Genomic DNA, 56,553 nt, shown 5'->3' on the forward strand with positions numbered 1-56,553 from the left:
CGAGCAGCTGAAGTCCATGGGCCTGTCCTACGACTGGCGGCGCGAGGTGGCGACCTGCGAGCCCGAGTACTACCGCCACGAACAGAGGATGTTCCTGGATTTCCTCGAAGCCGGGCTGGTCTACCGCAAGGAATCCTGGGTCAACTGGGACCCGGTGGAAAATACCGTGCTCGCCAACGAGCAGGTGATCGACGGCCGCGGCTGGCGTTCCGGCGCCCTGGTGGAAAAGCGGCTGCTGTCGCAGTGGTTCCTCAAGATCACCGATTACGCCCAGGACCTGCTCGACAGCCTGGCGACGCTGGAGCGCTGGCCCGAGCGGGTCCGCCTGATGCAGGAGAACTGGATCGGCCGTTCCGAGGGCGCCCGGCTGCTGTTCGAACTGGAGGGGCGCCCCGACGGGCTGGAGGTGTTCACCACCCGCCCCGACACCCTGTTCGGCGCCAAATTCGTCGCCATCGCCGCCAACCATCCCCTGGCCACCGAACTGGCCGCCGACAATCCGGCCCTGGCCGGGTTCGTCGCCGAGTGCAACCGCATGGGCACCTCGGAAGCCGCCATCGAGACCGCCGAGAAGAAAGGCTTCGATACCGGCATCCGCGCCGTCCATCCCTTCGACCCCTCCTGGACCTTGCCGGTCTATGTCGCCAATTTCGTGCTGATGGATTACGGCTCCGGCGCCATCTTCGGCTGCCCGGCCCACGATCAGCGCGATCTCGACTTCGCCAACAAGTACGGCCTGGGCTGGACCCAGGTGGTCGAGCCGGTCTCCGGCAAGGAGGACGTCGCCGCCGCCATCGCCAGGGGCGAGGCCTATGCCGGCGACGGCGTCGCCGTCAATTCCCGCTTTCTCGACGGCCTTGGCGTCGAGGAGGCCAAGGCCGAGGCCATCCGCCGCATCGAGGAGATGAAGCGCGGCAGCCGCACCATCAACTACCGCCTGCGCGATTGGGGCGTGTCGCGCCAGCGCTACTGGGGCTGCCCGATTCCGGTGATCCACTGCGAATCCTGCGGCGTGGTGCCGGTGCCGGCGGCCGAGCTGCCGGTGGTGCTGCCCGAGGATGTCGGCTTCGACAAGCCCGGCAATCCGCTGGACCATCATCCGACCTGGAAGCATGTGGCCTGCCCCCGATGCGGCAAGCCGGCCCGGCGCGAGACCGACACCTTCGACACCTTCTTCGAATCCAGCTGGTACTTCGCCCGCTTCACTTCGCCGGACCGTGCCGACGTGGCCTTCGACCGGGCGGCGGCGGATTACTGGATGCCGGTGGACCAGTATATCGGCGGCATCGAGCATGCCGTGCTGCATCTGCTTTACTCCCGCTTCTTCACCCGCGCCCTGAAGGATTGCGGCTATCTGGGCGTCAAGGAGCCGTTCGCCGGCCTGCTGACCCAGGGCATGATCTGCCACGAGACCTACAAGTCCGAGGACGGCCAGTGGCTGTATCCGACCGAGGTCGCCGCCGGTCCCGACGGCGGGCTGGTCCATGCCGGAACCGGCCGGCCGGCCAGTGCCGGCCGTTCGGAAAAGATGAGCAAGTCCAAGAAGAACGTGGTCGATCCCGCCGGCATCATCGACGGCTACGGCGCCGACACCGCCCGGCTGTTCATGCTGTCCGACAGCCCGCCCGAGCGCGATCTCGACTGGACCGAATCCGGCATCGACGGCGCCTGGCGCTACGTCAACCGGCTGTGGCGCATGACCGCCGCCGCCGGCCTGCCGGCCAGGGGCGCCGCCATGCCCGACCTGGGGGCCGAGGCCTTCAAGGTCCGCCGGCTGGTGCATCGCACCATCGCCCAGGTGGGAGACGACCTCGAACGCTTCCACTTCAACAAGGCGGTGGCCCGCATCCGCGAGATGACCAACGGCCTGGCCGAGCTGGACGCCGCCCAGGCCGATCACGCCTGGGTGCTGCGGGAAGGGCTGGAAGCCGCCGCCCGCCTGATCGGCCCGATGATGCCGCATCTGGCCGAGGAGATGTGGGCGATGCTGGGGGGCGACGGCCTGCTGGCCGACGCGGCGTGGCCGGCGGCCGAACCCGCCTTGCTGGTGGACGACAGCGTCACCGTGGCGGTGCAGGTCAACGGCAAGCTGCGCGCCACCATCGAGCTGCCCAAGGACGCCGATTCCGCCGTGGCGGAGCGGACGGCGCTTGCGCAACCCCAGGTCATTTCGGCAATGTCGGGAAAACCCGCCCGCAAGGTGGTGGTGGTTCCGAACCGGATCGTCAATGTGGTGGTCTAGAGCTTATATATTTAGTGCCCTCAGGCGCCGGCGCATGCCTCCGCATGCTTGGCTGTCCTCGCTTGCGCCTTTGCTAACGCTTCGGCACCGCTGCGGCGCCCTCAACGGGCATAGTCGCTTCGCTCCGTTATTCTCGGTAACCATACTTTTTGTGGCGTTACTGGCGCTGGGTCCCATGGGCTGCGGCTTCAGTCCGCTTTACGCCCGTGGCGGCGAAGCCCCGGCGGCCGGTTCGGTCAGCGAGGATCTGTCGCGCATCCGCATCGCCCCCATCAAGGACCGCCTGGGCCAGCAATTGCGCAATGCCCTGGTCCAGCGCATCACCCCCAGGGGCGAACCGGCCGACTACCTTTATATCCTGACGGTCACCGTGTCGGAGAGCACCACCGACCTGGGCTATCGCCGCGACAATCTGGCCACCCTGGGCAATCTTACCTTGTCGGCGAATATCAACGTGCAGGGCGACGGGTTTTCCATTTATGGCGGCGTCGCCAATTCGGTGGCCAGCTTCGACTACATCGGTCCGCGCTATGCCAGTATCGCCAACGAACGCGATGCCCGCGACCGCGCCATCGTTCAGCTGGCCGACGACATTCGTGGCCAGGTGGCGGCGGCCATCGCCCGCTATCGGGCCAATCCCGGCGACGTCCGGTATCGGCGCGGCGACAGCGTCGATTATCTCGGCCGCCGGGTCTCGCCGCCGGCGGAGCGGCGGTGAAGCTTTCCGGCGCCCGCGTCGAAGCCTTTCTGCGGTCGCCCGACCCGAAAATCCGCGCCGTGCTGGTGTTCGGGCCGGATTCCGGCCTGGTGCGCGAGCGGGTCCAGCGCCTGATCCAGGGCGTGGTCGACAATCCGTCCGACCCGTTCCGCGTCGCCGAGCTCAGCCCGGCCATGCTCAAGGCGGAACCGTCCCGCCTGCTGGACGAGGCCGGCGCCATGGCGCTGGGCGGCGGACGCCGGGTGGTGGTGCTGCGCGACGCCGGCGACAGCCACAGCGCCGCCCTGTCGGCGGTGCTGGCCGAGGCCAGGGGCGATTCCCTGGTGGTGGTGGAAGGCGGCGAGCTGGGGCCGCGCTCGTCCTTGCGCAAGCTGGCCGAAGGCGCCGACAACGCCGCCGCCCTGGCCTGCTACGCCGACGAGGGCGGCTCGCTGGCCGCCGTCATCTCGGAAGAGCTGAAGGCCGCCGGCCTGATGGCCGAGCCCGACGCCATGGCCTATCTCATCGATCATCTCGGCGGCGACCGCCGCCTGACCCGGGCCGAACTGGGCAAGCTGGCGCTGTACATGGGCGGGCCGGGCCGGATCGGCCTGGATGACGCCATCGCCTGCGTCGGCGACACCGCCGCGCTCGGCCTCGACGATCTGGCGCTGGCCACCGCCGACGGCGACCACGCCGGGGCGCAGCGGGTGCTGGACCGGCTGCTGCGGGAAGGCGCCCATCCGGTGGCGATGCTGCGCGGGGTGTCGCGCCATTTCCTGCGGTTGCATCTGGCCGCCGGCCATCTGGCCCGGGGCAAGCCGATGGATCAGGCCATGGCGGGGCTGAAGCCGCCGGTGATCTTCAAGGCGGTCGACCGTTTTCGCCGCCAGCTTGGGCGCTGGCCGGTGGACCGGCTGGGCCGCGCCCTGGACGTGCTGACCGAGGCCGAGGCCGATTGCAAGACCACCGGCATGCCCGCCGCCGAGATCGCGTCCCGCGCCCTGATGATGATCGCCCGCGCCGCCGCGCGGCGCTGAGACCGGCCTTGTCCGCGTCCCTCTCCGGCCCCATGTGTTGCGTTCATGTCACACTGCGCGTGTTTCGACACAGAAGCCGCCGGGGCCGCTTGATCTTTGCCGGACCCTATGGCGATATGTCGCAGTTCGTTCATTTGGATAGCGGGTGTGGCCATTGGGGGTCGGCATCTGGAAGCCAAAGAGAGGAGATACCATGAAGAAGTTTCTGTTCGCCAGCACCGCGCTGGTCGCCGCCGGGATGATGAATGCCGGCGCCGCCGACGCCGCCGACAAGATCAAGTTGAACCTGGGCGGTTACTCCAAGTGGTGGGTGATGGGCGCCTGGCAGGATGAGGACCATCTTGACGCTCGCGGCCTCAAGGCGACCAATTTCGACGTCAAGGGCGCCAACGAGATCAATTTCTCGGGCAGCACCAAGCTGGACAACGGCCTGACCGTCGGCGTGTTCGCCAGCCTGACCGGCGGCGGCCACTCCGACATGACCACCGATCCGATCGACGCCAGCTACGCCTGGGTCCAGGGCGGCTTCGGTAAGGTCCTGCTCGGCAACCATCCGAACGCCATCGTCCTGACCCATGTCACCGCTCCCGATGCGGCCCATGGCCAGCTCGGCGCGTCGATGATGGGCGCCAACTTCGCCGTCAACCGTACTGCCAACCGGGTGATGGGCCTGCACCAGCGCGCTGGCTGGACCACCTCGACCAACACCACCGCCCCGATCGACGACAACAAGGCCGAGAAGATCAGCTACATCGCGCCGAGCTTCATGGGCCTGACCCTGGGCGCCACCCTGGTCCCCAGCGTCGTCCGCGAGGACACCCGCGCCCAGCCGGGCAACCGCGCCCTGGGCTGGGGCGTCGGCGGCGTCTACGCCAACACCTTCGGCCCGGTCGGCCTGAAGGTTTCGGGCGGCTATCTGCACTACAACCTGTTCCGGGACACCAACGGTGCTGAACACGGCATCGACACCCTGTCGACCGGCGCCCAGCTGTCCTATGCCGGCTTCACCCTGGGTTCGTCCTGGACCCGCGCCACCCATGATCAGGCCCGGACCGTCACCAGCGCCGGCAACGTTGGTGCCACCTCCAACCTCGGCGGCGTCATCGGCGGCGTGGACTGGTCGCTTCAGAAGGGTGGTTCTGTCGATTACGGCGGGCAGGGCTTCGACATCGGCCTGCAGTACGCCAGCGGCCCGTACGCGGTCAGCTTCGTCTACTTCCATTCGGAAGTGGAAGGCGCGATCGCCTTCGAAGGCAAGGACACCATCAACATGTACCAGGCCTCGGGCAAGTACAACATCGGCCCGGGCGTGGACATCCTCGCCATGGCCGGCTACGCCGAGTACCAGTCGGAACTGTCCGCCAACGGCTCCGCCTACAGCAATATCAACGCCAACAGCGGCTACGCTTTCGGCACCGGTCTGTCTCTGACCTTCTAATCGGTCAAGGACGAACTACGCTAAGGGAGAGGGTGGCTTCGGCCACCCTCTTTTCTTTTGGGAATTCCCTATGTCGCAAGACCTGATCGACCGGGCCCTGGCCTTTCATCGCGCCGGCCAGTTGGGCAAGGCCGAGCCGCTGTACCGCGAGGTCCTGAGCTGTGATCCCGGCAACGCCGCCGCCCTGCATCTGATGGGGGTGATGGCGCTTCAGACCGGCCATCCCGACCATGCGGTGGAATGGATCGGCCGCGCCCTGGCGGCCCGGCCGGATTTTCCCGAGGCCCACAACAATCTCGGCAACGCGCTGAAGGCCATGAACCGGACCGAGGCGGCGGCGACGTCGTTTCGCCGCGCCCTGGAGCTGCGTCCGGACATGGCCGAGGCCCACAACAATCTGGGTATCTGCCTGCTGGGCCTGGATCGGGCCGGCGATGCTTGTACCGCTTTCGAAACGGCCATTGGCCTGCGCCCGGATTACCCCGAGGCCACTGCCGGCCGCGCCCAGGCGCTGGAACGGCTGGGCCGCTGGGCCGATGCGGCGGCGGCGTGGAACGCCGCCATCGCCCTGGTTCCGGGCGTGGGGGATTTCCGCAATTCCCTGGGCAATTGCCTGCGCCGGCTGGGGCGGCTGAATGACGCCGCCGAGGCCTATGGCGAGGCGGTTCGCCTGCGGCCCGATTTCGTCGAGTTTCACGTCAATCACGGCGTCGCCCTGACCGATTGCCGGCGGCTGGGCGAGGCCGAATCCCGCCTGCGCGCCGCCCTGGCCCTGGTTCCCGACCACGTCCGCGCCACCATCGCGCTGGGCATCGTCCTGGGTCTGGGCGACAGACTGGATGACGCCGCCGAAACATTGCGCCGGGCGGTGGATCTGGCCCCGGATTTCCCGCCGGCCCACGTCAATCTCGGCCTGATCCTGCTGCGAACCGGCGAACTGGACGAGGCCGTCCGGTGCCAACATGCCGCCCTTCGCCTGCAACCCGAATATGCCCTGGCCCATAACGGCCTGGCCATGGCGCTGGCGGCGCGGCAATCGCCGGATCAGGCGCTGGACTCGGTCGCTACCGCCCTTCGCCTGCGCCCCGATCTGGCCGAGGCCCACCTTACCCGCGCCAATATCCTGAAGATGCTGGGCCGCAAGGAGGAATGCGCCGCCGCATTGAAGGAGGCGGCGCGGCTCAATCCGGCCTCGGCCGAGATCCATACCGCCCTGGGACGGGTTCTGTTCGAACAGTGGCTGCTGGACGACGCGGTCGCCGCCCATCGGCAGGCCCTGGAGTTGTGGCCCGATTTCCCGGCCGCCCAGCTCAATCTGGGCAACGCCTTGCAGGCGCTGGACCGGCAGCAGGACGCCGCGCTGCTGTACGAGGCGGTGATTTCCCGTCACCCCGATCATGCGCTGGCCTTCGGCAACCTTTTGAACAACATCATGTATCGCGACGATCTCGACGCCGAGGCGGTGGGAGAGGCGCACCGCCGCTATGGCCGCGCCATGGCCCGGCCGCGGCCGGATTCGTCCGATCCGGCGGGGACGGCGTCCGATTCCGGCAAAATTCGGATCGGGTACCTGTCGTCGGACCTGCGTAACCATCCGGTGGGGACCAATCTGCTGCCGCTGATCCGGAACCATGATCGTTCCGCATTCGAAATACACTTTTACGCCCATGTAAGCAAGACCGACGCCCATACCGACGAGTTCCGCGCCCTGGCCGATGGCTGGCACGACATCACCGCCCTGACCGATGCCGCCGCCGCCGCCCGGATTCGCGCCGACGGCATCGACATTCTGGTCAGCCTGGCCGGCCGGTTCGACCAGAACCGCCCCCAGATCTGCGCGTTCCGGCCGGCGCCCATCCAGATTTCCATGCACGACGTCGCCACCAGCGGCCTGGAGGAGATGGACTATATCGTCGGGGACGGCCGTCTGCTGGCCCGGCCCAGCGCCGAGTATTTCAGCGAGCGGCGTCTGCGGCTGCCCAGCTTCTACGTCGCCGGGCCGCCGCCAGGCGCGTCGCCGGTTCCCGCCGTCCCCCGCCACGGCCCGCCGGTGTTTTGCAGCTTCAACAACCCCATCAAGATTTCCCCGACGATCGCCCGGGCGTGGGGGGCCATTCTCGCCGCCCTGCCGGATTCCAGGCTGGTCCTCAAATTCCACGAGGCCTATGGATCGCCGACCCTTCGCGAACGCCTGTCCGAACGGCTGATCGCGGCCGGCGCCCGGCCCGGCCAGATCGAGATGGTGGGGACCAAGGAGCCCTACGAGGCCTTCATCGCCCGGTATCACCATGTGGACGTCGCCCTGGACACCGCCCCGTTCAGCGGGTCGACCACCAGTTTCCAGGCCCTGTCCATGGGGGTGCCGGTTCTGACCATGCCCCAGGACCGCATGGTCAGTCGCTGGACCGCCTCGATGCTGCGCACCGTCCGGCTGCCCGGGCTGATCGCCGACGGTCCCGAGGATTACGTGGCCAAGGCCATCGCCCTGGCCCGGTCGGTGGACGACTGGCGCGGCCGCCGGGCCGAGCTGAGCCAGCGGACGCTGGCGTCGTCGCTGTGCGACGGTCCCGGCTGGACCCGGCGGCTGGAGCGGCTCTACCGGGCGGTGTGGCAGAGGCATCGCCGGGGGCGGCGGTAGGAAGAAACTGCCGCCATCCTCGGGCCAAGACCCGATAATGCCGGCTTCCCGACAGGCGTGGCTGTTTGATATCAATAGGTTATGGTTGGCATCACCCTTGCAAGACTGTTTCCGCCCTTGCTCTGAGGTGAGTCATGTCGGTTTCCGCCGTATCGTCCCCCGTCCAGCCGTCCGACACGCTCGAGTCGATCGTGCCCCGGCTGCCGTCGGAAAATGCCGCCACCGCCAACCCTGATTCGTCGCGGCTTGGCATGTTCGCCGAGGGTGACGACGAACCGTCGTTCTGGGATTTCCTCGACGTCATCAACCCGCTTCAGCACATTCCCATCGTCAATTCCGTCTATCGGGAACTGACCGGCGACAAGATCGGCGTCGGCGCCCGTCTGGTCGGGGGAACCCTGTTCGGCGGCCCCATCGGCCTGATCGGGGCCGCGTTGAACAGCGTGCTGGAAGAGGCCACCGGCCATGACGCCGGCGGTCATCTGATCGCCCTGTTCAAGGACGAGAACGCCCCGGCCGCCGCCACCGCCGTGGCCGCCGCGCCGTCGACCCCGCCGGCATCGGCAGATGCAACGCCGTCCATCGGCAAGACCGAGGATGTGACCGCCGCCCGGCCGGTGCTGCTGCCCGACATGCCGGAGTCCGCCGCCGGCCGGCCGGTCGCGGACGCTTCCACCCCCGGGGCCGCCATCGCCCAGGCCGCCGCCACTCCGCCGTCCGTCCAGGCGGCCGTCCAGGCCGCGCCACCGCCGCCGGCCGCCGCCCCGGTTGCTCCGGTGGCCGCCGCCGAGCACAATCCGATGCCGCTTCTGAACAGTCGCCAGGGCCGTCTGATGCCGTTGCCGCCCCGAACCACGCCGGTCGCCACCCGCTCGCCGCCGGCGCTCGGCATTGCCATTTCCAACAACAGTTCCCGGTCCAATACCCCCATCACCGGCTCGCAACCCAGCCGCACGCCGGTCAGCCCGGCCATGGTGCAGCAGATGGCGGCGAGTCAGGCCGCCGGCGGTTCGTCGGGATTGTCGGCCATCGCCGGCCAGCCCGCCGCCCCGTCGTCGTCCGGCGACTGGTTCAGCGGCGCCATGATGGATGGCCTGTCAAAGTACGAGCGCAACGCCCGCCTGGGCAAACCGGCGCCGCCAGGGATCATTTCCGAGATGCAATGACATTGGGGGGCGACTTTCCGGAGGCGCCGAACATCCTGGCGATGAAGGCGACCAGATCGGGCAGGGGAGTGTCCTGCGTGACACCGGCGGCCTTGGCGCGTTCGACGAATTTGGCGACGTAGTCCAGATTGCCCGGCACGCCGAACGAGCGGCGGAACATGTCCTCGCCCAGGTGGTCGTGGATGTTGAGCGCCGTCACCGCCAGCTGGTCGGTCCGCAATCCCAGTTCGCCCACCAGCATCCTGGCCGGCAACCCGCCCATCTCGGACAGCAGGCCGGTGATGCGCACCATCTGCTCGGCGTTGGGCAGCTGGGCGCGGACGTCGGGGTCGAGCAGCGTCGTGGTGAAGGCCGCCGGCCGCAGCCGTTTCTGGTCCGGAGTGAGAACATCGGCCAACCGCGCCCGCCGGTCGGTTCCGGCGGAGGCCGGAACCGGCGCCTCCTCCACCGGCCTGATCGGGTCGACCGGCCGTTCGGCGGCGACGGGCTTGGGAGAGTCGGTCCTGGCGGGTTGCAGGAAGGTCGGAATGGCCTCGGGCAGGGTCGAGGGCACCGGTGGATCGTTCGGGCTTTTCTTCAGGCGGCGGATATCCTCGGGAACCTTGTAGTCGAGGATGCGCTTGCCCAGGCGGCGGACCAGCTGCGGCGACAAGGTGGAATATTCCTGGACCAGCGGCACTTGCCAGTCGTGCCGCAGATGCTCCTTGAAGGCGTCGTAGAGCGCCTCGCCGCGGCCCCGCGCCGGGGCCTGCGCCGTCTGGCCGGCGGAAAACAGACGGACCAGGCGTTCCATCAGGCCGCCGCCGCCTTCGGCCCTGGGCGCGGTCCGGCCGCCGCCCTTGAGCGAGCGGTTGCCGCCGTCCAGGCGTTTGCGGAAGTGGCGCTTGGCGTGGGTGCGGACCACCATGGCGACCACGTCGTCGAGCGAACGTCCGCAGGCCAGCAAGGCGTCGGCCTCGTCCACCGCCACCCCCTGCTGATCCACCAGCAGGGCGCGGAAGCGTTCGGTATTGGCGCGAAAGGCCTTGAAGCAGCGATCCAGCAACTCGGGATCGTCCAGCACATGTTCCAGCACGCCCCGGCGCGGCAGCTTCTTCAGTTCGGGAACCAGCTGGGCCATGACCTCGGCCACCGGACCTTCGAGGGTCAGGTTGATCCTGCGGACGATTTCGGCCTGGGATTCGGAGGGCAACCGCGGCATCGACGATCCGATCTGGTCAGCGTCTCTCCGGATGTTAGGGCCGAATTCAGGGAACGCCCAGCCCTACCTTCGCTCAGCCCCGCCGTGCCCGATGGCCGAAACGGGCAAAGACGCCGCGCATGAAGATGGCGCAGTCCAGGACATCGGAATCCGGCCCGATTCCCCGCAATCTGGCCCGGTCGACGATGCGGGCCACCAGTTCGGGGTCGGCGTGGGGGCCGAACAGGCGTCCGAACACCGTGCTGCCGATGCTGTCGTGGGCCACGATCAGCATTACCGCCAGCTGGTCCTGACGCAGGCCGATGCCGTCCACCAGGGTGGCGGCGGGGACGCCGCCCACGCCGCGCAACACGTCGCCGATCTTGATGATCTGATCGGCGTTCGGCAGGGCGGCGCGGACCTCGGGGTCGAGCAGGGCGTTGTTGAAGGCCTCGGCCCGCAGGCGCAGGCGGTCCGGCGTCAGGATGTCGTCCAGCAGGGCGGTGCGGGGATGGGTGGGGCGGCAGGGCGGGGTCAGCGGCCTCGGCTGGGTCGCCATCGGCGGGAAGACGGCGTGCCCGGCGGTTCCGACCACCATCGGCTTGGAAGGCGGCATGTCGGGCCGGGTCGAGGCGTCGGGGTCGGCGATCAGGCGGGCCAGTGCCTCGGGCTCGCGGGCGTCGAGCAGCTTGGCGCCGATGCGGCGCACCAGCGACGGCTCCATCCCGGCGTAGGACGGCACCAGCGGCACCTGCCATTCGTGCAGCAGATAGGCCTTGATGGCGTCGTACAGCTCGTCGGCGGGACTGCGGGCCGGGCCGGCCTCGGCACGCGGGGCGATGGCGCGGCGGAAATAGCGCTTGGCGGCGGTTCGCACCACCATGGCGATGACCTCGGCCAGGGTGCGGCCGCACGACAGCGGCACATTGTCGTCGGAGACCGGCCGGCGGCGCTCGTCCACCAGCACGGTACGGAAGCGCTGGCGTTCCTGGCGGAAAATCTGGAAGCAACGGTTCAGCAGGCCGATATCGTCCAGAGTCCGGTCATAGGCCTGCTCGCGCGGCAAGGCCTTCAGTTCCGGGAGGAACTGTCCGAGAATCTCCACCACCGGCCCCTGAAGGGCGTTGTTGATTCTGGCGACAGCCGTCGCCGTATCGGTCATGGCGTCTACACCCGCTCCCACGACCGTCTCCTTTCCGCAGGGTGTTTGCCCGACCCCGTTCCAGGTATACCCCAGGACGAGGAGGCGCTGATAGATCGTTTGCAATACTAGACGTGGATTCCATGCGCCGATGTGAAGGCGTTCACACAAGGAGCGAATGAATCGTCAGGAGTAGGGCGGGCAGTGATGACCGGCGGGGGAAAGAGTGAATATTTCGCAACCGGTGGCGGTGACTCCGATGGAGTGCTCGAACTGGGCCGACAGCGATTTATCCTTGGTGACCGCCGTCCAGCCGTCCGCCAGGATCTTGGTGTCGGGCTTGCCGGCGTTGATCATCGGCTCGATGGTGAAGAACATGCCGGCTTCCAGGACCGCGCCCTCGCCGGGGCGGCCGAAATGCATGATGTTGGGCGGCTCGTGGAACACCCGGCCCAGGCCGTGGCCGCAGAAATCGCGCACCACCGAGAAGCGGTGCCGTTCGACGAAGCTCTGGATGGCGTGGCCGATGTCGCCCAGGGTGGCGCCGGGCTTGACCGTCTCGATGGCGCGCATCAGCGATTCGTAGGTGATCTCCACCAGCTTCCGGGCCTTGATGCCGACCTTGCCGACGTAATACATGCGGCTGGAATCGCCGTGCCAGCCGTCCAGGATGGGGGTGACGTCGATATTGACGATGTCGCCGTCGTCCAGGACCCGGTCGCCGGGGATGCCGTGGCAGACTACATGGTTGACCGAGGTGCAGATGGATTTCGGAAAGCCGCGATAGTTCTTGGGGGCGTTGACGCCGCCCCTGGCGATGATGAACTCGGCGCACAGCCGGTCGATGGCGGCGGTGGTCACGCCCGGCACCACATGGGGGGCGATGAAGTCCAGGGTCTCGGCGGCAAGGCGGCCGGCCCTGCGCATTCCCTCGAAATCGGTGGGGCCGTGCAGGCGGATGCGTGAGTTTTCCCTGTCTTCCCGTTCCATCGATCCTTCAGGTCCGTGCAAAATCGGCGGGGTTCGCCGTGATGGGCAAGGCCGGGCCGAGGGCGATGCCCTCTTGCGACAATCGGCAGGTATAGCAGATCGCCTCGACGCCGTCCCCTATTGCCTCGGCCAGGGCGGCGGCATAGGTGGGGTCGATGTCGGCGGCGGGACGAAAGCCCAGGCAGTCGGCGCGCTGCACCAGATAGACCATCACCGCCCGCTCTCCTGCCGCCACCCGGCCGCGCAGCTCGGTCAGGTGCTTGGCGCCGCGGGTGGTGACGGCATCGGGGAACTCGGCCCAGTCGCCGCGCTTCAGATGGACGTTCTTCACCTCCACCCAGCATTTGGGACGTCCGGAGGCTTCCAGCAACAGGTCGATGCGCGAATTGACGCCGTATCTGACCTCGCGCCGGATGGATTCGTAGCCCGCCAGTTCGGCGATCAGTCCGTCCCGGACGGCTTCGGCGACGATCAGATTGGGATGGGCGGTGTTGACGCCCACCAGATGGCCGTCCACCGTCACCAGTTCCCAGTTCCATTTCAGCTTGCGATCCGGATTGGCGGCGGGCGACAGCCACACTTCCGAGCCGGGAATGGCGGTGCCCAGCATGGCGCCGGAATTGGCCACATGGGCGGTGACCTCCTCGCCCGAATCCAGCGTCACGTCGGCCAGGAAGCGCTTGTAGCGGCGAATCAGGGTGGCGCGGACCAGGGGCTGGGGAAAACGCATCAGGATTTGTCGGCGGAGAGACGGTCGCCGCCCCAGCCGCCATCGCCCCAGCCGCCGCCGATGGGACCGCCGCCCAGGATATCGGACAGATGATGGGTGGCGGCGCCGGGCGCCAGCGGCTTCTGCTGGCCGGGATGCGGCGCCCAGCCGGTCAGGGTCATGACCTGGAAGGTGGCGGGCAGGCGGCCGTCGGGGCCGGCGAAGCGGCCCTGATAGGCGGAAATGGCGTGCAGCAGGGTGGCGCGCCGGGTCAGGCCCTTGCGCTGTTCGGCCACCGCGTTGGTCTCGCCCATGCCGCGCAGGTCGGCCAGCAGCCGCATGGGATCGGCATAGGTGACGGCGATGGCGTCGGTATCGACCACCGGCAGGGCGAAGCCGGCCCGTTGCAGCAGCGCGCCCAGGTCGCGGACGTCGGCGAAGGGCGAGACGCGCGGGCTGACGCCGCCTTCCTCGGCCAGTTCCGCCTCCATCAGCGACTGGCGCAGCTCGGTCAGGGTGCCGGCGCCCAGCACGGCGGCGAGGAACAGGCCGTCGGGCTTCAGGACGCGGCGGATCTGCGCCAGGGTGCCGGGCAGGTCGTTGACCCAGTGCAGCGACAGACTGGAAATCACCAGATCGAAGCTGGCCGGGGCGAAGGGCAGCCATTCCTCGTCCGCCGCCAGGGTGGGATGGCCGTTGGCGGCGGCGTGGGCCGCCATGGCCGGCGACAGGTCGCATTGGACCAGGGTCTCGATGCCGCCCCGCCCCTTCAGGGTGTCGGCCATCTCGCCGGTATGGCAGCCGAGGTCGAGGGCGGTGGGAAAGCGGCGGGTGACGTCGTCCAGACGGTCGGCCAGCCGCTCGGCGACCTCGCGCACCAGGAAATCGTGGCTGGCAAATCCAGGGGCGGCGCGGTCTCGGTGCTTGCGCACCAGGGCTCGGTCGAAGATCCTCATGCCAAGGTGTATGACATGCCCACCCGGTCGGAGGGAAGAGGCGACATGCTGGCCCGAATCGCACGGCTGCTGATCGACGCGGTGTTGCCGCCGCTGTGCCTGTCGTGCCAGGCCGAGGTCGGCGAGCCCGGCAGCCTGTGCCCCGAATGCTGGTCCAAGGTGGCGTTCCTGGCGCCGCCGTTCTGCGCCTGTTGCGGCCTGCCCTTCGAGTTCGAGACCGGCCCCGGCGCCCTGTGCGGCGAATGCGTCGCCGATCCGCCGCGCTTTGGCCGGGCGCGGGCGGTGTTTCGTTACGACGAAGCGTCCCGCGATCTGGTCTTGCGGCTGAAGCATGCCGACCGGCTGGACGGCGTGCCCGCCTTCGCCCGCTGGATGGTCCGGGCCGGTGCCGACCTGCTGGAGGACGCCGACCTGCTGGTGCCGGTGCCGCTGCATCGCTGGCGGCTGGCGGCCCGCCGCTATAACCAGGCCGCCCTGCTGGCCCTGGCGATGGCGCGGCTGAGCGGAGTGAGGGCGGCGCCCGACCTGATGGTCCGCCATCGCCGTACCCCGCCGCAGGGTCATCTCGGCCGGGCGGGGCGGCGCGACAACGTCGCCGGGGCCTTCGCGGTTCCCGACCACCGCCGCCGTCTGCTGGAGGGACGCCGGGTCGTGCTGGTGGACGACGTGCTGACCAGCGGCGCCACCGTCGACGAATGCGCCCGCGTGCTGCTGCGGGCCGGCGCCGCCCGCGTCGACGCGCTGGTCCTGGCCCGGGTGTTGAGAATTGAGTTTTAGGCTTCGAACGTTATATATGGCGAAGCACCAATGCCGGAGCCTGTCATGCCCGAGATCGAGATCTACACCACCGAAGTCTGCCCCTATTGCGTCCGTGCCAAGAAGCTGTTCGACAAGAAGGGTGTTTCCTATACCGAGATCGACGTCTCCACCGACGACGGCCTGCGCCAGTATATGACCAGCCGGGCCGGCGGGCGGCGCACGGTGCCGCAGATCTTCATCGGCGGCGTGCATGTGGGCGGTTGCGACGACCTTTACGATCTGGACCGGGCCGGCAAGCTTGACCCCCTGCTGGCGGTCGGGGCGTGACCGGCTTCAAGGCGGCCTGTCTCCAGGTCAACGCCTCCAATGACCTGATGGCCAATTGCGAGGCCGCCGCCAGTCTGGCGGTGGAAGCCCGCGCCGCCGGCGCCGAGCTGATCCTGATGCCCGAGAACGTCGCCATGATGGAATGGGGGCGTTCGAACATCGTGCTGAAGGCCATGCCCGAGGACGAGCATCTGGCGCTGTCGTTCTTTCGCGACCTCGCCCGCGAGATCGGGGCGTGGCTGCATGTCGGCAGCCTGCATGTGCTGGTGGGCGACGGCATGGTGGCCAACCGCACCTTCGTGATCCGTCCCGACGGCGCCGTCGCCGCCAAATACGACAAGATCCACATGTTCGACGTGGACCTGGGGCTGGGCGAGGTCTACCGGGAATCGGCCACCTTCACCCCCGGCGACCAGGCGACCAGCGTCGCCCTGCCGTGGGGGCGGCTGGGCCTGTCCATCTGCTACGACCTGCGCTTTCCCCACCTGTTCCGGGCGCTGGCCAAGTCGGGCTGCGCCTTCCTGGCGGTGCCGGCGGCCTTCACGCGGACCACCGGCAAGGCCCATTGGCATGTCCTGCTGCGGGCCAGGGCCATCGAGACCGGCTGCTACGTGTTCGCCCCGGCCCAGTGCGGCGAGCACGTCAACGACCGTCAGACCTACGGACACTCCCTGATCGTCAGCCCGTGGGGCGAGATTTTGGCCGATGCCCTGGAACAGCCCGGCTGGGTGATGGCCGAGATCGATCCGCGCAAGGTGGACGAAGCCCGCAAGAAGATTCCCTGCCTCGACCACGACCGGCCGTTCGCGGTGCCGAGAGGGGTCTAATCCAGCTCGAAGGCGTTCTTGTAGTCGAGCTTGAGGGCGGGGTCCTGTTCTTCCTTGCGCAGCAGGCAGTTCCCCACCACCAGCACCTCGATCTCGCTGCCCATGAAGCAGCGGAAGGCGTCCTCCGGGGTGCAGACGATGGGCTCGCCCCGCACGTTGAAGCTGGTGTTGACCACCACGCCGCAGCCGGTCAGCGCCTTGAAGGCGGTGATCAGGGCGTGATAGCGCGGATTGGTGTCGGCGTGGATGGTCTGTACGCGAGCGGAATAATCAACGTGGGTGATGGCCGGCAGGGCCGAGCGCGGCACGTTCAGCTTGTCGATGCCGAACAGCTTCTGCTCGTCCTCGGTCATGGCGCGGCGGTGCCGTTCCGCCACCGGGGCCACCAGCAGCATGTAGGGGGAATCGCCGTCGAGATCGAACCACTCGGCCACGTCTTCCCGCAGCACCGACGGCGCGAACGGGCGGAAGCTCTCGCGGTACTTGACCTTGAGATTCAGGGTCTTCTGCATGGAGGGCGAGCGCGGGTCGCCCAGGATGGAGCGGCCGCCGAGCGCGCGCGGGCCGAATTCCATCCGGCCCTGCATCCAGCCGACCGCCTTTTCATCGGCCAGGGCCTGGGCGGTGGCCTTGATGACCTCGTCCTCGTCCAGCACCTCGAATCTGGCGCCGGCGGCAGCCAGGCGGGATTCGATGTCGGCCTGCTCGAACACCGGTCCCAGATAGGACCCCTTCATGGCATCCCTGCCGCCGCCGGCGACAGTGCGGGGCTGGCCCTTGAACAGGTGATAGCCGGCCAGGGCGGCGCCCAGGGCGCCGCCGGCGTCGCCGGCCGCCGGCTGAATCCAGATGTTGTCAAAGATGTTCTGGCGCAGGATCTTGCCGTTGGCGACGCAGTTGAGCGCCACGCCGCCGGCCAGGCACAGGTTCCTCGCCCCGGTCTCGGCCTTGATGCCCCTGGCCAGCTTGGACACGATGATCTCGGTGACCTCCTGGATCGAGGCGGCGATATCCATGTGGAACTGGGTCAGCGGGTCCTTGTCGGCGCGCCGGACCGGCTGGCCGAACAGGGCGGCGAAGCGGTCGTTGGTCATGGTCAGGCCGGTGCAATAGTCGAAATACGACTGGTCCAGCCGGAAGCTGCCGTCCTCCTTGAGGTCGACCAGATTGTCCAGGATCACCTGGGTGTATTTGGGGTCGCCGTAGGGGGCGAGGCCCATCAGCTTGTATTCGCCGGAATTGACCTTGAAGCCGGTGTAATAGGTGAAGGCGGAATACAGCAGCCCCAGCGAATGGGGGAAGTGCAGTTCCTTGTGAATCTCCAGCCGGTTGCCCGACCCCATGGCCAGCGAGGTGGTGGTCCATTCGCCGACGCCGTCCATGGTCAGGACGGCGGCGTCCTCGAACGGCGACGGGAAGAAGGCCGAGGCGGCGTGACTGAGATGATGCTCGGCGAACAGCAGCCGCCCCACCCAGTCGAAATCCTTGGCGAAGGCCTTCAGTTCCCTGGCCAGCAGGTCCTTCTGGAACAGCTTTTCCCTGAGCCAGACCGGCATGGCCGTCTTGAACGAGGTAAAGCCGCGCGGCGCGAAGGCCACGTAGGTTTCCAGCAGGCGCTCGAACTTCAGGAACGGCTTGTCGTAGAACACCACGTTGTCGATGTCCGACAAGGTGACGCCCGCTTCCCGCAGGCAATAGGCGATGGCGTGCTCGGGAAAGCCGGCATCGTGCTTCTTGCGGGTGAAGCGTTCCTCCTGGGCCGCCGCGACGACGCGGCCATCCTCGACCAGGGCGGCGGCGCTGTCGTGGTAGAGCGCGGAAATGCCGAGAATTCGCAAGGGCGGCCGCCTAGAACAGGGTGTAGATGAAGGGTGCCACGGCGGAGCCTTGCGACAGGACGATCAGGCCGCCGAACACCACCATCATGATCAGAATCGGCAACAGCCAGAACTTCTTGCGTTCCCGCAGGAACTGCCAAAGCTCGATGAGGAAGGCCACGGTTGAATCTCCTAGAACTGACGGCGCATGGTGTCGGGGACGGGTCCCGGCGGGGTGCGGTTGATCCAGTAGCTGGCGGCCGTGTCGTCGCGCGACAGGCGCAGCGGGTCCTTGCCCAGCGCCCGCATCACCAGGGCGATCGGCGTTACGGTGAGAAAGAAGATCAGCCCCATCACCAGCGGCGACACCACCTTGTGCAGCAGCATGCCGAACAGGAACCAGACCCGGTTGAGGGGTTTCAGCAGGCGGGGAACGGTGAGCGACGCCACCAGGAAGGCCAGGGCGACAGCGCCGGCCCACAACCGGGGCTCGCCGCCGCCGGTCAGGGGCCACAGGCCGACGATGGCGAACACGGCGGCGAAGACCAGCCCGAAGGCGCGGTCCGATCCCATCTCCACCTGACGGGCGTGGGACTGGCCGTCGATGGTTGCTTGCGGCTTGCTCATCGAGCCTGATCACCCTGTTGTGAAAAGTCGGGGACTTCTAGCACATGACGGCCGGGGTGTCACGACGGAGGTGGGCCGGATTCAGGCACGCACCTCTTCCCTGGGCGCCGCCTTGGCCTCGACCTGATCGCAGAGCGCGTGACCAATCAGGATATGCATTTCCTGGATGCGGGCGGTGATGGTGCTGGGCACGATCAGCAGGGGATCGGCGACCCCCACCATCTTGCCGCCGTCGCGGCCGCCGAAGCCGGCGGCCACCAGTCCCATGTCGCGGGCCACCGCCAGGGCGGTCAGCACGTTGGGGCTGTTGCCCGAGGTCGAGATGCCGATGGCGACGTCGCCGGCGCGGCCCAGGGCCTCGATCTGGCGCGAAAAGATCTCGTCGTAGGAAAAATCGTTGGCGCAGGCGGTCAGCAGCGAGGTGTCGGTGGTCAGGGCCAGCGCCGCCAGGGCCTTGCGGTTGTAGCGATAGCGGATCACCAGTTCGGTGGCCAGGTGCTGGGCGTCGGCGGCGCTGCCGCCGTTGCCGAAGAACAGGATCTTGCCGCCATTGGCCAGGCTGGTCAGGCAGGCCTCGACCAGCCGCTGGAACGGCTCGCGCACGGCTTCGCCGGTGCGGCCGAGGGTTTCTGCGTGTTCGGCGATCTGCCGGTCCAGGAACGACGCGAATTCCATGCGTTTCGTGCCTCAGTTTGGTTGGCCTCGACTTCCTTAGCCGTTCTCCATGCCCGCGGCAACGGTTGTCTCGGTCAGGGTGCGCAACTGGCGGCCCGCCACCATGATCATGGGCAGATCGATGTGGGATGCCGCCTTCATCTCGGCCAGCAGCGATTCCGCCCGTTCGACGGCGGCGCGGCAGCTGTCCTCCCAGGCGGCGAGGGCCTGGGCGGCGGGACGTCCCGGCTGGGATTCCGCCACTCGGTTGGTGATGTCGCGCTGGTGGCCGTACAGGTCCTCGATGGCCGCCGCCGCCGCCAGCTTCAACCAATGGCCGCGCCCGGACAACTGCTCGGCCGAGGCGCGCAGCCAGCCGAGCGAGAAGCGGGCGCCGACCGCGAAATACAGGCTGCCGGCGGCGTCGATGGAAATTGACCGGCGGGTGGCGATGCGCAGGATATCGGCGGCCGAGGCCAGGACGATCAGGTTGCCGACCCGGCGCGCCAGATCCTCCGGCACGCCCTGGTCGACGAACATCTGGATGCGCGCCGCCACCGCCGCCGCCGCGTCGGGCGGCAGGATGGCGGGCACCGCCGCCTCCAGCGCGGCGACGCCGGGCGACAATTCGCTGATGCCGGCGCCCAGCGCGAACGGAGACGGCATCGAGCGCAGCACCCACAAGGTGGCGCGCTCCACCAGCCGGTTGGCCTCGGCCAGCATGGCGGTCTGGGCCGAGGCCGGCACCAGCCCGTCCAGCGCCTCGATGGCGCGCCACACCTCGCGCAGGCGGAAGGCGTCGCGGGCGACGATGTAGGCGCGCGCCACCTGGGCGGGGGGGTGGCCGGTGGTTTCCATCAGTTCGGCGACGAAGGCGCCGCCGACCCTGTTGACGATCGAGTTGGTCACCACCGTGGCCACGATCTCGCGCCGCAGCCGGTGGCGGCTTATATCGTTACCAAAACGGTTTTGCAGGGCGGTGGGGAAGTACTTGCTGAGATCGGCCGCCATGAAGGGGTCGCCGGGCAGGTCCGAGGCCAGGATGTGCTCGTACAGCCAGATCTTGCCATAGGCCAGCAGCACCGCCAGTTCCGGCCGGGTCAGGCCCTGGCGGCGGGCTGCGCGCTCGGTCAGGGTCTCGTCCGGGGGCAGGAACTCGATGGACCGGTCCAGCCGGCCGGCCTTTTCCAGCAGGCGCATGAAGCGGCCCTGGGCGTCCAGCAGGTCGGCCCCTTGCGCCTCCATCATCGAGATGGCCTGGGTCTGAAGGTAATTGTCGCGCAGCACCAGGGCGCCAACCTCCTCGGTCATCTCCACCAGCAGCCTGTCGCGCTGCTTGGGGGTCAGGTCGCCGGCGGCGACCAGATCGTTGACCAGGATCTTGATGTTGACCTCGTGGTCCGAGCAATCGACCCCGGCGGAATTGTCGATGGCGTCGGTGTCGATGCGCCCTCCCTGTCCCCCGGCTCCCGACTGGGCGTATTCGATGCGGCCAAGCTGGGTGAAGCCCAGATTGGCGCCTTCGCCGACCACGCGGGCGTTGATGTCGCGGCCGTCGACGCGCAGCGAATCGTTGGCGCGGTCGCCGGCGTCGGCGTTGGTCTCGCCCGACGCCTTCACATAGGTGCCGATGCCACCGAAGAACAGCAGGTCCACCGGCGCCCTCAGCAGCACCCGGATCAGTTCGGTGGGGGTGAGCTGGTCGGCATCGATACCGAAACAATCCCTGACCTGCGGGCTGATCGGGATGGTCTTGGCGGTGCGGGGAAAGATGCCGCCGCCTTCGGAAATGGTCGAGACGTCGTAATCCGGCCACGCCTTGGCGGCATTGAACAGCCGTTCGCGCTCGGCGAAGGTCCGCTGCGGATCGGGATTGGGGTCGAGGAAGACATGGGCGTGGTTGAGCGCCGCCACCAGCCGGATATGGGGCGAACGCAGCATGCCGTTGCCGAACACGTCGCCCGACATGTCGCCGACGCCGACGCAGGTGAAATCCTGGGTGCGGGTGTCGACGCCCATCTCGCGGAAGTGGCGTTCCACCGCCACCCAGGCGCCGCGGGCGGTGATGCCCATCTTCTTGTGGTCGTAGCCCTGGCTGCCGCCCGAGGCGAAGGCGTCGCCCAGCCAGAAGCCGCGTTCCAGCGAGATGGAATTGGCGATGTCGGAGAAGGTGGCGGTGCCCTTGTCGGCCGCCACCACCAGATAGGGGTCGTCGCCGTCCCGGCGCACCGTGTCGGGCGGCGGCACCACCGTTTCGCCGGCCAGGTTGTCGGTGATGTCCAGCAGGCCGCGCATCAGGGTCTTGTAGCACTCGACGCCCTCGGCCAGGAACGCCTCGCGGCCGCCGGCGGCGGGGGGGCGCTTGACCACGAAGCCGCCCTTGGCTCCCACCGGCACGATCACCGCGTTCTTGACCATCTGGGCCTTCATCAGGCCCAGGATCTCGGTGCGGAAGTCTTCCCGCCGGTCCGACCAGCGGATGCCGCCGCGCGCCACCTTGCCGCCGCGCAGGTGGATGGCCTCGACCCTGGGGGAATAGACGAACACCTCGACCATGGGGCGCGGCGCCGGCAGGTCGTCCACCTGGCGCGAATCCAGCTTGAACGAGAAATAGGGCTTGGGGCCACCGTCCGGGGTCGTCTGGAAATAGTTCGTTCTCAAGGTGGAACGGATCAGGTTGAGGAATCGGCGCAGGATGCGGTCGTCGTCGGCGCTGACCACCGCCTCGAGGCCGGCCAGCAATTCGGTCTCGGCCCGGGCGGCGTCGCCCGATTCTCCCCTGGGGTCGAAGATGGCCAGGAACAGCCGCACCAGCGCCTGGGCCATGGCCGGGTTGCCGCACAGCGCCTGCTCGATGTAGGCCTGGCTGTAGGTGGTGCCGGCCTGACGCAGATACTTGGTGTAGGCGCGCAGCACCATCACTTCCCGCCAGCCGAGGCCGGCGGTCAGTACCAGGCGGTTGAAGCCGTCGCTTTCGGCGTCGTTCCGCCACACCGCCGCCAGGGCGTCGTGGAAGAAATCGCGGCGCTCGGCCACGTCCAGGGCGGCGCCGTTGGCGCTTTCCACCTCGAAATCGTGAATCCACACCGCCCGGGCGCCCGGCGTCGCCGGCCGCACCTCGTGCGGGACCTCGGCGATGACCACCAGACCCATGGCTTCGAGCATGGGCAGCACCGCCGACAGCGCCACCGGCTCGCCGGCCCGGTACAGCTTGAGGCGGCCCTGATGGGCCGCCGCCGCCACTGGGCGATACAGGTTGAGGCCGATGCCGCCCGCTGCCGCCGCCTCGATGCGGTCGACGTCGGATACCGCCACCAGCACCGAATAGCGTTCCCGATACGATGCCGGAAAGGTTTGGGCCCAGCGCCGCGCCAGCGCCAGCCCGGCGGCCTCGCCATGGGACTGGATCAGGCAGTCGCGCAGATGCTCGGCCCAGCTGCGCGACGCCTCGGTGATGCGGGCCTCCAGCGCCTGGCGGTCCACCGGCGGCACCGCGCCGGGCGAGGTGCGGAGGATGAAATGCAGCCGCGCCTGCGGCTGGTCGGCCACCTGGGTGTAGAAGGTGTCCAGCGTGCCGGCGAAGCTTTCCTCCAGGATGCTGGTGATGGCGAGGCGCAGCGGCGTGTCGTAGCGGTCGCGCGGCACGAACACCAGGCACGAGATGAAGCGCTCGAACTCGTCCTTGCGCACGAACACCGCCACGTTCTGGCGTTCCTGCAGGTGCAGGATGCCGATGGCGGTGTCATGGAGCGCTTCTTCCGATGTCTGGAACAGCTCATCCCGGGGATAGGTCTCCAGGATGTTGGCCAGGGCCTTGGCGGCGTGGCCGGACCGCAGGAAGCCGGCGCGGGCCTCCACCTGGGCGATCTTGCGGCGCAGCAGCGGAATCTGGGCCGGCCGGTCGGTGTAGGCCGACGAGGTGAACAGGCCGAGAAAGGCGTGCATGCCGACGACCGAGCCATCGGGGCCGAACCGCTTCAGTCCGATGATGTCCATGCGTACCGGCCGGTGGACGCGGGCGTGACGGGCCGATTTGGTGACCAGGACCGGTTCCGGCCGCCGCAGGAAGACCCGCATCTCGATGGGCATGGCGGCCAGGGTGACGGTGTCGTCGAACACGCGGGAATCGGGATCGCGCAGGATTCCGAGACTGCTGCCGCCGTCGGCGGTGACCGAATCGTCCCCGCCCAGCTCGAACCAGCGATAGCCGAGGAAGGTGAAATGGTTGTCGGACAGCCAGGCCAGGAAGGCCAGCGCCTCCCGCTTTTCTTCCGCGGCCAGGCCGTCGGAGCCGGACTCGAATTCGGCGACGGCGTCGCCCATGCGGGCCAGCATGGCGCGCCAGTCGTCCACCGCCCGCCGGACCTCCGCCAGCACGTCGGAGAGGGCGGCGGCGACATCGGCGTGGGTTTCCGGCGGCTGGCGGTCGATCTCGATGTGCATCACCGATTCGCGGGCGCCGTCGGCGACGGCGCCGTTGCCCAGCACGTCCTCCATCCGGCCGGCCGCGGTGCGGCGGACCGAGATCACCGGATGCAGCAGCAGGTGGATGCCGATGCCGCGACGCGCCAGTTCCATGGACACCGAATCCACCAGGAACGGCATGTCGTCATTGACGATCTCGATCACCGTATGGCTGGACACCCAGCCGTGGCGGTCCAGGTCGGGGTCGAACACCCGGATGGCCGGCCGGCCCGGCGGCCGGTCGCGCAGGAAGGTGAATAATCCCAGGGCCGCGCCGAACAGCAGCTCAGGATCGTTGCGGGCCACGTCGCCTTCGGCCATGCCGGAGAAATAGTGCCGGATCAGCCGTCCGGCGCCGCCGCCGGTCAGGGATTCGGGCAGATCGGCGAGACGCCGGTCGAGAAACGTCGCGAAGTCCATGGTTCCCATCCCCCTTCGTCCGCACCGTCTTTCAAAGGTGGGACTGAAGTCTTGAATCATCAAGACATTTCCATGGTGCTGTGCAACCGGGCTTCGTTCGGATATGGTTTTGCCGCGAGATCGCCTGTTCACCGGAGCTTGAGGGACGTGTCATGAGGATCGGAATTGTCGGCTGCGCCGGGCGCATGGGACGGATGCTGGTCAACGCGGTGCTCGATACCGACGGCTGCGTCCTGGCCGGCGGGACCGAGCGGCTGGGCAGCGACGCCCTCGATTCCGACCTGGGCGAACTGGTCGGCCGCGACCGTGCCGGCGTGCCGGTGGAATCCGACGCCCGGCTGCTGTTCCAGCGGTCCGAGGCGGTGATCGACTTCACCGCGCCGGCCGCCACCCTGGCCCATGCCGCCCTGGCGGCCGAGCTGGGCCGCGTCCTGGTGGTGGGAACCACCGGCCTGTCCTCCGACGACGAGGGGCGCTTGCGGGAGGCGGCCGAACGCGCCGCCATCGTCTATGCCCCTAATTTCAGCATCGGCGTCAATCTGCTGATGGCCTTGACCGAACGGGCGTCGGCCATTCTCGCCGACGATTACGATATCGAAATCGTCGAGATGCACCACCGCCACAAGGTCGATTCCCCCAGCGGCACCGCCTTGGGCCTGGGTCGCGCCGCCGCCCGGGGCCGCGAGGTGGCCCTGGATTCGGTGTGGTGCAAGAGCCGCGACGGACATACCGGCGCGCGGCCACGGGGCGAGATCGGCTTCGCCACCCTCAGGGGCGGCGACGTGGTGGGCGACCACACCGTAATGTTCGCCGCCGAGGGCGAGCGGGTCGAGCTGACCCACAAGGCCTCCAACCGCGCCGTGTTCGCCCGGGGCGCGGTGCGTGCCGCCCTGTGGGCCAGGGGGCAGTCGCCCGGTCTTTACTCCATGCGCGACGTCCTGGGCATTTGAGGGCAAGTTCAGGGCGCCGAGAATCGATGACGCGCCGTCATGGCCGTGTCATATTCGCAGATGCGATATAGAGGCGATGCGGCATGCGGGCGGGCCACTGGCTGATCATGGCGGCGGGGTTTGCGCTGGCGGCGGGTGGGGCCAGGGCCGATTCCCGCGCCGTCGCCATCCTTGACGCCGGCCTGCCGCTGCCTGGAAGCGCCTTCGAGGAGGCCCGTGCCATGCCGCTCGCCCCCGGCCAGCGGCTGATCTGCGACACCGACGTCGACAAGCCCCGGCTGGAGCCGGCGCGGATACTGGAACCGCAGTCGGGTCGCGGTTCCGCCCGCGTCCGCCGCTGTTCCGTGTTCGCCCCGGCCGCCGGCGGCGAGGTCTGGACCCAGGCCGCCATCGCCACCCTGGCCGGTCCGGCGCGATTGTGGCTGGTTTTCGTCGAACAGGGCGCCGGCGGACGCTTCAATCTGGTTCAGGTGCGCCTGTCGGCCGCCCGCGACCAGTGGGACAGGATCGCCGCCGCCCTGGGCGGCACCCTGGGGCCGGGCGCCGCCGACGGGTCGCGCTATCTGTCGTGGGTGGACAGCCGGCATGAAACCTTGATGTTCGTCGATGGCAAGCATCCGTCCGAATTCAAGATCGTCGTCGACGACGTGCGGCTCCGCCGGCTGCTGCGCTCGCCCGGCGCCCTGCCCAATCCCGCCCCCGCCCTGCCCAATTCCGACTGACGTCCCCACCGCTGGAAAGAGACCATGCGCCTGATCCTCGCCCTTGTCGCCATTCTGGTCGTCGTGCCGGCCCAGGCCCAGACCAGCCGTCCCCTGGAAATCGCCCAGGCCCAGATCGGCATGCGGCTGAACCAGCTGCGCTTCGCCGCCCTGCCCGCCGGTTCCCGGCTGATCTGCGGCCGCGACCAGGACAAGCCGGCGGGGGCCGAGCACGCCCACCTGATGCTGCCGGGAGCCATGGCCAGCGCCGGAATCGACCGCTGCGCCATTTTCAGCGACGACGGTAAGGGCAAGTGGGTGATCCGTCCCAGCCAGCTCAGTGGCATTCCCACCGAGTTCTGGTTCATGGCCATCGAGGACGAGGCCGGCAGCCAGCGTATCTTCCAGATCGTCGCCCGCCAGCCCAAGGATTATTTCGAGAAGACCGCCGCCTTCCTGTCCGACCGCTGGGGGGCGCCGGTACAGAAGGCGCCCTATTTCGTCCGCTGGGTCAACGGCACCCAGGAGGGCCAGATGAAGGAGGACGACGAGGGGGTGATGATCTTCCTGTTCGACACCAGGCTGTTCCAGCTGATGGAATCGCGCATGCCCAAGGGAAAGCCCAGGAAGTAGGCGGCGGCGGCCGTCACCGGTCCGGTGCGTCGTGGATGAAGCGGGCGATGGTCGCCGCCACCTCGTCCTCCTGGCCGAAGAACCCATGGGGCGACTGGCCGCGGCAGGACGCGATGTCCCGAAATGATTCGGATCCGCCGGAACCGCCGGCGACCACCGCCACCTGACGGCGGGTGACGTGATTCAGCCGGGCGGCCACCTCGGCCATCATGTCCGGAGGCGAGCGGATGCACCTGTCGTCCTTGTGTCCCACCAGCAGCACCGGCATTGCAAGGGTCTCCAGCGGCAGGTCGAAAACGGTCTGCGCCACCCAGGTCTTGCGGGCGAAGGCATCGCCGTTCGTCAGTACCGAGGTCAGCACCAGCCCGTCCGGAGCGGCGGGTCCCCGAAGGCGCGAGGCGGCATTGACGGCCGAAATGGTCCCCCGGCTGGTGCCAAGCAGCCAGACCGCCCCGCCGACGCGGCGGCGCAGGTCGAGGATGATGCCGCCCAGGTCCTCGGCATGCTGCCGCTCGATGCGGAATCCTTTCAGCCCGTCCTCGCCGGCATGGTCCGACGGCGTATCTGCCAAGGCGGTGGCGAAGCCGTCGCGCTGAAACAGCGATTGCATGCGCACCAGGGAATTTCCAGCCAGCAGGGCCGGGCAACCATCGTCGTCGAGACCGAGATGGCCGTCGCCGCCCGGCAGCAGCAGCAAGGTGGTCGGCGGGGACGCCGCCGCGCCATCCGCCGGAGTCGACAAGACATAGCGGGTGGTGGTGGCGTCGTGGGTGACAATCCCGATAACCTGGCCGCAGGGTTCGGCCATGGCCGGATTCCGGGTCAGCGGCAACAGGAGCAGGAACAAGATAAGCCCGGCGCGATTCGGCACGATGGTCTCCTCGAACCCGTCCTTGATATCACAAATGGCGGCGCCGGGCGCCGGAACCCTACCGGAATGGCTGGTTCACTGGCGGTCCGATCCTTTCGGAAGGTTCACCGTCCGGAAGATGAATCGGCCCACAAGATATTGAGATAGTGCGCTGATTCACCATACGGATGGTTCACGGGGGTGAACCCTCTGTATGGATCAGGGCACTAGGGTCGATGCCCTACGCCATAGGTGCGGGGAATCGATACCGTTGCGCCGGTTGAGCAATGGATAATCAGCGTTATAGTCAGAACCTTGGGTTGCTTATCTGGAGTGTGGGGCATGTCGTTTGAACGGACCGAGCTGCGGGCCTATCCCAGGTTGTCCTGGGCCCATCCCGTTCTGCTGGAGGTGTCCGGAATCGCGCAGCCGGCCCAGGTGGTCGACCTGTCCCAGGGCGGCTGCAAGCTGATGCCGTCCGATCTGATCGCGCTGATCGAGGTGGATATCGGGCCGGGTTCGCCGCTGCTGGTCGAGATCGAGGGCCACCGCTTCGAGGTAGTGGTGCGTTGGGCCACCCCCAATCGGACCGCCCTGGGCTGCGCCTTCGAGGCGCCCTTGTCGGAGGCCGACATTTCGGCGCTGATCCTCAGAATTTCAGACGCAGCCAATAGCCGGCCAGCACGCCGGCCAGCGCCAGTGCCGCCAGTATCAATGCTCGTGGCGTCATGACCCCTCTTTGTCGCCGTTGATCAGGTCGTGCAGGCGGTTGCGGCGCGGATGCCACAGCCCGCGGTCCAGCGCCTCGCCAAGGCGGGCGCGGATTTCCGCCAGGGCGGCGGGATTGTTGCTCTCCAGGAATGACAGTACCTCGGCATCTTCCAGATAGGCCTCGGCCACCAGATCGAAATGGTGATCCTTGACGGCGCGGGTGGTGGCGGCGAAGGCGAACAGGTAATCGACGCTGGCCGCCATTTCGAATCCGCCCTTGTAGCCGTGGCGCATGACGCCCCTGATCCACTTGGGATTGACCACGCGGGCGCGCACGACGCGGGCGATCTCTTCGTCCAGGGTGCGGATGCGGGGGGTCTCGGGGCGGGAGTGGTCGGCGTGATAGACCACCGGCGCCTTGCCGGATTCCCGCTCCACCGCCGCCGCCAGACCGCCCTCGAACTGGTAGTAATCGTCGGAATCCAGCAGATCGTGCTCGCGGTTGTCCTGGTTCTGAACGACGGCGTCCACCTGGGACAGCCGGGCGCGGAAGGTTCCGTGCTGGGCCTCGCCCCCGGTGCCGGCGCCATAGGCCCAGCCGCCCCAGGCGACGTAGGATTCGGCCAGATCGGCGCGGTCGGTCCAGCCCTTCTCGTCGATCAGCGCCTGCAATCCGGCGCCGTAGGCCCCCGGCATGGAGCCGAACACCCGGAACGACGCCTGGCGTGCCGCCTGTCCGGAGGCCATGCCGCCGGCTTCCAGCCGGCTTCGTTCGGCGGCGACACGGGCGGCCAGGGGATTGACCTCGGGCGGTTCATCCAGCGCCGCCACGTCGCGTACCGCCGAATCGAACAGGTCGATCAGGCCGGGAAAGGCATCGCGGAAAAAGCCCGAGACCCGCAGGGTGACATCGATCCGGGGCCGATCCAACAGGCCCGCCGGCAGGATCTCGAAGCCCGTGACCCGGCCCGAGCCCGGTTCCCAGCGCGGCCTGACCCCCATCAGGGCCAGTCCCTGGGCGATGTCGTCGCCGCCGGTGCGCATGTTCGAGGTTCCCCAGGCGGTGACGGCCAGGGATTTCGGCCATTCGCCGTGGTCCTGGTGGTGACGTTCCAGCAGCAGCTGGGCCGATTTCCAGCCCAGGCTCCAGGCCGCCGGCGTCGGCACGGCGCGGGTATCGACCGAATAGAAGTTACGGCCGGTGGGCAGCACGTCGGGCCGGCCGCGGGTCGGCGCCCCCGACGGTCCCGGCGCCACGAAGCGTCCGTCCAGCCCGGTCAGCAAGCCGGCCAGTTCCGCCCGGCCGCATTCGGCCAGGGTCGGGCGCATGGTCGCGGCGACCCAGTCGAGCACCGCCCCGGTCCGGCTCCAATCCGGTGGCGCAACAGCGGTTCCGGTGATCAGCGCCTTGGCCAGGGCTTCCAGCCGCTCCACCGTGTCGCCCCTGGTCCGCCATGGCTCATCGCCGGCCAGGGCCGGGGGGCGGGGGCCGTTCCACTCGTCGCCCAGCACGCAGTCGAGCGGATTGAAGCCGAGCCCCAGATCGTCGGCCAGGGCGCGCAGCAGGGATTCGTCGGCGGGCTCCGTCCCCCGCCGGATGCGGGCCAGCGCCACCAGCAGGTCGGTCAGCTGTTCGCCGTCCGGCGAGCGGCCGAAGACGTGCAGGCCGTCCCGGATCTGCAATTCCTTCAGCTCGCACAGATGGTTGTCCAGCTTCCTCAGGGCGTCGTCGGGATCGTCGTCGGGGCGGATGCCGAGATCCACGTCCAGACCGGCCACGGTGCTCAGCGTCAGGATCTCGCGCCGCAGCACCGCGAGGCGGCGGGGATCGAGCCCGGCGGCGTCGTAATATTCGTCCACCAGCCGCTCCAGCTCGCGCAGCGGGCCATAGCTCTCGGCCCGGGTCAACGGCGGGGTCAGGTGGTCGACGATCACGGCGGCGGCGCGGCGCTTGGCCTGGGTGCCCTCGCCGGGATCGTTGACGATGAAGGGATAGAGATGGGGCAGCGGCCCCAGCGCCGCCTCGGGGAAGCACTCGGCCGACAGCGCCAGCGCCTTGCCCGGCAGCCATTCCAGGTTGCCGTGCTTGCCCATGTGGATGACCGCGTCGGCGCGAAAGCCGTCCTGGAGCCAGGCGTGGAAGGCGAGGTAATTGTGGGGTGGCGGCAGGTCGGGGTCGTGATACGAGGCCGACGGGTCGATGTTGTAGCCGCGCGCCGGCTGGACCGCCACCGTTACCTTGCCGAAACGAGTCGCCGGCAGCACGAAATCGCCGCAATGCAGGCGGCCCTTGACGAAGAAGGGATCGGCCTCGGGCGCTCCCCAGCGGGCGGTGACCTTGTCTCGCGCCGATTGGGGCAGGCTGTTGAAGAAGGCGTAATAGTCGGGCAGCGCCAGGGTTTCCCGGGTTTCACGTCCGCCCAGCGCCCGCCAGTCGTTGGTGGCTCCGGCCTGAAGGTGCTCGATCAGGGCGTTGCCGTCCTCGGGGATGTGATCCAGGTCATAGCCGGCCTGGCGCATGGCCCGCAGCGCCTCGATGGCGGCGGCGGGGGTGTCGAGGCCGACGCCGTTGCCGATGCGGCCGTCGCGGTTGGGGTAATTGGCCAGCACCATGGCGATTCGCCGCTCATGGGCCGGCTTGCGCCGCAGTCTGGCCCAATTGGCCGCCAGCCGGGCGACGAAGGCGACGCGGTCGGCGACGGGGGCATGGACGGCGATGTCGCATTGGGTGGCCTCGTCGCGCCGGGCTGCCTTGAACGAGATCGCCCGGGTGATGACGCGGCCGTCCACTTCGGGCAGGGCGATGTTCATGGCGATGTCGCGGGGGCCGAGTCCCTGGCTGCCATCCCGCCACGCCTGCTCGCTTCCCGCCGCCAGCACCACTTGCAGCACCGGGCAATCGGCGGCGTCGAACGGGCCGCTTTCCGCCCGGCCCGGCGACGACACCGCGAAGCCGGTGGCGTTGAGGATCACCTCGGGCGGCGATTCGGCCAGCAGGGCGGCCACCGTCGCCGCCGACAGGCCGTCCTTCAGGCTGTGGACGAAGATGGCGCCGGCGCGCAGCCCCTCGGCGCGCAGGGCGTCCAGCAGGGCGTCGACGGGGGCGGTGTCGCCGGCCAGCACCAGGGCGCGGTAGAACACCACCACCGCCTGGGCCTCGGAATCGGCGCGGCCGTACAGGCCGGCGGGCGGTAGCGGCCGGGGCTCCAGCCACTCGGCCGCATGGCCGATCAGGGAGGCGGCATGGCCGAGGAAGTGACGGCAATTGTCGGGACCGCCATGGATGAGATAGCGCCACAGCCGCTCGCGGGCCTCGGGCTCCAGGGTGCTGTCCTGGGCAAGGTCGTCGTCGGGGCGGTCGTCGCCCGGCAGCAGCGCCAGCGGAATCGCCTTGCGGCGGCAGGCGGCCACGATCTGCTCGACGCCATAGGGCCAGTAGCCGCGTCCGCCCAGCAGGCGCACCACCACCAGCCGGGCGTGCTCGATCACCTGCTCCACATAGAGGTCCACCGACATGTGGTGGGCGAGGCGCAGCAGATTGGCGAGACGCAGGGTGAAGGGGCCGGCCCGGTGCGCCGCCGCCAGGGCGGCCAGTTCGGTGTCGGCGGCGGACAGCACCACCAGTTCGGCGGGACCCTGGCCGAGGTCGATGGCCTCGGCCCCGTCGGAAACGCTTCCGGCCTGGGCGGCGAGAAGGTGCACCTAGAGGCCCTTTCCCCTGACCGCCGCCTCGATGGCGGCGCGGTCGAGCCCCTTGCGGCCGATCACCACCAGATGGCCGGCGCGGTCCTCGCCGATCGCCCAGGGCCGGTCGAAATAGCGTTCGATCCGGGCGCCCACCGCCTGGACCACCTGACGGGAGTCCTTGCCGGCGATGGCGAGGAAGCCCTTGAGGCGCAGGATGTCGTGGCCGGCGATGACCTCGATCAGCCGGCGTTCCAGCGCCGCCGGATCGGCGACGGCGGGCAGCCGGATGGCGAAGCTTTCGAAATCGTCATGATCGTGGCCGTCCTCGGCGTCATGGTGCGACGGCCTGGCCGCCAGATCGTCCTCGGCGGCGGCGGCGAGGCCCAGCACCACCAGCGGATCGATGGCGCTCTGGCGGGTCGGCAGGGTCTTGACGCCGGGGCGCAGGCGGGGGCGCAGGCCGGCCTCGAACGCCGCTAGATCAGACGCCTCCATCAGGTCGGCCTTGTTGAGCAGCACCATGTCGGCGGCGGCCAGCTGGTCCTCGAACACCTCTTCCAGCGGGTTGTCGTGGTCGGGCCGCGCCCGCTCCTCCTCGGTGCTGGCGAAGCGGCCGGCGGCGGCGGCCGGGCTGTCCACCACCGCCACCACGCCATCGACGGTGACGCGCGAACGGATTTCCGGCCAGTGGAACGCCTTGACCAGCGGCTTGGGCAGGGCCAGTCCGGACGTTTCTATAACGATATGGTCCGGTGGGTCGGCGCGGTCCAGCAGGGCCTGCATGGTGGGCAGGAACTCGTCGGCCACGGTGCAGCACAGGCAGCCATTGGCCAGCTCGATGATGTCGTCGTCGGCGCATCCGGCGACGCCGCAGGCGGCCAGCAGGTCGCCATCGACGCCGAGATCGCCGAACTCGTTGATGATCAGGGCGATGCGGCGGCCCTGGTTGTGGGCCAGCAGGTGGCGGACCAGGGTGGTCTTGCCGGCCCCCAGGAAGCCGGTGACGATGGTGGCGGGGATCTTGCGGCTCATGATTGCTTAATCTTCCTTGAGGACGAGCGGCAGGCCGGCGGCGACGAACACCACCTTGCGGCAGATGGCGGCGACGCGCTGGTTGACGCGGCCCTGGTGGTCGCGGAACTCGCGGGCGAGGCGGTTGTCGGGCACCAGCCCCAGCCCGACTTCGTTGGAGACCAGCACCACCGGTCCGGCGGGTTCGGCCAGGATCTCGCAAAGCTGACCCAGCGCCCGCTCGACGTCGCGGCCGGCCTGCATCAGGTTGGACAGCCACAGGGTCAGGCAATCCACCAGCACCGGCCGGTCGGGCCGCGCCACCCGTTCCAGGGTTTCCGCCAGTTCCAGCGGTTCTTCCAGGGTGCTCCAGGTGGGGCCGCGACGGCGGCGATGGCGGTCGATGCGTTCGGCCATCTCGCCGTCCAGCGCCTGACCGGTGGCGAGATAGAGGGCGGGACGGCCGTCCAGCAGCGCCTCGGCATGAACCGACTTGCCCGAACGGGCGCCACCCAGCACCAGGGTGGTCAAGGGCAGCGGCGTCACTGGACCGGTCCCTGAATCCGTTTCGTTTGCGACAGGAATTCGGCGATCCGCTCGACCTGATCGTCCCTCAGGGTTCGGACGTTGGCGACCATCAGCCGGGCGCGGCGGGTCGAGCGGATTTCATCGCGTATCGCCCGAATCTGCGCGGCCAGATAGTCGCGGCGCTGGCCGGCCAGCACCGGATAATCGGCCAGCGGCCTGGTTCCGGCCTCGCCGTGGCAGCCGATGCAGCCCTGTTCGTCGAACAGGATGGCGCCTTGCTCCAGTCGGGCGGCGTCGCCGGGCGGGGCCGGACCGGCCGGTGGCTGGACCGCCAGCCAGGTGGCGATGGCCTTGCGCTCGTCGGCGTTCACCTTGTCGATCACCGGCCGCATCGGCCTGGCCGCCGGGGCGTTGCGGGTGCCGTCGGCGATCTCGTTCATCTGGCGGATCATGTAGCCGGCGTTCTGGCCGGCGAGATGCGGGGTGGCGGCCAGGCCCTTGCGGCCGTCGGCGCCGTGGCAGGCGGGGCAGCCCTTGGCGGCGAACAGCGCCTTGCCGTCCAGCGGCGACGCCTGGGCGGTCCCGGCCGGAAGAAGGGCGGTCAGGGCCAGCAGCAGAACCGGAATCATCATCGCCACTCCATCCGTCCGGGGGCATGGCAGGCCGGACAGGCGACCGAGAAGGCCGGCGCGGTCCGGCCGCAGCCGCCGCAGGTCCAGGCCGGTCCGGTGCCGGCGTCGCCGGACCGGGCCAGCCAGGCCAGGGCGGCGGCCTCGTCCTTGCGCTCGTCGCGTTCCAACTGGGCCAGCAGGGCCAGCACATGGCGGGAGGGCTGCTGTTCCAGGGCCTTTTCCAGGTGGGTGCGGGCCTGTCCCCACAGCCGGGCGGCCAGCGCGGCCTCGGCCAGGGCGACATGGCCGCAGGCGGCGGCGGGATTGTCCTCGGCCAGAATCCGCATGCGCTTGACCCGGTCCAGGGGCGAATCGGCCTGACCCAGCGCCGCCCATTCGGCCGTCAGCAGCGGATGGGGGGCGACCCGGAAGGTCGAACGGATCAGGGATTCCGCCTTGCGCGGCTTGCCTTTGGCCCGATGGAGCCGGGCCGCCATCGCCACCGCCGGCACGAAGCTGGGCTCGGCATCCCTGGAATCCAGCGCCAGCGCCAGGGCGGCGGCGGCATCGCCGGATTTCTCGGCCGCCTCGGCGCGGGCGAACAGCACCAGGGCGCGGCGGTGGGCTAGCTCGGCGCTGGGAAGAACGGAATGGCGGCGGGCGATGCCCAGGGTCAGCTCGGCCTCGGCCAGCAGGCCGGCCTCCATCTGAAGATCGAACAGGACGCCGGCCAGCCCCTCGGCGCCGGGTTGCAGCGCCAGGGCGCGGGTGGCGTGGGCGCGGGCGGCATCGCGGTCGCCCTGTCTCAGGGCCAGGTCCATCAATCCCTTGAAGCCGAGATAGGCGGTCTCGGGCCGTTCGGTCATGGTCTCGTAACGGGCGCGCAAGGTGGCGGGGTCGCCGCTGATCTCGGCCGCCCGCACGGTCAGCAGGCCGGTCACCGCCTGATCCTTCAGCAGCTTGTCGGCCTTGCGGGCCAGCCGGGTCGCCTGCCGGGAATCGCCGGAGGCCACCGCCGCCAGGCCGTCCGACAGCGCCACATAGCCCTTGCGGGTCAGCCGCGTCCGCCGCGCCGCCAGCATCCGGCCGGGGCCGCCGACCACCAGCCGCAGCACCCGGCCCAGCAGCGACAGCAGCACGGTCAGAAGCGCGACGGTGGCCAGCAGCACCGGCACGGTGGTGTCCAGGCGCCAGCCTTGCCAGTGGATGGTGACCTCGCCGGGACGGTCGGCCAGCCAGACCGCGCCGGCCACCGCCAGGGCGGAAAGCAGCAGGAAGGCGAGTAGCCGCCTCATGGCCTGGCTCCCGCCAGGGCGACGGCCTGGGCCGCCATCTCGGACAGGGCCTTGTCGGCGGCCAGCCGGGCCTTGGCCTCGGCCAGCCATGACGAGGCCTGGGCGGCGGGACCCGGCGGCAGCGACCCGAGTTCGGAGACGGCGGCGGCAAGGTCGCCCCGGCCCAGCGCCGCCTGGGCGCGGGCCACCTGGGCGGCGGCGCTCTCGCCGGCGGCGTTGCCGTCCTCGCGTCGGACGGTGACCAGATTGAGCAGACGGTCCATGACCCGGCGCTGCCAGCCATCCTCGTCCGGCAGGATCTCGGCGCGGATCAGGCGGGGCGCCAGGGCGTCGAACCGGGCGGTCAGGGCGGGACGGGTGGCAAGCCCGGCCTCGGCCCGCTCGGCGATGGCATCGGCGGCGCCGGCCAGGGCGGCTTCGTCACCGGCCAGGACCTTGACGGCGCGCAGTTCCGCGTCGAAGGCGCGGCCGGCATTGACCGCTTCGCGCAACTGGCCCACCGCCAGCAGCAGGGCGGCGGCCGAGGACCGCCTGGCCTGAAGGTCGCGCAAGGATGCCTCCACCTGATCCAGCCGGTCGACCAGACGCAGCATGGTGGCGGAATCGGCGGCGGTCTTGCGCATCTCGGCCAATTGTTTCGATATGGAGTCGACATCGGCGGCCAGGGTGGCCGGGGCCGCCGGCTGGGCCTGGAGACCGCGCATGGCCTGTTCCAGGGCGGCAAGGCGGCTATCGTCGGCCGGCGCCGGCGCCGAACCGGAAACGGCCGGTTCCGGCCGGGCTTCCAGCTGGGCCAGGCGCCGGGTGACGGCCGACAGCTCGGTCCGCAGGCTTTCCGTCTCGACGCCGCCGCCGGGGGCGGGCAGCCCGGCCTGATCGCGCCACAGCGGGAAGGTGGCGGCGGCGGCCAGCGCCAGCAGGATTGGCACCGCCACCATGCCGAATCGGCTTGGCGGCCGGCTCGGCGGTTCGGCCGTTCCGGTTCCGGTCGCGGCCGGAACCGGCTCGACCGTCGCGGTGTCCACGGGCTCGGAATCGGGCTGTTGCGTCATGAGAGGGATTCCCGTGTGAGGTCAAGATCAAGCGCGGCCAGCAGGGCGGCCTGGGTGGGCTCGGCGGCCTGGCGCAGCCTTGCCCAGGGCAGCGGCGCCAATTGGGCGGAGACGTTGGCCGACAGGCCGTAGGCGGCCAGCCGGGCGATGCTGGATTCCAGCCCGGCGGCGGCGACCAGCCTAACAAAGGTGGCGGCGGTGCGGGGAGAGAAAAACAGCGCCAGATCGACGGCGCCGCCTTTCAGGGCGCGGTGGAGCTCGGCAGACAGCCGGGTGGCGGTCACCGCCCGGTACAGCACTTGCCGGCGAACCCGGTAGCCTTGCGCCTCCAGCAATCCGGCAAGGTCGCCGGCGGTGACGCTGCCGGCGGCGTGCAGCAGGACGCCGCCGGCGGGATCGACGCGGCGGGCCACCAGCCCGGCCAGGGTATCGACGTCGCCCCCGGCGCTTTCCACCCGGTCATAGCCCAGCGCCCGCGACACCGCGGCCGAGGAATCGCCCACCGCCCAGACCGGCAGCGAGCGGTCGGAGTGCAGCCGGGCCAGGGCGCGGATACCGTTGGCGCTGGTGACCAGGATGCCCTGGGCGCCGTCGGCCTCGACCCTTGCGCCTGGAACCGGCTCGATGTCGAGCAGCGGCTCGACCATCACGTCGAGGCCACGGGCCTCCAGGGCGCGGGCCACGCCTTCCGAATCCTCTCTCGGGCGGGTGACCAGGGCGCGCACGGACCCGGCCCTATTGCCTGAAGTCGAAGAAGCCCGGCCCGGCCCGGTCCAGCAGCTCGTTGGCGGCGTCAAGGCCCATGGCGGCGGCCTCGGCGCGGATGCCGTCGCGGCGGGTGGCGTGAATGACCGTGCCATCGGGGCTGATGATCAGGCCGCGCAGGCTCAGGCGGTCGCCGTCCAGCTCGGCCAGCGCCGCGATGGGGGTGCGGCACGACCCGTCCAGCCGGGCCAGCAGGGCGCGCTCGGCGATGACGCGGACCTGGGAGTCCGGGCAGTTGAGCGCGGCCAGATAACGCTGGGAGGTCTTGTCGTCGGTGCGGCAGGTGATGCCGATGGCGCCTTGCGCCACCGCCGGCAGCATGTCCTCGGTCTCGATGGCGCAGGTGACGTGCCGGTCGAGGCCGAGGCGGCGCAGGCCGGCCATGGCCAGCAAGGTGGCGTCGACCACCCCATCTTCCAGCTTGCGCAGCCGGGTCTGGACGTTGCCCCGGAAGTTCACCACCTTGAGATCAGGGCGCCGGTGCAGGATCTGGGCGCCGCGCCGCAGGCTGGCGCTGCCGATCACCGCGCCCTCGGGCAGATCGGCGATGCCTTTGGCGGTCAGGCTGATGAAGGCGTCGCGCACGTCCTCGCGCGGCAGGATGCAGGGCAGGTCGATGCCGTCGGGCAGCGCCGTCGGCACGTCCTTCATGGAATGGACGGCAAGGTGGATGCGGCCGGACAGCATGGCCTCGTCCAGTTCCTTGGTGAACAGGCCCTTGCCGCCGATCTCGGCCAGCGGACGGTCCTGCACCAGATCGCCGGTGGTCTTGATGACCTCGATCTCGATGGCGCCGTCCTCGGCCAGTTCCGGCCATGCGGCGGCAAGGCGGTCGCGGGTTTCGTGGGTCTGGGCCAGCGCCAGGGGCGAGCCGCGGGTGCCAATTCTGAGGATGGGATGTTTTGTGGTCATGATGAGGCTGTTGTAGTAAGTCGTGAGCGCCTCTGCAAAGGGATTTGAAAGAGGATGGCGATTGGGAGGCAAGATGGAGCGTAGCGACTGGCGCGTTGCCCTTAGGTCCGGGCGGGCCATGGCCCGCTGGAAGCGCCCGCCGCTCGTGCGGCGCGGCCAAGCGTGCGGATGCACGCGCCCGGCCATTAGGTCTCGCATCGGCAAAGCCGATGCTGAGGCGATTGAGGGGCAGGAATGCTGATTCTCGGCATCGAAACCAGCTGCGACGAAACCGCCGCCGCCATCGTCGACGGCGAGCGGACCATCCTGGCCGACGTAGTGCTGTCGCAACTGGACGAACACCGCCCGTTCGGCGGCATCGTGCCGGAAATCGCGGCGCGTTCGCACCTTCACCATATCGACCGGCTGGTGGCCGAGGCGATGGCGCGGGCCGGCATCGGCTTTGGCGATCTCGACGGGGTGGCGGCGACCGGCGGGCCGGGCCTGATCGGCGGCGTCATCGTCGGCGTCATGACCGGCAAGGCCCTGGCCCTGGCCGCCGGCAAGCCGTTCCTGGCGGTCAATCATCTGGAAGGCCATGCCCTGACGGCGCGGTTGACCCACGGCATCGACTTTCCCTATCTGCTGCTGCTGGCCTCGGGCGGGCATTGCCAGCTGCTGGCGGTGGAAGGAGTCGGGCGCTATACCCGGCTGGGCGCCACCATCGACGACGCCGCCGGCGAGGCCTTCGACAAGGCGGCCAAGATGATCGGTCTGGGCTATCCCGGCGGCCCGGCCCTGCAACGGGCCGCCGCCCTGGGCGACGAGACCCGCTTCGCCCTGCCGCGCCCCATGAAGGGCAAGCCCGGCTGCGATTTCAGCTTTTCCGGCCTCAAGAACGCGGTGCGGCTGCTGGTGGAACGCCTGCCCCGGCCGCTGGGCCAGCAGGATGCCGCCGACGTCGCCGCCGGCTTTCAGGCGGCGGTGGCCGAGTCGATCGCCGACCGCACACGGCGCGCCATCCGGGATTTTCAGGTCCGCTGGCCGGCCGGGCGGCATCTGGTGGTGGCCGGCGGCGTCGCCGCCAATACCCGCCTGCGCCAGTCCCTGATCCGGCTCGGCTCCGAAACGGGGCTTGAGTTCCTTGCCCCGCCGCTGGGGCTGTGCACCGACAACGCCGCCATGATCGCCTGGGCCGGCATCGAGCGGCTGCGCCTGGGCCTCGTCGACGGCCTCGACTTCGCGCCCCGGCCGCGCTGGCCGCTGGACCCCAATGCCCGCAAGCTGTCCGGGGCGGGAGTCAAAGCATGAGCAAGGCGTTCACGAAAGAGAGCGACGGCGACGAGGACGAAGACGCCCTGCCCAAGGGCCTGCCGCCCGGCGCCAAGAACTACATGCGGCCCCAGGGCTTCCAGGCGCTGAGGGATGAACTCGGCCAGCTGATGCGGGTGGAGCGGCCCAAGGTGGTGGAAATCGTCTCGTGGGCGGCCGGCAACGGCGACCGTTCGGAAAACGGCGATTACCTCTATGGCAAGAAGCGGCTGCGCGAGATCGACCGCCGCATCCGCTTTCTGACCAAGCGCCTGGAATCGGCCCATGTGGTCGATCCCGCCCGGCAGACGAACCGGAGTCAGGTGTTTTTCGGCGCCACCGTCACCTATGCCAATTCCCGCGACGAGGAAATCACCGTCACCATCGTCGGCGTCGACGAGGCCGACATGGACAAGGGCCTGATCAGCTGGGTCTCGCCCATCGCCCGCGCCCTGCTGAAGGCGACCGAGGGCGACAGTGTCGGAGTTCGCACTCCATCCGGTCTCGATATGATCGAGGTTATAGAAATTAGGTATGAGGCATAAGGCCTTATAGGATAGATTGTAGTTAGAATCACTCAAAAAGCTACTTGACGTTTATCAATATACCCCTAAAATCTTTGTGACTATGGGAGTCGCGGCAGGCGGAAGCATCGGCTCCGTCACGCTCTCGCCGGGGTCCCGGTCGATAGATGAAAGGGGAACACCATGCTGCTTCGCCACGTATTGTCCCTGGCCGCCGCCATGACCATGTCGGCCGGTCTGGCCTTGGCCGCGCCGGCCAAGGACGAACCGATTCAACCCATCGCGCCGGCCAAGGTGACCAATGCCGGCCTCGTCGAACTGGGCAAGAAGCTCTATTTCGACACCCGCCTGTCCAAGTCGGGCTTCATCTCGTGCAATTCCTGCCACAACCTGTCCATGGGCGGCACCGACAACCTCAAGACCTCCATCGGCCACAACTGGCAGAAGGGGCCGATCAACGCCCCGACCGTGCTGAATTCCAGCATGAACGTCGCCCAGTTCTGGGACGGCCGCGCCGTGGACCTGAAGGCCCAGGCCGGCGGCCCCATCGCCAATCCGGGCGAGATGGCCTTCACCCATGAACTGGCGGTCGACGTGTTGCAGTCGATTCCGGGCTATGTCGCGGAATTCAAGGCGGTGTTCGGCTCCGACAAGATCACCATCGACGGCGTCACCAAGGCCATCGCCGCCTTCGAGGAGACGCTGGTCACCCCCAATTCCCGCTTCGACAAGTGGCTGAAGGGCGACAACAAGGCGCTGACCAAGGACGAACTGGCCGGCTACGCGCTGTTCAAGGATTCGGGCTGCACCGCCTGCCACAACGGTCCGGCGGTGGGCGGCAATTCCTTCCAGAAGATGGGGGTGGTCGAGCCCTACAAGGCCACCAGCCCGGCCGAGGGCCGCGTCTCGGTCACCAAGGACGAGGCCGACCGCTTCAACTTCAAGGTGCCGACCCTGCGCAATGTCGAGCTGACCTATCCCTACTTCCACGACGGCGAGGCCGCCACCTTGAAGGACGCGGTCGACACCATGGGCCGGATTCAGCTGGGCAAGAGCTTCACCGCCGAGGAAAACGGCAAGATCGTCGCGTTCCTGAAGACCCTGACCGGCGACCAGCCCAGCTTCAAGCTGCCGCTTCTGCCGCCGTCGTCCGACGCCACCCCGCGCCCGACGCCGTTCGACAAGTAGCAACCGGCCGTCCGGTTGCCGAATCGGGAGCCGGTCCGTTGGGCCGGCTCCCTTGTTTCATGCGGGCGGCGATTTCGCCGCCGCTTCCGGGAAAGCGGCGAAGGGTGTAGGTTGACGCGGACTCCACCCTGACCGTCCGGGATTCCATGAGCGACACCTCCAAGACTTCCGCCGCCTCCGCCATGTGGGGCGGCCGCTTCGAAGGCGGACCCGCCGCCATCATGCAGCGGATCAACGCCTCCATCGATTTCGACAAGCGGCTGTACGCCCAGGACATCCGGGGGTCCAAGGCCCATTGCCGCATGCTGGTGCGCCAATCCATCCTGACGCCCGAGGACGGCGAGGCCATCATCGCCGGGCTGGACAAGGTTCTGGCCGAGATCGAGGCCGGCGACTTTCCCTTCAGCATGGCGCTGGAGGACATCCACATGAACGTGGAATCCCGCCTGGCCGAGCTGATCGGCGAGGCGGCCGGCCGGCTGCACACGGCGCGGTCGCGCAACGATCAGGTCGCCACCGATTTCCGCCTGTGGGTCAGGGACGCCATCGACGGCATGGACCGCGCCCTGAAGGGCCTGACCGAGGTGCTGCTGCGCCGCGCCGACGAGCACGCCGCCACGGTGATGCCGGGCTTCACCCATCTTCAGGCGGCCCAGCCGGTGACCTTTGGCCATCATCTGATGGCCTATGTGGAGATGGTCGGCCGCGACCGGTCCCGTCTTGCCGACGCCCGCGAACGGCTGAACGAATGCCCGCTGGGCTCGGCGGCGCTGGCCGGGACCTCGTTTCCCATCGACCGCCACGCCACCGCCGCCGAGCTGGGCTTCGAGCGGCCCATGCGCAATTCGCTGGATGGGGTGTCGGATCGCGACTTCGCCCTGGAATTCATGTCCGCCTGCGCCATCTGCGCCGTGCATCTGTCGCGGCTGGCCGAGGAACTGGTGATCTGGACCAGCGCCCAGTTCCGCTTCGTGCGCCTGTCGGACGCCTTCACCACCGGCTCGTCCATCATGCCGCAGAAGCGCAATCCCGACGCCGCCGAACTGGTGCGCGCCAAGACCGGCCGAGTGATCGGCGACCTGAACGCCCTGCTGATCGTCATGAAGGGGCTGCCGCTGGCCTATTCCAAGGACATGCAGGATGACAAGGAACCGGTGTTCGAGGCCGCCGACACCATGGAACTGGCCATCGCCGCCATGACCGGCATGGTCGGCGACATGACCGTCAACGCCGAGGTGCTGAAGGTCGCCGCCGGCGCCGGCTTCACCACCGCCACCGACATCGCCGACTGGTGCGTGCGGGCGCTGCGCATGCCGTTCCGCCGCGCCCACCACGTCGCCGGCTCGCTGGTCAAGCTGGCCGAGGACAAGGGAATCGGGCTGGAGGATCTGTCGCTGGCCGAGATGCAGGCCGTCGAGCCCGGCATCACCGAGGCGGCCCGCGCCGTGCTGGGCGTCGATTCGTCGGTGGCCAGCCGGGTCAGTTTCGGCGGCACCGCGCCGGAGCGGGTGCGCGAGGCCGTCGCCGCCGCCCGGGCGGCATTAAGCCGGGAGGAAGCCTGACATGCGCGCCCTGCTGAGCCTGGTCCTGGCCGCGACGCTGGCCCTGTCCGTCGCCGCCTGCGGCCGCAAGGGCAACCCCGAGGCGCCCGAGGGCAGCACCTATCCCCGCGACTATCCCTATACGCCCATGTCCCCCAGGGCCGAGACCGGCAGGAGCAAATGAACCACTTCCATTATATCGACGGCGAACTGCATGCTGAGGACGTCGCCATCGCCCGCATCGCCGAGGCGGTGGGAACGCCGTTCTATTGCTATTCCACCGCCACCCTGGAACGTCACTACGCCGTGTTCGCCGGGGCGCTGGGGGCGGCCGGGCTGGACGCCACCGTCTGCTTCGCCTGCAAGGCCAATCCCAACATCGCGGTGATCCATACCCTGGCCCGCCTGGGGGCGGGCGCCGACGTGGTCAGCGAGGGCGAATTGCGCCAAGCGCTGGCCGCCGGCGTGCCGCCGGAGCGCATTGTCTTTTCCGGAGTCGGCAAGACCCGGGCCGAGCTGGATTTCGCCGTCGCCACCGGCATTCTCCAGATCAACGTCGAATCCGAGCCCGAGCTTCGCATGCTGTCCGAGGTGGCGGCGGCCAGGGGCGTTCGCATGCCGGTTTCCATCCGGGTCAATCCCGACGTCGACGCCGGCACCCATGCCAAGATCACCACCGGCAAGAAAGAGAACAAGTTCGGCATCGAATGGAACCGTATCCGCGAGGTCTACAATCTCGCCGGGTCGCTGCCGGGGCTCGACGTGGTCGGCATCGCCTGCCACATCGGCTCGCAGCTGACCGAGATCGAGCCGTTCCGCCAGGCCTTCCTGCGGGTGCGCGACCTGGTCGACATGCTGCGCGCCGACGGCGTCGACATCCGCCGGCTCGACCTGGGCGGCGGCCTCGGCGTTCCCTACGACGACGAAACCCCGCCCAGCCCGACCGCCTATGCCGAGATCATGCGCGACACCCTGGGCGACCTCGGCTGCCGCGTCATCGTCGAGCCCGGCCGCCTGCTGGTGGGCAATGCCGGCATCCTGGTGTCGCGGGTCATCCATGTGAAGGAGGGGTCGACCCGCACCTTCCTGATCGTCGACGCCGCCATGAACGATCTGATGCGTCCGGCGCTGTACGACGCCCACCACGCCATCATTCCGGTTGCGGAACCGGGTCCGGGGACCGTCCTGGCCGCCGTGGACGTGGTCGGGCCGGTCTGCGAGACCGGCGACACCTTCGCCAGGCAGCGGCCGCTGCCGCCCATGGCGGCCGGCGATCTGCTGGCGTTCGGCACCGCCGGGGCCTATGGCGCCGCCATGTCGTCCACCTACAACACCCGGCCGCTGATTCCCGAGGTGCTGGTCAGGGGGGCTGAATTCAAGGTGGTGCGGGCGCGACCCAGCTTCGAGCAGATGCGGGCGCTGGAAAGCCTGCCCGACTGGTTCTGAGATGACCGGAACCGCCCTTTCCCGGCGGTTGCGTCTGACCCGGCTGGCGCTGTGGGGCGAAAGACTGGCGCCCCGGCTGACCGCCCTGGCATCGCTGGCGGCGGCGGCCGTGGCCGTGGCGCTGTTCGACGTGGCGCCGCTGCTGCCCGGCTGGCTGCACGCGCTGGCGCTGCTGGTCCTGGGGGGCGCCGCCATCGTTCTGGCGGTCGGCATGGTCCGGCTGCCGCCGCCGACCGGGGCCGAGGCCGCCCGCCGGCTGGAATCGGAATCCGGTATCTCGCACCGGCCGCTGGCGGTTCTGGACGATTCCCTCGCCGACGGCGATTCCGACCTGTGGGCCGCGCATCGGGCCCGGACCCGTGCCGCCCTCGACGGCCTGCGGCCGGGCTGGCCCCGCCCGGTGGTGGCGGCCAAGGACCCCTATGCCCTGCGCTTCGCCGCCCTGCTGCTGCTGGTGCTGGCCCTGGCCGGCGGCGCGGCCGACTGGCGCGGCCGGCTGCTTCGCGCCGTCACCCCGGCCCTGGCGCTGCCGGGGCTGGGTCCGGACGCCCTGGAGGCGTGGATCACGCCGCCGTCCTATACCGGACTGCCGCCCCAGACGCTACGCCCCGGCCAGGACAAGGCCAAGACGCTGGCGGTGGCCGAGGGCAGCGTGGTCAAGGCGGTGCTGGCCGGCGGGCTGGGCCGCGCCAGCCTGCGTATCGGCGATCTGTCGATACCGTTCCAGCAGGGCAATGACGGCGGCCAGCGGGTGGAAGCCGAGATTCGCCAGGGTTCCGAGCTGGTGGTGCGCCAGGGCTGGCGCGACGTCGGGTCGTGGCCGGTCGCCATCGTCCGCGATGCGCTGCCGTCCATCGCCTTCGCCGGCGAGGCGGTGGCGGACGAGCGCGGCCGCCTGCAAGTGGGGCTGGAGGCCTCCGACGATTACGGCCTCGTCCGCGCCAGGATCGAGATTCACGGGCCGGACGGCGACGTCTTGAACCGGGAGGTGATGGCCCCGGGTGGGCGCAAGAGCCTGTCGCTGTCCCACCGGCTGGACCTGGCCGCCCATGACTGGGCCGGCCGGCCGGTCCGCCTGGTTCCCCATGCCGAGGACGGGGCGGCCCAGGTCGCCGCCGGCCAATCCATCACCGTCACCCTGCCCGAGCGGGTGTTCCGCCATCCGGTGGCCCGCGCCCTGATCTCGTGGCGGCGTCAGGTCGGCGAGGCGCCGCGCCTGGGGCCGGAGGTGGCGGAACGGCTGCGCGGCCTGACCGACGATCCCGAATCGTTCGGGGGCGACCGGGTGGTGTTCCTGGCCCTGGCGCTGGCGCGCCGCATGCTGGCGGCGGAACGCTTCGACCGGGCCGAATTGCGCGACCTGCTGTGGAACGCCGCCACCCGGCTCGACGACGGCGGCCTGCCCGCCGCCGAGCGGGAGCTGGATCAGGCCCGCGACGATCTGGAACGCGCCATCGCCGAGGGGGCCTCGCCCGCCGCCCTGGCCGAACTGGTGGAACGCTACCGCCAGTCGCTGGCGGCGTGGCTGGACGTTCTGGCCCGATCGGGCGCGGAAACCGGCGAATTGGCCCCCGAAGACGCCGACGTCATCGATGGCGACGATCTGGCCGACATGGTGGATGCCCTGCGCGACATGGCGGAAGGCGGCGACCGCGACGCCCTGGCGCGGCGGCTGGGGGAGCTGTCGTCGCTGCTGGCGGAGTTGGGGCGGCCGCAATCGTCCGGGCCGGCGGACAGCGCCATCGCCAGGACGCTGCGCGAGGTGCGCGAGCTGGCGCGGCGCCAGCGCGAGCTGCTGGATCACAGTTTCCGCAAGTCCGGCCCGGTGGCGGAGGACGAAGACCCTTCGCCGCCGCCGGTCCGTCCCTCCGCCGCCGACAAGGCCGAGGCCCGCCGCGCCGCCAGGGCGCAGACGGATCTGGCCGAGGCGCTGAAGCGGCTTGGAGGCGAGGCCGGCGACCTGCTGCCGCCCGCCCTGGACGACGCCGGCCGGATGATGGCCGAGGCGGCCGACAGCCTGGACAAGGGCGACTGGCCGCTGGCGGCGGATTGGCAGGGCGAGGCGCTGCGGCTGCTGCGCGACGGCGCCGGCGAACTGGCGGACCGCATGGCGGCGGCTCGCGGCCAGGGCAGGGGCGGCCTGACCGTCGGCGACCCCCTGGGCCGGTCGCGCCAGGGGACCAGGCATCGCGACGACGGCTCGACCAAGGTGCCCGCCCAGGCCGAGACCCGCCGCGCCCGCGAGATTCTCGATGAGATCCGCCGCCGCGCCAACGACCCGGCCCGCCCGTCGCCGGAACTGGACTATCTGCGCCGGGTGCTGCGGCAGTATTGACCGGATAAGAGCGGGCAGGATGCCCGCGCTCCGGAGAGTGTCGCCTCCCATATCGGAGCGCGGGCTTCCAGCCCGCACCGCCCTATCCGTTCCGTCCCGGCATCAGCCGGCGATAGGACAAGGCTTCGGCCACATGGATGCGCCGCACCGCGTCCCGGCCATCGAGATCGGCCAGGGTGCGGGCCACCCGCAACACCCGGTGCCAGCCGCGCGCCGACAGCCGCATGCGCTCGGCCGCCTCGGTCAGCAATTGCCGGCCGGCGGCGTCGGGCGCGGCCACCTTCTGCAACAGCTCGCCATCGGCCTCGGCGTTGCTGCGCGGGCCGAGACCGGCATAGCGCTCGGCCTGGACGGCGCGGGCGGCGGCGACGCGGGCCGCTACCTCGGCCGATCCCTCGGCCGGCGGCGGCAGCGACAGGTCGGCGGCGGCGACCGCCGGCACCTCCATGTGCAGGTCGATACGGTCGAACAACGGACCGGAAATCCGCGACTGATACTCCTGGCCGCATTTTGGCGCCTTGGCGCAGGCCAGGGCGGCGTCGCCCAGATGGCCGCAGCGGCAGGGATTCATCGCCGCCACCAGCTGAACGCGGGCGGGATAGCTGACATGGGCGTTGGCGCGGGCCACCACGGCGCGGCCCGATTCCAGCGGCTGGCGCAGCGCTTCCAGGGCGCCGCGCTGGAATTCGGGCAATTCGTCCAGGAACAGCACGCCGTTATGGGCCAGCGACACCTCGCCCGGCCGTGCCCGCATGCCGCCGCCCACCAGCGACGGCACCGAGGCGGAATGATGGGGGTCGCGGAACGGCCGCTGGCGCAGCAGCTTGCCGCCGGCCAGTTGCCCGGCCACTGAATGGATCATGCTGACCTCCAGCGCTTCGGCGGGGCCGAGCGGCGGCAGCAGGCCGGGCAGGCGGGCGGCCAGCATGGACTTGCCCGAACCGGGCGGCCCCATCATCAGCAGGTTGTGGGCGCCGGCGGCGGCCACCTCCAGCGCCCGCTTGGCGCTTTCCTGGCCCTTGATGTCCCTGAGATCGAGCGGGCTGGCGTCGTCCTCGGCGATCTGGGGGGTGGGGGCGCCCAGCACCTGCGAGCCCTTGAAATGATTGATCAGCGCCAGTAGGGTGGCCGGGGCCAGCACCTCGATGCCGCCGGCCCAGGCGGCCTCGCCGCCCTGCGCCGCCGGGCAGATCAGTCCCCTGTCGGCGGCCCGGGCGGCGATGGCGGCCGGCAGCACCCCCGCCACGGCGGCGATGGAGCCGTCCAGGCCCAGTTCGCCCAGGCTGACATAGCCCTCGATCTCGTCGGCCGGCAGTACCCCCATGCCGGCCAGCAATCCCAGCGCGATGGGCAGGTCGAAATGGCTGCCCTCCTTCAGCAGGTCGGCGGGCGCCAGGTTGACGGTGATTCGTTTCGGCGGCAGGGCGAGGCCGATGGAATTGAAGGCGGCCCGCACCCGTTCCCGGCTTTCCCCCACCGCCTTGTCGGGCAGGCCGACGATGGTGAAGGCCGGCAGACCAGCGGCCACCTGGACCTGGACGTCGATGTCCAGGCAATCGATGCCGGCAAAGGCGATTGTGGGGGCGTGGGTGGTCATGCTGCCCTGCCCTCGATGCGAAGAACCACCCCGACCCCCTCCCCCATTGGCTGCGGCGATGATAGCGGCTGAGGACGGGCGGCGCCACGAAGAGTTCGGGAACTCCCGGCGATGACGGTTCCCCGGCGCATGCCGGGAGGGAATTACAGGAAAAGAATCCGGCCATTCTGCTGCGGCCAACCCAACTGCGGTGACAGTTGGGCATCAACCACGTTTGAAGTTAAGGGCGGCGGCGGCCCTCAACTTCATTTGAAGTTTGATGGCGCGGCCAACTGCAATTGTTGTTCGCAGCCATGATAAATCGTTTTTTATCAGGCGGTTGTCGCGTCCCGGCGCGCCTCGATGGCGTCCCAGATCAGGCCCTCGATGCAAACGCCGTCGAACCGGTCGATCTGCTGAATGCCGGTGGGCGAGGTCACGTTGATCTCGGTCAGATAGTCGCCGATGACGTCGATGCCGACGAAGATCAGGCCGCGATCCCGCAGGGTCGGGCCGATGGCGGCGCAGATCTCGCGTTCGCGGGCGGTCAGTTCGCTCTTGCGGGCGGTGCCGCCCACATGCAGGTTCGAGCGGGCCTCGCCCTCGGCCGGCACCCGGTTGACCGCTCCCACCGCGACGCCGTCCACCAGGATGATGCGCTTGTCGCCCATCCGGACCTCGGGCAGGTAGCGCTGCACCATCACCGGCTCGCGATAGAGCTGGGTGAACATCTCCAGCAGCGAGTTCAGGTTCTCGTCGCCCGGCGTGATGTGGAACACGCCGGTGCCGCCGTTGCCGAACAGCGGCTTGACGATGATGTCCTTGTGCTCGTCGCGGAAATCCAGGATCTGGTCGCGGTCCGAGGTGATCAGGGTCGGCGGCATCAGCCCGCCGAAATGGGTCACCAGCAGCTTTTCCGGGGCGTTCCTGACATGGGTGGGGTCGTTGACCACCAGGGTCCGGGGGTGGATGTGGTCCAGCAGGTGGGTGGCGGTGATGTAGGCCATGTCGAAGGGCGGGTCCTGGCGCATCAGCACCACGTCCATGGCGGCGAGGTCGACCAGCCGGGATTCGCCCAGGGTGAAGTGGTCGCCCGCGACGCGGCGCACGCTCAGCGGCCGGACGCGGGCCAGCACGCGGCCGTCGCGCAGCGCCATGTGGCGCGGCAGGTAGTGGAACAGGGCGTGGCCGCGCCTTTGGGCCTCCAGCGCCAGGGCGAAGGTGGAATCGGCATCGATGTCGATGCCCTCCATGGGGTCCATCTGGATGGCGACGGCAAGGCTCATGGGGTGCGTCCTTCTTTCGGTCAGGTCAGGTGGCCCTTGATCTCGGCCAGCAGCGCCAGGGTGCGGGCGCGGGCCTGGGCGTTGGTGGTCCGGGCGACGAACTGTTCCAGCGCCGCCACGGCGCCGGGATGGTCGTCGAGGCGCATGTGCATCAGGCCGGCCTCGCGCCACAGGGCCGTCTCGCCTGGGGCCAGCAGCAAGGTGGCCTCCACCACCGCCAGCGCCAGGTCGACCCGGCCGCAGCGCAGCAGGCGCAGCTTGGTGTCGGTCTGAAGGCGGACGACCATGTCGCGGTTGCCCATGGCGGCGTAATGGGCCGGCTCCAACTCCGCCTCCAGGCCGAGGCCGGCCTTGAGCAGGGCGCGCATGGCCGGCGGGTCCAGGGCGGCGCTGCCGGCGCAGGGGTCCAGGATCGCCCGCCGGCCGCAATCGTCTTCCAGGCGCAGCAGGAAGCGGACGGGAAAGGCCAGTCCCTCGGCCGCCAGCCCGGCGCCGCGCGCCGCATCCAGCGCCACCAGCCCGACCGCGTCGGCGACGCCTCGGCGGCGGTCGATCACATCCATCAGATTGGTGTTGGAGACGTCCTCGTCGTCGCGGTCGTCGCCGCGATAGCGGTGCCGGCGGCCGAACACCTCCATCAGCGCGCCGGCCAGCCGTTCCACGTCGCCGCCGTCGCCGATCGCGGCGCGGATCTCGGCGGACAGTTCGGCCAGATAGCTCAGATAGGCCGCGACCGGCTTGTGCGGCCGTCCCAGCCCCGCCACCAGCAGGGCGGCTTCCGCCGGGCGGATATCGCGGTCGTCGGCCCGTCCCAGTTCCGCCAGCCTCAGCCGTGCCGCGGCGGTGGTTTCGCTCACCGCGTCATCCGCCATGCCGCCGGGGATCGGACTTGAGCCGGATGTGATTGACCACCCGCTTGATGCCGCCGATGTCGCGGGCATGGGCGACCACCCTGTCCATCTCGGCCTGGTCCTGGGCGATGCCCAGCAGATAGACGACCGAATCGGTCACGTCGACGATGTAGTTGATGTTCTTGACCTCGGAATCGGTCAGCAGCCGGGCCTTCAGCTTCTGCTGCGTCCACAGGTCGCCGGCCTGGTCGAGGGCCGGGGCGCCGGCGGGGCGAACCAGGATTTCGTTCAGCACCTCCCTGACGCCGCCGACCTGCCAGCTCAGCCTCACGGCGTCGGCGCGGGCCTGGTCGCTGCTGACCACGCCGGTCAGCATGACCCGGCCCTCGCTGATGTTCAGGGTGACCTGCCGGTACATGTCGACGTCGCGGTCGAACCACAGGCGGTTGATCTCCACCCGGATCTTGGTGTCGTCCAGGGCGCCTTCCAGGCCGCGCTCCTCGGCGGCGGCGACGCCGGCGGTGGCTCCCGCTCCGATCACGGTGGCGGCGCAGCCGGACACGGCCCCGCCCAGCAGGGCGACCATCATCACTTTCAGCAGCGGTCGAACGCGGATCACGTCGGGGGTCCTCCTCGAATTGATTGGGCGCAGTCTAGCAGGACTGGGGCCGCCAGGCATCGGGGATATGGCGCGGCAGGCGCCCCGGCGCAACCAGCACGGCGTCGAAGCGGACATGAAGGCCGGCCAGATGGGGACGGCGCGCCAGGAAGGCGCCGGCCGCCCGCTCGATACGGCGCCGCTGGGCCGGACCCAGGGAATCCGCCGCTTCGGCCAGGGTGTGGCGGCTCTTGACCTCGACGAAGGCGATGATCCGGCCGCGCCGGGCCACGATGTCGATCTCGCCGGCGCCCGAGCCGCGTCCGCCGCTCACCCCGCGCGCCAGGATGCGGTAGAATTTGAGCCGCAGCCAGGCCGCCGCCAGAAATTCGGCCATGCGGCCGCGGCGGCGGGCTTCCCGACCCTCTTGGGACTTCATTCCTCGTTACCCCCGCGGAACAGTCTGAGCGCCAGGGCATAGACCTCGCGGCGGGGATGGCCGGTTTCGGCCGCCACCAGGGCGGCGGCGTCCTTCAGCGAGGCGCCGTCGGCGATGGCGGCGCCAAGCCGGGTCTCCAGCTGATCCGGGGCGACGGAATCGGCCTCGCCGGGGCCGGCGACCACGATCACCACCTCGCCGCGCGGCGGCGTCGCGGCATAGCGGGCGGCCAGTTCGCTCAGGAGGCCGCGCCCGACCTCCTCGTGCATCTTGGTCAGCTCGCGGGCCAGGGCGGCCTGGCGGTCGCCCAGCACGACGGCCATGTCGGCCAATGTCTCGGCGGCGCGGTGGGGCGATTCGAAGAACACCAAGGTGGCGGGAACCGCGTCCAGTTCCTTGAGGGCGGCCCGGCGGGCCACCGTCCTGGACGGCAGGAAGCCGGCGAACAGGAAACGGTCGGCCGGCAATCCCGACAGCTGCAACCCGGCCAGGGCCGCCGAGGCGCCGGGCAGGGCGGTGACGTTGATGCCGCGCTCGACGCAATCGCGCACCAGCCGGAAGCCGGGGTCCGAAACCAGCGGCGTGCCGGCGTCCGAGACCAGCGCCACCACCGCCCCGGCCTCCAGCCGGGCGATCAGGGCGGGACGGGCCTTGTCGGCGTTGTGGTCGTGATAGGGGGTAAGATCGGCCTTCAATCCCAGCAATTGCAGCAGCCGGCCGGTGACGCGGGTATCTTCGCAGGCGACCAGGTCGGCGGCGGCCAGCACGTCCAGCGCCCTCAGCGTGATGTCGCGCAGATTGCCGATGGGGGTGGCGACCAGATAGAGGCCCGCCGCCGGTTTACTTCCGGCCATCCTCGGTCTACCCTCTGGCCGATCGGCGATGTCGGCCGTTTCGTCAGAGGAGGGTCCGTTTGCGCCGCTCCGCGTTCCGGTGGCGTCTCGTCGCTGCCTTGCCATTGATCGCCATGTGTCTGGGGGTGTCGGGCTGTCAACAACCGGCAGAGTTATCACCTTGGCTCGGCGGAACCAAGCCCGCATCCGAAACGGCGGCCCCGCCGGTCGTCGCCTCCCTGCCGGCTCCACCGGCCCCGCCTGTTCCGGCCCCGGCTCCGCCCGTGACGCCGTCGCTTCAGCCGCCCCTGCCGGGGTTGCCGCCTCCGCAGCCCGGCATGCCCAAGTCCGAGGTGCGGGCGGCGCTGCTGCTGCCGCTGTCGGGTCCGCAGGCCGCCACCGGACAGGCGCTGTCCAATGCCGCCCAGCTGGCGCTGTTCGAGATGGCCGATTCCAGGTTCAGCCTGATTCCGCTCGACACCAGGGGAAGCGCCGAGGGCGCGGTCGCCGCCACCCAGCAGGCGCTGGCCCAGGGCGCCGACATCATCCTGGGGCCGGTGTTCAGCTTCGAGGTCAAGGCGGCGGCGGCGCTGGCCCGCGAACACGCCGTCCCCATGCTGGCCTTCACCACCGACCGCTCGGCGGCCGGTGCCGGAATCTACGCCATGGGCTTCCTGCCGGGTCCGCAGGTGACCCGTATCCTCGCCCATGCCCGCGACCAGGGCCGCATCCGCATCGGCGTGCTGGCCCGCAGCGACGATTACGGCCGCGCCGTGGCCGAGGCGGCCAGGGAGGCCATCGCCAGCCTGGGCCTGGAACTGGTGGCGCTGGATTATTACGATCCCGCCGCCACCGACTTCACCCAGGTGGTCAAGCGGTTCACCGCCCGCCGGACCGCCGCCTTCGACGCCATCCTGCTGCCCGACGACGGAGTGCGGCTGCGCAACATCTCGTCGCTGCTGTCCTACTTTCTCAGCGAGGGCGCCGATCACGCCTATAAGCCGCCCAAGCTGCTGGGAACCCTGCTGTGGGACGACGCGCGCCTGATCACCGAGCCGTCGCTGGACGGCGGCTGGTATCCGGCGCCGCCGCCCGCCGCCCATCGCGAATTCGAGCAGCGCTATGTCAAGGCGTTCGGCCCGTTGCCGCCACGGGTCGGCGGGGTGGCCGGCATCGCCTACGATGCCGCCGCCCTGGCCGCCGCCCTGGCCCGCAACGGCCTGGGCGACTATGCCAGCGCAACGTTGCAGAACCCCAACGGCTTTGCCGGGGTCGACGGCATCTTCCGGCTGCTGCCGTCGGGAATCGCCGAACGCGGCCTGACGGTTCGTCAGATCGCGCCGCAGGGTTCGTACGAGGTCAGCCCGGCTCCGGCGGCGTTCTGATGCCCATGACGGGGGAAGGAGGCTACTTCCGCGCCTTGCGGGCGGCGTAGCGGGCGTCGCGGGCGGCCTTTTGCTGGGCCTGAAGTGCGATCTGGGCAGCCTCGGCCTCGGCCTCGGCGGCCTCGGCGGCAAGCCGGTCGGCGACGACCTGGGCGGCGGCGGCGTCTTGCGCCGCCTTGCGGTCGGCGATGGCCTGGGCCTTGGCGGCTTCCTTTTCCGCCTTGCGCAGGGCATCGCGCTCGGCGCGGGCGGCGGCGGCGGCCTGACGGATGGCCTGCTGTTCCAGATAGGCCGGATCGGTGACGTCGATCTTGTTGGCCTGCCATTTCTCCAGCATCGCCTTCTTGGCGGCGGCGGCGGCGTTCTTGCGTTCATCAAAGCCGGCAACGCCTTTGCCTTTGCCCGGCTTGTCAACCTTTTGCATGAAATCTCCGTGGTCAGGGCCCAGACCGTGTCCCGGCGGGACACGAGCCCTGCAAGACCGCCTGGCTGGGGCGCCAGGATTCGAACCTGGGAATGCCGGTACCAAAAACCGGTGCCTTACCGCTTGGCGACGCCCCAGCAATGCGGGTCGGCACAATAGTCCGAACCTGGACCGGTTTCAACGCTTCAGCTGCGTTCCGGCAGTTTTGCCGTCGCCAGCCGCTGTCCGATGCGATCGGCGTTGGCCATCATGGTGAAGGTGTGGTGCTTGGCCGACACCCCCGGCAGGGCGGCGCCGTCGGCGATGAACAGGCCGGGGGCGCCGGTCATCTCGCCGCCGCAATCGGTCATCTCGCCCATGGCGAGGCTGCCGGCGTAGTGGACCTCGGTCCCCGGCGAGAACGGCTGGAGCGAGCCCGGCAGCATCCACGCCCCCAGCCGGCGGAAGTGGCGGCCGAGGCCGGCGCCGATCTCCTTCAGCTCGCGGCCGTGGCCGTCGGCGACGCCGCCATTCACCTCCAGCGCTCCGTCCGCCGTCAGCCGGACGCGGTTGCGCGACCACCGCCCCGGCACATAGCCCAGGCCGATCAGCAGCGCCGGCATCAGCAGGCCGAACAGCGACGCTGCTCCGCGCCGGGTCAGCGGCAGGCCGGCGGCCAGGTCGGCCACGGCAAAGCCGTCGGCCTCGTAGAGCGAGCCGAATACCGCATCGCCGGGACCGCCCGGCCGGCGCAGGTCGAACGCCAGTTGCGCCATGCCGAAGCCGTGACCGTCCAGCCCCGTTCCCAGGCGCGACGGCATCACCGCCGCGAAGGCGAAGCAGGGCGCGCTGACCAGCGGCCGCTCGATGCCGATTCGTCCGGTGGCCACCAGGGCCAGCCGGGTGGTGGCCAGGGCGCCGGCCGCCAGCACCACCCGGGGGGCGGAGAAATCGCGCCGGTCGCCGTGACGCAGGTCGCGGGCGGCCACGGTCCAGCCGTCGCCGTCGCGGCGCAGCGTCTCGACCAGCCAACCGGTCTCCAGCCGGGCGTTGGGGTGGCGGAGCAGGTCCTCCACCTCGTCGGCGCTGGTGTAGATGGAGCCCTGCGGACACCCCCACATGCAACCCTTGCACAAGGTGCAGCCCCGCCGCCGTCCCAGGCCGGCCGACAGCACCGCGTTGCGGGCGAGGCCGAGGCGAAAGCCGTCGCCGGTTCCGCCCCGCGCCCGGTAGCGCTCCAGCATCATGGCCGCCGCCCCGGTGGGCGCCAGGGGGGGCTGTAGCGGCAGGCCCACCCCTTGCGCCGTCGCCAGATCGTCGTCGTCGCTGCCCGACAGGCCGATGCGCACCGCCACCCGGCGGTAGGAGTCCGCCAGATCGGAGGGCGAGATCGGCCAGCCCGCCATGTCGGACCGGTCATAGGCGGGCGCCACCGCGCCCCACAGGCTGGACAGCCCGCCCAGGGCGAAAGCCCCAACCTGGCGAAAGCCGGTGGCGCGGATGCGGTTGGCCTCGGCGACGCCCTCGCCGAAACCGGGCGGGGCGGCGGTGCGCAGCTTGGGCGAGGCGAAGCCGACGTCGCGCAGCGCCGACAGCCCGTGGCCCAGCAGGCTGGACCAGCCCTGGTCCGAGGCGCGCAGCGCCGCCAGCGGCGGCCGGTCGCCGGCGGGCCGGTCCAGGCGTTTCGTTCCGGCATCCAGCAGCAGGACCGTCAGCCCCGCCTCCACCAGCGGCCAGGCCGCCGAAATGCCGGCCGGCCCGGTGCCGACGACGATGATGTCGGGCCGGTTCACCAGCGCCGGCCCAGGATCAGGCGGACCGGCATCAGGACGGCTTCGGCCGTGGCGATCAAGGCCAGACGGAGGAGGGCGGCGGCGAGTCCGGATTCCTGGACGGGATGGGTGAGAGCCGCGCCCGGCGGCGTCGCCTCGGCCACCCGCATGGCCAGGGCGAGGCGCTGGGCGAAGCGGGAGGCGTTGCCGCCGCCCCCCACCGGCTCGAAGGCGCGGATCAGGGCGGGAAAGCGATGGACGATGGCGGGAAGAACCAATGGAATCCCGTCCTGGAAGCGTTCGGCCCCGGCGACATAGCGTCGCAGGGCGCCGCGCCCCGGCGGGCGGGCCAGGATGGCGCCCACCAGCACCCGGCCCTCGGCGGCCAGGGCGCGCCGTCGCTCGATCAGGGAGGCCGTGGTCATGGGGCGGGGCTCCAATCCATCCGGCCTCTTCCTTCCCCCGTTTCACGCCGCATTGTCAATCTCTTCCCGCCCGGCTAAGAAGGCGGGGCAATTGGAGCGTCTGGCACATGTGCGGGATTTGCGGCGTCATCGACCTTGCGGGGGTTCCCGCCGCTGGCATGGCGGCACGGGTGGAAGACATGGCCGCCACCCTGGTCCATCGCGGTCCCGACGGCTTTGGCCGATGGTCGGATGCCGGAATCGCCCTGGGGCACCGCCGTCTGGCCATCATCGACATCGAGGGCGGCGCCCAGCCCATGGTGGGGGAATCCGGCCGGGTCATCGTCTTCAACGGCGAGATCTACAACTTCGTCGAGATCCGGGCCGAGCTGGAACAGGCGGGCGAGCGCTTCGCCACCCAGTCCGACACCGAGGTGCTGCTGAAGGCGTTCGAGCGCTGGGGGCCGGATTGCCTGTCGCGGCTGGTGGGCATGTTCGCCTTCGCCGTCTGGAACCCGGCCGACGGCTCGCTGTTCCTGGCCCGCGACCGGCTGGGCAAGAAGCCGCTGTTCGTCGCCCGCGCCGAGGGCCGCATCGCCTTTGCGTCCGAGATCAAGGCGCTGATGCGGCTGGACTGGGTGCGCGACGGCGCCCGCATCGACTACCGCGCCATCAGCGATTTCCTGTCCATGGGCTATATCCTGTCGCCCAAGACCGCCTATGCCAATGTCGAGCAGGTGGAGGCCGCCCATTGGGCGCGCTGGGACCGCTCGTCCCAATCCTGGCGCAAGGCCGAATACTGGTCGTTGGCCGAGGTGGCGCGCGGGCCGAAGCGCGCCGATTCGCCGGCGGTGGACGAGGAGTTTCTTGCCCTGCTGCACGAC

General features: G+C 69.7%; 50 protein-coding genes and 1 tRNA gene (2 of these 51 running past the window's edge). 22 read left to right on the forward strand and 29 right to left on the reverse strand.

Annotated features, from left to right (window positions below; all coding sequences use genetic code 11):
* From leuS to MTBSS4_RS19865, 6 genes are all read left to right on the forward strand, one after another.
* On the forward strand, positions 1–2,242 hold the 3' portion of the coding sequence (gene leuS / locus MTBSS4_RS19840; protein WP_173985093.1) for a leucine--tRNA ligase. 347 nt of this gene lie to the left of the window's left edge; 2,242 of the gene's 2,589 nt are visible here — the last part of the coding sequence; its start codon lies beyond the left edge, outside the window; the stop codon is at positions 2,240–2,242.
* 175 nt (positions 2,243–2,417) lie between these two features.
* Positions 2,418–2,960: an LPS assembly lipoprotein LptE gene (gene lptE, locus MTBSS4_RS19845; RefSeq protein WP_173985094.1), complete on the forward strand. Its 543-nt coding sequence runs from the start codon at positions 2,418–2,420 to the stop codon at positions 2,958–2,960.
* Complete coding sequence (holA, locus tag MTBSS4_RS19850; RefSeq protein WP_173985095.1) at positions 2,957–3,979, forward strand: DNA polymerase III subunit delta; 1,023 nt, start codon at positions 2,957–2,959, stop codon at positions 3,977–3,979. The genes lptE and holA overlap by 4 nt, the downstream gene beginning before the upstream one ends.
* A 193-nt stretch (positions 3,980–4,172) precedes the next feature.
* The gene (locus tag MTBSS4_RS19855) at positions 4,173–5,417 is read left to right on the forward strand and encodes a porin (RefSeq protein WP_173985096.1); all 1,245 of its coding nucleotides are present in this window, start codon (positions 4,173–4,175) and stop codon (positions 5,415–5,417) included.
* Between the two features lie 70 nt (positions 5,418–5,487).
* Positions 5,488–8,055, forward strand: a complete 2,568-nt coding sequence (locus MTBSS4_RS19860; protein ID WP_173985097.1) for a tetratricopeptide repeat protein — start codon at positions 5,488–5,490, stop codon at positions 8,053–8,055.
* A gap of 134 nt (positions 8,056–8,189) precedes the next feature.
* The gene (locus MTBSS4_RS19865) at positions 8,190–9,221 is read left to right on the forward strand and encodes a hypothetical protein (RefSeq protein ID WP_173985098.1); all 1,032 of its coding nucleotides are present in this window, start codon (positions 8,190–8,192) and stop codon (positions 9,219–9,221) included.
* Here the strand turns inward: MTBSS4_RS19865 and MTBSS4_RS19870 are convergent.
* The 5 genes from MTBSS4_RS19870 to MTBSS4_RS19890 form a co-directional block, all read right to left on the reverse strand.
* Positions 9,202–10,422, reverse strand: coding sequence for a hypothetical protein (locus tag MTBSS4_RS19870; RefSeq protein ID WP_173985099.1), 1,221 nt, complete (start codon positions 10,420–10,422; stop codon positions 9,202–9,204). The genes MTBSS4_RS19865 and MTBSS4_RS19870 overlap by 20 nt on opposite strands.
* Before the next feature lie 73 nt (positions 10,423–10,495).
* Positions 10,496–11,584, reverse strand: coding sequence for a hypothetical protein (locus MTBSS4_RS19875; RefSeq protein ID WP_254432672.1), 1,089 nt, complete (start codon positions 11,582–11,584; stop codon positions 10,496–10,498).
* Positions 11,585–11,728: 144 nt separating this feature from the next.
* Positions 11,729–12,532, reverse strand: a complete 804-nt coding sequence (gene map, locus MTBSS4_RS19880; protein ID WP_173985100.1) for a type I methionyl aminopeptidase — start codon at positions 12,530–12,532, stop codon at positions 11,729–11,731.
* 7 nt (positions 12,533–12,539) lie between these two features.
* On the reverse strand, positions 12,540–13,262 hold the full coding sequence (sfsA, locus tag MTBSS4_RS19885; protein ID WP_173985101.1) for a DNA/RNA nuclease SfsA: 723 nt from the start codon (positions 13,260–13,262) through the stop codon (positions 12,540–12,542).
* Positions 13,262–14,197 (reverse strand): methyltransferase domain-containing protein, encoded by a 936-nt coding sequence (locus MTBSS4_RS19890; RefSeq protein WP_173985102.1) that lies wholly within the window; start codon positions 14,195–14,197, stop codon positions 13,262–13,264. The genes sfsA and MTBSS4_RS19890 overlap by 1 nt, the downstream gene beginning before the upstream one ends.
* A gap of 15 nt (positions 14,198–14,212) precedes the next feature.
* On the opposite strand from MTBSS4_RS19890, the gene MTBSS4_RS19895 reads away from it, so the two are divergent.
* The 3 genes from MTBSS4_RS19895 to MTBSS4_RS19905 are packed head-to-tail and all read left to right on the forward strand — an operon-like array spanning position 14,213 to position 16,110.
* Complete coding sequence (locus MTBSS4_RS19895) at positions 14,213–14,974, forward strand: ComF family protein (protein ID WP_254432673.1); 762 nt, start codon at positions 14,213–14,215, stop codon at positions 14,972–14,974.
* 45 nt (positions 14,975–15,019) lie between these two features.
* A complete protein-coding gene (grxC, locus tag MTBSS4_RS19900) occupies positions 15,020–15,283 on the forward strand; it encodes a glutaredoxin 3 (RefSeq protein WP_173985103.1) in 264 nt (87 codons plus the stop codon).
* On the forward strand, positions 15,280–16,110 hold the full coding sequence (locus MTBSS4_RS19905; protein ID WP_173985104.1) for a carbon-nitrogen hydrolase family protein: 831 nt from the start codon (positions 15,280–15,282) through the stop codon (positions 16,108–16,110). The genes grxC and MTBSS4_RS19905 overlap by 4 nt, the downstream gene beginning before the upstream one ends.
* Here the strand turns inward: MTBSS4_RS19905 and MTBSS4_RS19910 are convergent.
* From MTBSS4_RS19910 to MTBSS4_RS19930, 5 genes are all read right to left on the reverse strand, one after another.
* Complete coding sequence (locus tag MTBSS4_RS19910) at positions 16,107–17,948, reverse strand: carbamoyltransferase (RefSeq protein ID WP_173985105.1); 1,842 nt, start codon at positions 17,946–17,948, stop codon at positions 16,107–16,109. The genes MTBSS4_RS19905 and MTBSS4_RS19910 overlap by 4 nt on opposite strands.
* Positions 17,949–17,958: 10 nt before the next feature.
* On the reverse strand, positions 17,959–18,108 hold the full coding sequence (locus tag MTBSS4_RS19915; protein ID WP_172822774.1) for a DUF5989 family protein: 150 nt from the start codon (positions 18,106–18,108) through the stop codon (positions 17,959–17,961).
* 11 nt (positions 18,109–18,119) lie between these two features.
* Positions 18,120–18,554 (reverse strand): SxtJ family membrane protein, encoded by a 435-nt coding sequence (locus tag MTBSS4_RS19920; protein WP_173985106.1) that lies wholly within the window; start codon positions 18,552–18,554, stop codon positions 18,120–18,122.
* Positions 18,555–18,635: 81 nt separating this feature from the next.
* Positions 18,636–19,229, reverse strand: a complete 594-nt coding sequence (locus MTBSS4_RS19925) for a D-sedoheptulose 7-phosphate isomerase (RefSeq protein WP_173985107.1) — start codon at positions 19,227–19,229, stop codon at positions 18,636–18,638.
* A 36-nt stretch (positions 19,230–19,265) separates the two neighbouring features.
* Entirely contained in the window at positions 19,266–24,092 is a 4,827-nt protein-coding gene (locus MTBSS4_RS19930; RefSeq protein WP_173985108.1) for an NAD-glutamate dehydrogenase, read from the reverse strand.
* A 152-nt stretch (positions 24,093–24,244) separates the two neighbouring features.
* On the opposite strand from MTBSS4_RS19930, the gene dapB reads away from it, so the two are divergent.
* From dapB to MTBSS4_RS19945, 3 genes are all read left to right on the forward strand, one after another.
* The gene (gene dapB, locus MTBSS4_RS19935) at positions 24,245–25,042 is read left to right on the forward strand and encodes a 4-hydroxy-tetrahydrodipicolinate reductase (RefSeq protein ID WP_173985109.1); all 798 of its coding nucleotides are present in this window, start codon (positions 24,245–24,247) and stop codon (positions 25,040–25,042) included.
* An 83-nt stretch (positions 25,043–25,125) separates the two neighbouring features.
* On the forward strand, positions 25,126–25,764 hold the full coding sequence (locus MTBSS4_RS19940) for a hypothetical protein (protein WP_254432674.1): 639 nt from the start codon (positions 25,126–25,128) through the stop codon (positions 25,762–25,764).
* 24 nt (positions 25,765–25,788) lie between these two features.
* Positions 25,789–26,376, forward strand: a complete 588-nt coding sequence (locus MTBSS4_RS19945; protein WP_173985110.1) for a hypothetical protein — start codon at positions 25,789–25,791, stop codon at positions 26,374–26,376.
* Between the two features lie 13 nt (positions 26,377–26,389).
* Here MTBSS4_RS19945 and MTBSS4_RS19950 read toward each other — a convergent pair whose 3' ends face one another.
* On the reverse strand, positions 26,390–27,247 hold the full coding sequence (locus tag MTBSS4_RS19950) for an alpha/beta hydrolase (protein ID WP_173985111.1): 858 nt from the start codon (positions 27,245–27,247) through the stop codon (positions 26,390–26,392).
* Between the two features lie 321 nt (positions 27,248–27,568).
* Between MTBSS4_RS19950 and MTBSS4_RS19955 the strand changes: the two genes are divergently transcribed.
* Complete coding sequence (locus MTBSS4_RS19955) at positions 27,569–27,958, forward strand: PilZ domain-containing protein (protein ID WP_173985112.1); 390 nt, start codon at positions 27,569–27,571, stop codon at positions 27,956–27,958.
* Here MTBSS4_RS19955 and cobN read toward each other — a convergent pair.
* Genes cobN through hemC form a run of 8 tightly spaced genes read right to left on the reverse strand, consistent with a single transcriptional unit; the run spans position 27,953 to position 37,798 of the window.
* Complete coding sequence (gene cobN, locus MTBSS4_RS19960; protein WP_173985113.1) at positions 27,953–31,639, reverse strand: cobaltochelatase subunit CobN; 3,687 nt, start codon at positions 31,637–31,639, stop codon at positions 27,953–27,955. The genes MTBSS4_RS19955 and cobN overlap by 6 nt on opposite strands.
* The gene (gene cobW / locus MTBSS4_RS19965) at positions 31,640–32,656 is read right to left on the reverse strand and encodes a cobalamin biosynthesis protein CobW (RefSeq protein ID WP_173985114.1); all 1,017 of its coding nucleotides are present in this window, start codon (positions 32,654–32,656) and stop codon (positions 31,640–31,642) included.
* Between the two features lie 6 nt (positions 32,657–32,662).
* Positions 32,663–33,181 carry a bifunctional adenosylcobinamide kinase/adenosylcobinamide-phosphate guanylyltransferase gene (cobU, locus tag MTBSS4_RS19970; RefSeq protein ID WP_173985115.1) on the reverse strand — a complete coding sequence of 173 codons (519 nt, stop codon included), beginning with the start codon at positions 33,179–33,181 and terminating at the stop codon, positions 32,663–32,665.
* Positions 33,178–33,795 (reverse strand): c-type cytochrome, encoded by a 618-nt coding sequence (locus MTBSS4_RS19975; protein WP_254432675.1) that lies wholly within the window; start codon positions 33,793–33,795, stop codon positions 33,178–33,180. The genes cobU and MTBSS4_RS19975 overlap by 4 nt, the downstream gene beginning before the upstream one ends.
* The gene (locus tag MTBSS4_RS19980; RefSeq protein ID WP_173985116.1) at positions 33,792–35,069 is read right to left on the reverse strand and encodes a heme biosynthesis protein HemY; all 1,278 of its coding nucleotides are present in this window, start codon (positions 35,067–35,069) and stop codon (positions 33,792–33,794) included. Before MTBSS4_RS19980 ends, MTBSS4_RS19975 begins: the two co-directional genes overlap by 4 nt.
* Entirely contained in the window at positions 35,066–36,121 is a 1,056-nt protein-coding gene (locus tag MTBSS4_RS19985; RefSeq protein WP_173985117.1) for a COG4223 family protein, read from the reverse strand. The genes MTBSS4_RS19980 and MTBSS4_RS19985 overlap by 4 nt, the downstream gene beginning before the upstream one ends.
* Entirely contained in the window at positions 36,118–36,804 is a 687-nt protein-coding gene (locus tag MTBSS4_RS19990; RefSeq protein WP_254432676.1) for a uroporphyrinogen-III synthase, read from the reverse strand. Before MTBSS4_RS19990 ends, MTBSS4_RS19985 begins: the two co-directional genes overlap by 4 nt.
* Positions 36,805–36,856: 52 nt before the next feature.
* Positions 36,857–37,798 (reverse strand): hydroxymethylbilane synthase, encoded by a 942-nt coding sequence (gene hemC / locus MTBSS4_RS19995; RefSeq protein ID WP_173985119.1) that lies wholly within the window; start codon positions 37,796–37,798, stop codon positions 36,857–36,859.
* Positions 37,799–38,032: 234 nt separating this feature from the next.
* Between hemC and tsaD the strand changes: the two genes are divergently transcribed.
* From tsaD to MTBSS4_RS20030, 7 genes are all read left to right on the forward strand, one after another.
* Complete coding sequence (tsaD, locus tag MTBSS4_RS20000; RefSeq protein ID WP_173985120.1) at positions 38,033–39,088, forward strand: tRNA (adenosine(37)-N6)-threonylcarbamoyltransferase complex transferase subunit TsaD; 1,056 nt, start codon at positions 38,033–38,035, stop codon at positions 39,086–39,088.
* Positions 39,085–39,633, forward strand: a complete 549-nt coding sequence (greB, locus tag MTBSS4_RS20005; RefSeq protein ID WP_173985121.1) for a transcription elongation factor GreB — start codon at positions 39,085–39,087, stop codon at positions 39,631–39,633. Before tsaD ends, greB begins: the two co-directional genes overlap by 4 nt.
* A 162-nt stretch (positions 39,634–39,795) precedes the next feature.
* The gene (locus MTBSS4_RS20010; protein ID WP_173985122.1) at positions 39,796–40,800 is read left to right on the forward strand and encodes a cytochrome-c peroxidase; all 1,005 of its coding nucleotides are present in this window, start codon (positions 39,796–39,798) and stop codon (positions 40,798–40,800) included.
* A gap of 146 nt (positions 40,801–40,946) precedes the next feature.
* Positions 40,947–42,362 (forward strand): argininosuccinate lyase, encoded by a 1,416-nt coding sequence (gene argH / locus MTBSS4_RS20015; protein ID WP_173985123.1) that lies wholly within the window; start codon positions 40,947–40,949, stop codon positions 42,360–42,362.
* A gap of 1 nt (position 42,363) precedes the next feature.
* Positions 42,364–42,525 carry a lipoprotein gene (locus MTBSS4_RS20020; protein ID WP_173985124.1) on the forward strand — a complete coding sequence of 54 codons (162 nt, stop codon included), beginning with the start codon at positions 42,364–42,366 and terminating at the stop codon, positions 42,523–42,525.
* On the forward strand, positions 42,522–43,787 hold the full coding sequence (gene lysA / locus MTBSS4_RS20025; RefSeq protein WP_173985125.1) for a diaminopimelate decarboxylase: 1,266 nt from the start codon (positions 42,522–42,524) through the stop codon (positions 43,785–43,787). Before MTBSS4_RS20020 ends, lysA begins: the two co-directional genes overlap by 4 nt.
* Position 43,788: 1 nt before the next feature.
* Positions 43,789–46,122, forward strand: coding sequence for a DUF4175 domain-containing protein (locus tag MTBSS4_RS20030; protein ID WP_173985126.1), 2,334 nt, complete (start codon positions 43,789–43,791; stop codon positions 46,120–46,122).
* A gap of 82 nt (positions 46,123–46,204) precedes the next feature.
* Here MTBSS4_RS20030 and MTBSS4_RS20035 read toward each other — a convergent pair whose 3' ends face one another.
* The 6 genes from MTBSS4_RS20035 to rsmI form a co-directional block, all read right to left on the reverse strand.
* Entirely contained in the window at positions 46,205–47,719 is a 1,515-nt protein-coding gene (locus MTBSS4_RS20035) for a YifB family Mg chelatase-like AAA ATPase (RefSeq protein WP_173985127.1), read from the reverse strand.
* A 311-nt stretch (positions 47,720–48,030) separates the two neighbouring features.
* On the reverse strand, positions 48,031–48,984 hold the full coding sequence (gshB, locus tag MTBSS4_RS20040) for a glutathione synthase (RefSeq protein WP_173985128.1): 954 nt from the start codon (positions 48,982–48,984) through the stop codon (positions 48,031–48,033).
* A gap of 20 nt (positions 48,985–49,004) precedes the next feature.
* Complete coding sequence (locus tag MTBSS4_RS20045) at positions 49,005–49,841, reverse strand: SirB1 family protein (RefSeq protein ID WP_254432677.1); 837 nt, start codon at positions 49,839–49,841, stop codon at positions 49,005–49,007.
* A 4-nt stretch (positions 49,842–49,845) separates the two neighbouring features.
* Complete coding sequence (locus MTBSS4_RS20050; protein WP_254432678.1) at positions 49,846–50,454, reverse strand: BON domain-containing protein; 609 nt, start codon at positions 50,452–50,454, stop codon at positions 49,846–49,848.
* Between the two features lie 34 nt (positions 50,455–50,488).
* On the reverse strand, positions 50,489–50,872 hold the full coding sequence (locus MTBSS4_RS20055; RefSeq protein WP_173985131.1) for a YraN family protein: 384 nt from the start codon (positions 50,870–50,872) through the stop codon (positions 50,489–50,491).
* Positions 50,869–51,726, reverse strand: a complete 858-nt coding sequence (rsmI, locus tag MTBSS4_RS20060) for a 16S rRNA (cytidine(1402)-2'-O)-methyltransferase (protein WP_254432679.1) — start codon at positions 51,724–51,726, stop codon at positions 50,869–50,871. Before rsmI ends, MTBSS4_RS20055 begins: the two co-directional genes overlap by 4 nt.
* A 263-nt stretch (positions 51,727–51,989) precedes the next feature.
* Here rsmI and MTBSS4_RS20065 point away from each other — a divergent pair, with 263 nt between their 5' ends.
* A complete protein-coding gene (locus MTBSS4_RS20065; RefSeq protein ID WP_254432680.1) occupies positions 51,990–53,090 on the forward strand; it encodes a penicillin-binding protein activator in 1,101 nt (366 codons plus the stop codon).
* 22 nt (positions 53,091–53,112) lie between these two features.
* Here the strand turns inward: MTBSS4_RS20065 and MTBSS4_RS20070 are convergent, their stop codons facing one another.
* From MTBSS4_RS20070 to MTBSS4_RS20085, 4 genes are all read right to left on the reverse strand, one after another.
* The gene (locus MTBSS4_RS20070) at positions 53,113–53,514 is read right to left on the reverse strand and encodes a DUF6481 family protein (RefSeq protein WP_173985133.1); all 402 of its coding nucleotides are present in this window, start codon (positions 53,512–53,514) and stop codon (positions 53,113–53,115) included.
* A gap of 62 nt (positions 53,515–53,576) precedes the next feature.
* A tRNA-Gln gene (locus tag MTBSS4_RS20075) sits at positions 53,577–53,651 on the reverse strand.
* Between the two features lie 48 nt (positions 53,652–53,699).
* The gene (locus MTBSS4_RS20080; RefSeq protein WP_173985134.1) at positions 53,700–55,286 is read right to left on the reverse strand and encodes a GMC oxidoreductase; all 1,587 of its coding nucleotides are present in this window, start codon (positions 55,284–55,286) and stop codon (positions 53,700–53,702) included.
* On the reverse strand, positions 55,283–55,690 hold the full coding sequence (locus MTBSS4_RS20085) for a hypothetical protein (protein ID WP_173985135.1): 408 nt from the start codon (positions 55,688–55,690) through the stop codon (positions 55,283–55,285). The genes MTBSS4_RS20080 and MTBSS4_RS20085 overlap by 4 nt, the downstream gene beginning before the upstream one ends.
* A gap of 107 nt (positions 55,691–55,797) precedes the next feature.
* Between MTBSS4_RS20085 and asnB the strand changes: the two genes are divergently transcribed.
* Positions 55,798–56,553, forward strand: the beginning of a protein-coding gene (asnB, locus tag MTBSS4_RS20090; RefSeq protein WP_173985136.1) for an asparagine synthase (glutamine-hydrolyzing). It continues 1,110 nt past the right edge of the window; only the first 756 of its 1,866 coding nucleotides appear in the window; the start codon lies at positions 55,798–55,800; the stop codon falls past the right edge of the window.

It is taken from the genome of Magnetospirillum sp. SS-4 (assembly GCF_902729425.1).
Taxonomy (GTDB): domain Bacteria; phylum Pseudomonadota; class Alphaproteobacteria; order Rhodospirillales; family Magnetospirillaceae; genus Phaeospirillum.

Excerpts from the sequence above, each read along its gene's own strand:
- lysA (WP_173985125.1), top strand. The coding sequence starts at position 42,522 with ATGAACCACTTCCATTATATCGACGGCGAACTGCATGCTGAGGACGTC.
- MTBSS4_RS19860 (WP_173985097.1), top strand. The coding sequence starts at position 5,488 with ATGTCGCAAGACCTGATCGACCGGGCCCTGGCCTTTCATCGCGCCGGC.
- MTBSS4_RS20055 (WP_173985131.1), bottom strand. The coding sequence starts at position 50,872 with ATGAAGTCCCAAGAGGGTCGGGAAGCCCGCCGCCGCGGCCGCATGGCC.
- MTBSS4_RS20035 (WP_173985127.1), bottom strand. The coding sequence starts at position 47,719 with ATGACCACCCACGCCCCCACAATCGCCTTTGCCGGCATCGATTGCCTG.
- MTBSS4_RS20030 (WP_173985126.1), top strand. The coding sequence starts at position 43,789 with ATGACCGGAACCGCCCTTTCCCGGCGGTTGCGTCTGACCCGGCTGGCG.
- MTBSS4_RS19890 (WP_173985102.1), bottom strand. The coding sequence starts at position 14,197 with ATGAGGATCTTCGACCGAGCCCTGGTGCGCAAGCACCGAGACCGCGCC.
- MTBSS4_RS19955 (WP_173985112.1), top strand. The coding sequence starts at position 27,569 with ATGTCGTTTGAACGGACCGAGCTGCGGGCCTATCCCAGGTTGTCCTGG.
- MTBSS4_RS20070 (WP_173985133.1), bottom strand. The coding sequence starts at position 53,514 with ATGCAAAAGGTTGACAAGCCGGGCAAAGGCAAAGGCGTTGCCGGCTTT.
- argH (WP_173985123.1), top strand. The coding sequence starts at position 40,947 with ATGAGCGACACCTCCAAGACTTCCGCCGCCTCCGCCATGTGGGGCGGC.
- MTBSS4_RS20085 (WP_173985135.1), bottom strand. The coding sequence starts at position 55,690 with ATGACCACGGCCTCCCTGATCGAGCGACGGCGCGCCCTGGCCGCCGAG.
- tsaD (WP_173985120.1), top strand. The coding sequence starts at position 38,033 with ATGCTGATTCTCGGCATCGAAACCAGCTGCGACGAAACCGCCGCCGCC.
- sfsA (WP_173985101.1), bottom strand. The coding sequence starts at position 13,262 with ATGCGTTTTCCCCAGCCCCTGGTCCGCGCCACCCTGATTCGCCGCTAC.
- MTBSS4_RS19895 (WP_254432673.1), top strand. The coding sequence starts at position 14,213 with ATGCCCACCCGGTCGGAGGGAAGAGGCGACATGCTGGCCCGAATCGCA.
- MTBSS4_RS19980 (WP_173985116.1), bottom strand. The coding sequence starts at position 35,069 with ATGAGGCGGCTACTCGCCTTCCTGCTGCTTTCCGCCCTGGCGGTGGCC.
- cobW (WP_173985114.1), bottom strand. The coding sequence starts at position 32,656 with ATGAGCCGCAAGATCCCCGCCACCATCGTCACCGGCTTCCTGGGGGCC.
- gshB (WP_173985128.1), bottom strand. The coding sequence starts at position 48,984 with ATGAGCCTTGCCGTCGCCATCCAGATGGACCCCATGGAGGGCATCGAC.
- map (WP_173985100.1), bottom strand. The coding sequence starts at position 12,532 with ATGGAACGGGAAGACAGGGAAAACTCACGCATCCGCCTGCACGGCCCC.
- MTBSS4_RS19920 (WP_173985106.1), bottom strand. The coding sequence starts at position 18,554 with ATGAGCAAGCCGCAAGCAACCATCGACGGCCAGTCCCACGCCCGTCAG.
- dapB (WP_173985109.1), top strand. The coding sequence starts at position 24,245 with ATGAGGATCGGAATTGTCGGCTGCGCCGGGCGCATGGGACGGATGCTG.
- MTBSS4_RS20010 (WP_173985122.1), top strand. The coding sequence starts at position 39,796 with ATGCTGCTTCGCCACGTATTGTCCCTGGCCGCCGCCATGACCATGTCG.
- MTBSS4_RS19945 (WP_173985110.1), top strand. The coding sequence starts at position 25,789 with ATGCGCCTGATCCTCGCCCTTGTCGCCATTCTGGTCGTCGTGCCGGCC.
- grxC (WP_173985103.1), top strand. The coding sequence starts at position 15,020 with ATGCCCGAGATCGAGATCTACACCACCGAAGTCTGCCCCTATTGCGTC.
- MTBSS4_RS19855 (WP_173985096.1), top strand. The coding sequence starts at position 4,173 with ATGAAGAAGTTTCTGTTCGCCAGCACCGCGCTGGTCGCCGCCGGGATG.
- hemC (WP_173985119.1), bottom strand. The coding sequence starts at position 37,798 with ATGACCACAAAACATCCCATCCTCAGAATTGGCACCCGCGGCTCGCCC.
- MTBSS4_RS20020 (WP_173985124.1), top strand. The coding sequence starts at position 42,364 with ATGCGCGCCCTGCTGAGCCTGGTCCTGGCCGCGACGCTGGCCCTGTCC.
- MTBSS4_RS19940 (WP_254432674.1), top strand. The coding sequence starts at position 25,126 with ATGCGGGCGGGCCACTGGCTGATCATGGCGGCGGGGTTTGCGCTGGCG.
- lptE (WP_173985094.1), top strand. The coding sequence starts at position 2,418 with ATGGGCTGCGGCTTCAGTCCGCTTTACGCCCGTGGCGGCGAAGCCCCG.
- MTBSS4_RS19975 (WP_254432675.1), bottom strand. The coding sequence starts at position 33,795 with ATGATGATTCCGGTTCTGCTGCTGGCCCTGACCGCCCTTCTTCCGGCC.
- MTBSS4_RS19865 (WP_173985098.1), top strand. The coding sequence starts at position 8,190 with ATGTCGGTTTCCGCCGTATCGTCCCCCGTCCAGCCGTCCGACACGCTC.
- MTBSS4_RS19985 (WP_173985117.1), bottom strand. The coding sequence starts at position 36,121 with ATGACGCAACAGCCCGATTCCGAGCCCGTGGACACCGCGACGGTCGAG.
- MTBSS4_RS19930 (WP_173985108.1), bottom strand. The coding sequence starts at position 24,092 with ATGGACTTCGCGACGTTTCTCGACCGGCGTCTCGCCGATCTGCCCGAA.
- MTBSS4_RS19925 (WP_173985107.1), bottom strand. The coding sequence starts at position 19,229 with ATGGAATTCGCGTCGTTCCTGGACCGGCAGATCGCCGAACACGCAGAA.
- MTBSS4_RS19870 (WP_173985099.1), bottom strand. The coding sequence starts at position 10,422 with ATGCCGCGGTTGCCCTCCGAATCCCAGGCCGAAATCGTCCGCAGGATC.
- greB (WP_173985121.1), top strand. The coding sequence starts at position 39,085 with ATGAGCAAGGCGTTCACGAAAGAGAGCGACGGCGACGAGGACGAAGAC.
- rsmI (WP_254432679.1), bottom strand. The coding sequence starts at position 51,726 with ATGGCCGGAAGTAAACCGGCGGCGGGCCTCTATCTGGTCGCCACCCCC.